The 57,671-nt window shown below is 42.0% G+C and carries 53 protein-coding genes and 1 pseudogene (1 of these 54 cut by a window edge); 43 read left to right on the forward strand and 11 right to left on the reverse strand.

Annotated elements, in window-relative coordinates; translation table 11 throughout:
- The first annotated feature begins 48 nt into the window (after positions 1 to 48).
- The 4 genes from CVN76_RS13890 (at position 49) to CVN76_RS13905 (ending at position 5,919) form a co-directional block, all read left to right on the forward strand.
- Entirely contained in the window at positions 49 to 1,044 is a 996-nt protein-coding gene (locus tag CVN76_RS13890; RefSeq protein WP_100531747.1) for a cation diffusion facilitator family transporter, read from the forward strand.
- 216 nt (positions 1,045 to 1,260) lie between these two features.
- Positions 1,261 to 2,001, forward strand: coding sequence for a Cof-type HAD-IIB family hydrolase (locus CVN76_RS13895; protein ID WP_100531806.1), 741 nt, complete (start codon positions 1,261 to 1,263; stop codon positions 1,999 to 2,001).
- A 170-nt stretch (positions 2,002 to 2,171) separates the two neighbouring features.
- Complete coding sequence (locus CVN76_RS13900; protein ID WP_100531748.1) at positions 2,172 to 3,170, forward strand: NAD(P)H-dependent flavin oxidoreductase; 999 nt, start codon at positions 2,172 to 2,174, stop codon at positions 3,168 to 3,170.
- Positions 3,171 to 3,531: 361 nt separating this feature from the next.
- Positions 3,532 to 5,919 (forward strand): YhgE/Pip domain-containing protein, encoded by a 2,388-nt coding sequence (locus CVN76_RS13905; protein ID WP_232732218.1) that lies wholly within the window; start codon positions 3,532 to 3,534, stop codon positions 5,917 to 5,919.
- 659 nt (positions 5,920 to 6,578) lie between these two features.
- Here CVN76_RS13905 and CVN76_RS13915 read toward each other — a convergent pair.
- Complete coding sequence (locus tag CVN76_RS13915) at positions 6,579 to 7,178, reverse strand: exonuclease domain-containing protein (protein WP_232732219.1); 600 nt, start codon at positions 7,176 to 7,178, stop codon at positions 6,579 to 6,581.
- A gap of 374 nt (positions 7,179 to 7,552) precedes the next feature.
- Positions 7,553 to 8,182 carry a CAP domain-containing protein gene (locus CVN76_RS13920; RefSeq protein WP_100531751.1) on the reverse strand — a complete coding sequence of 210 codons (630 nt, stop codon included), beginning with the start codon at positions 8,180 to 8,182 and terminating at the stop codon, positions 7,553 to 7,555.
- 340 nt (positions 8,183 to 8,522) lie between these two features.
- Here CVN76_RS13920 and CVN76_RS13925 point away from each other — a divergent pair, with 340 nt between their 5' ends.
- The 11 genes from CVN76_RS13925 (at position 8,523) to CVN76_RS13975 (ending at position 20,561) form a co-directional block, all read left to right on the forward strand.
- Positions 8,523 to 9,755, forward strand: a complete 1,233-nt coding sequence (locus tag CVN76_RS13925; protein WP_100531752.1) for an NAD(P)/FAD-dependent oxidoreductase — start codon at positions 8,523 to 8,525, stop codon at positions 9,753 to 9,755.
- A 64-nt stretch (positions 9,756 to 9,819) separates the two neighbouring features.
- Positions 9,820 to 10,380 carry a GNAT family N-acetyltransferase gene (locus CVN76_RS13930; RefSeq protein WP_100531753.1) on the forward strand — a complete coding sequence of 187 codons (561 nt, stop codon included), beginning with the start codon at positions 9,820 to 9,822 and terminating at the stop codon, positions 10,378 to 10,380.
- Positions 10,381 to 10,726: 346 nt separating this feature from the next.
- Positions 10,727 to 10,966 (forward strand): RHS repeat protein, encoded by a 240-nt coding sequence (locus tag CVN76_RS13935; RefSeq protein ID WP_100531754.1) that lies wholly within the window; start codon positions 10,727 to 10,729, stop codon positions 10,964 to 10,966.
- Positions 10,963 to 11,589 carry a hypothetical protein gene (locus CVN76_RS13940; protein WP_100531755.1) on the forward strand — a complete coding sequence of 209 codons (627 nt, stop codon included), beginning with the start codon at positions 10,963 to 10,965 and terminating at the stop codon, positions 11,587 to 11,589. The genes CVN76_RS13935 and CVN76_RS13940 overlap by 4 nt, the downstream gene beginning before the upstream one ends.
- A 946-nt stretch (positions 11,590 to 12,535) precedes the next feature.
- Positions 12,536 to 12,796 (forward strand): DMT family transporter, encoded by a 261-nt coding sequence (locus tag CVN76_RS13945; protein ID WP_269800039.1) that lies wholly within the window; start codon positions 12,536 to 12,538, stop codon positions 12,794 to 12,796.
- A 699-nt stretch (positions 12,797 to 13,495) separates the two neighbouring features.
- A complete protein-coding gene (locus CVN76_RS13950; RefSeq protein WP_232732221.1) occupies positions 13,496 to 15,130 on the forward strand; it encodes a peptide ABC transporter substrate-binding protein in 1,635 nt (544 codons plus the stop codon).
- Positions 15,131 to 15,262: 132 nt separating this feature from the next.
- Positions 15,263 to 16,192 (forward strand): ABC transporter permease, encoded by a 930-nt coding sequence (locus CVN76_RS13955; protein ID WP_061140252.1) that lies wholly within the window; start codon positions 15,263 to 15,265, stop codon positions 16,190 to 16,192.
- Positions 16,192 to 17,121, forward strand: coding sequence for an ABC transporter permease (locus tag CVN76_RS13960; protein ID WP_061140251.1), 930 nt, complete (start codon positions 16,192 to 16,194; stop codon positions 17,119 to 17,121). Before CVN76_RS13955 ends, CVN76_RS13960 begins: the two co-directional genes overlap by 1 nt.
- A 49-nt stretch (positions 17,122 to 17,170) precedes the next feature.
- A complete protein-coding gene (locus CVN76_RS13965) occupies positions 17,171 to 18,178 on the forward strand; it encodes an ABC transporter ATP-binding protein (protein WP_061140250.1) in 1,008 nt (335 codons plus the stop codon).
- 13 nt (positions 18,179 to 18,191) lie between these two features.
- Entirely contained in the window at positions 18,192 to 19,184 is a 993-nt protein-coding gene (locus CVN76_RS13970; protein ID WP_061140249.1) for an ABC transporter ATP-binding protein, read from the forward strand.
- A 516-nt stretch (positions 19,185 to 19,700) separates the two neighbouring features.
- Complete coding sequence (locus CVN76_RS13975; protein WP_232732224.1) at positions 19,701 to 20,561, forward strand: crotonase/enoyl-CoA hydratase family protein; 861 nt, start codon at positions 19,701 to 19,703, stop codon at positions 20,559 to 20,561.
- 202 nt (positions 20,562 to 20,763) lie between these two features.
- Here CVN76_RS13975 and CVN76_RS13980 read toward each other — a convergent pair whose 3' ends face one another.
- Together CVN76_RS13980 and CVN76_RS13985 are read right to left on the reverse strand one after the other, a co-directional pair.
- Complete coding sequence (locus tag CVN76_RS13980) at positions 20,764 to 20,964, reverse strand: cold-shock protein (protein WP_029714163.1); 201 nt, start codon at positions 20,962 to 20,964, stop codon at positions 20,764 to 20,766.
- A gap of 185 nt (positions 20,965 to 21,149) precedes the next feature.
- Positions 21,150 to 22,106, reverse strand: a complete 957-nt coding sequence (locus CVN76_RS13985) for a D-2-hydroxyacid dehydrogenase (protein WP_100531758.1) — start codon at positions 22,104 to 22,106, stop codon at positions 21,150 to 21,152.
- A gap of 113 nt (positions 22,107 to 22,219) precedes the next feature.
- Between CVN76_RS13985 and CVN76_RS13990 the strand changes: the two genes are divergently transcribed.
- The 5 genes from CVN76_RS13990 (at position 22,220) to CVN76_RS14010 (ending at position 27,596) form a co-directional block, all read left to right on the forward strand.
- Positions 22,220 to 22,768, forward strand: a complete 549-nt coding sequence (locus CVN76_RS13990) for a GNAT family N-acetyltransferase (protein ID WP_100531809.1) — start codon at positions 22,220 to 22,222, stop codon at positions 22,766 to 22,768.
- A gap of 173 nt (positions 22,769 to 22,941) precedes the next feature.
- A complete protein-coding gene (locus tag CVN76_RS13995) occupies positions 22,942 to 24,399 on the forward strand; it encodes a CoA-acylating methylmalonate-semialdehyde dehydrogenase (protein WP_100531759.1) in 1,458 nt (485 codons plus the stop codon).
- Positions 24,400 to 24,469: 70 nt separating this feature from the next.
- Complete coding sequence (locus CVN76_RS14000; protein ID WP_100531760.1) at positions 24,470 to 25,810, forward strand: aspartate aminotransferase family protein; 1,341 nt, start codon at positions 24,470 to 24,472, stop codon at positions 25,808 to 25,810.
- Between the two features lie 286 nt (positions 25,811 to 26,096).
- On the forward strand, positions 26,097 to 26,711 hold the full coding sequence (locus CVN76_RS14005) for an NUDIX hydrolase (protein ID WP_100531761.1): 615 nt from the start codon (positions 26,097 to 26,099) through the stop codon (positions 26,709 to 26,711).
- 93 nt (positions 26,712 to 26,804) lie between these two features.
- On the forward strand, positions 26,805 to 27,596 hold the full coding sequence (locus CVN76_RS14010; protein WP_100531762.1) for an endonuclease I family protein: 792 nt from the start codon (positions 26,805 to 26,807) through the stop codon (positions 27,594 to 27,596).
- Between the two features lie 63 nt (positions 27,597 to 27,659).
- Here CVN76_RS14010 and CVN76_RS14015 read toward each other — a convergent pair whose 3' ends face one another.
- Positions 27,660 to 28,715 carry a lactonase family protein gene (locus tag CVN76_RS14015; protein WP_100531763.1) on the reverse strand — a complete coding sequence of 352 codons (1,056 nt, stop codon included), beginning with the start codon at positions 28,713 to 28,715 and terminating at the stop codon, positions 27,660 to 27,662.
- A gap of 423 nt (positions 28,716 to 29,138) precedes the next feature.
- Positions 29,139 to 29,606, reverse strand: coding sequence for a nucleoside deaminase (locus tag CVN76_RS14020; RefSeq protein WP_100531764.1), 468 nt, complete (start codon positions 29,604 to 29,606; stop codon positions 29,139 to 29,141).
- 242 nt (positions 29,607 to 29,848) lie between these two features.
- Here CVN76_RS14020 and CVN76_RS14025 point away from each other — a divergent pair, with 242 nt between their 5' ends.
- Complete coding sequence (locus tag CVN76_RS14025; RefSeq protein WP_100531765.1) at positions 29,849 to 30,751, forward strand: AEC family transporter; 903 nt, start codon at positions 29,849 to 29,851, stop codon at positions 30,749 to 30,751.
- A 191-nt stretch (positions 30,752 to 30,942) separates the two neighbouring features.
- Positions 30,943 to 31,353 (forward strand): hypothetical protein, encoded by a 411-nt coding sequence (locus CVN76_RS14030; protein WP_100531766.1) that lies wholly within the window; start codon positions 30,943 to 30,945, stop codon positions 31,351 to 31,353.
- Positions 31,354 to 31,490: 137 nt separating this feature from the next.
- Here CVN76_RS14030 and CVN76_RS14035 read toward each other — a convergent pair.
- A pseudogene (locus tag CVN76_RS14035) lies at positions 31,491 to 31,738 on the reverse strand (transposase); the annotation flags it as partial.
- Positions 31,739 to 32,377: 639 nt separating this feature from the next.
- Between CVN76_RS14035 and CVN76_RS14040 the strand changes: the two are divergent.
- The 8 genes from CVN76_RS14040 to CVN76_RS32110 all read left to right on the forward strand — a co-directional run bounded on the left by CVN76_RS14040 (position 32,378) and on the right by CVN76_RS32110 (position 37,569).
- Positions 32,378 to 33,106 carry an amino acid ABC transporter ATP-binding protein gene (locus tag CVN76_RS14040; RefSeq protein WP_100531767.1) on the forward strand — a complete coding sequence of 243 codons (729 nt, stop codon included), beginning with the start codon at positions 32,378 to 32,380 and terminating at the stop codon, positions 33,104 to 33,106.
- A gap of 23 nt (positions 33,107 to 33,129) precedes the next feature.
- Positions 33,130 to 33,951 carry a transporter substrate-binding domain-containing protein gene (locus CVN76_RS14045; RefSeq protein ID WP_061140236.1) on the forward strand — a complete coding sequence of 274 codons (822 nt, stop codon included), beginning with the start codon at positions 33,130 to 33,132 and terminating at the stop codon, positions 33,949 to 33,951.
- Between the two features lie 109 nt (positions 33,952 to 34,060).
- Entirely contained in the window at positions 34,061 to 34,699 is a 639-nt protein-coding gene (locus tag CVN76_RS14050; protein ID WP_100531768.1) for an amino acid ABC transporter permease, read from the forward strand.
- Between the two features lie 14 nt (positions 34,700 to 34,713).
- Positions 34,714 to 35,364 (forward strand): amino acid ABC transporter permease, encoded by a 651-nt coding sequence (locus CVN76_RS14055; RefSeq protein ID WP_100531769.1) that lies wholly within the window; start codon positions 34,714 to 34,716, stop codon positions 35,362 to 35,364.
- A 508-nt stretch (positions 35,365 to 35,872) separates the two neighbouring features.
- On the forward strand, positions 35,873 to 36,154 hold the full coding sequence (locus CVN76_RS14060; RefSeq protein WP_100531770.1) for a DUF4190 domain-containing protein: 282 nt from the start codon (positions 35,873 to 35,875) through the stop codon (positions 36,152 to 36,154).
- Between the two features lie 110 nt (positions 36,155 to 36,264).
- Positions 36,265 to 36,585, forward strand: a complete 321-nt coding sequence (locus tag CVN76_RS14065) for a type II toxin-antitoxin system HicB family antitoxin (RefSeq protein WP_061142947.1) — start codon at positions 36,265 to 36,267, stop codon at positions 36,583 to 36,585.
- Positions 36,586 to 36,903: 318 nt separating this feature from the next.
- Positions 36,904 to 37,329 carry a nucleoside 2-deoxyribosyltransferase gene (locus CVN76_RS14070; protein WP_100531771.1) on the forward strand — a complete coding sequence of 142 codons (426 nt, stop codon included), beginning with the start codon at positions 36,904 to 36,906 and terminating at the stop codon, positions 37,327 to 37,329.
- Between the two features lie 111 nt (positions 37,330 to 37,440).
- Positions 37,441 to 37,569 carry a hypothetical protein gene (locus CVN76_RS32110; RefSeq protein ID WP_260320224.1) on the forward strand — a complete coding sequence of 43 codons (129 nt, stop codon included), beginning with the start codon at positions 37,441 to 37,443 and terminating at the stop codon, positions 37,567 to 37,569.
- A gap of 363 nt (positions 37,570 to 37,932) precedes the next feature.
- Here the strand turns inward: CVN76_RS32110 and CVN76_RS14075 are convergent, their stop codons facing one another.
- Entirely contained in the window at positions 37,933 to 38,679 is a 747-nt protein-coding gene (locus CVN76_RS14075; protein ID WP_100531810.1) for a L,D-transpeptidase family protein, read from the reverse strand.
- 226 nt (positions 38,680 to 38,905) lie between these two features.
- Here CVN76_RS14075 and CVN76_RS14080 point away from each other — a divergent pair, with 226 nt between their 5' ends.
- Positions 38,906 to 39,361 carry a YueI family protein gene (locus CVN76_RS14080; protein ID WP_061142945.1) on the forward strand — a complete coding sequence of 152 codons (456 nt, stop codon included), beginning with the start codon at positions 38,906 to 38,908 and terminating at the stop codon, positions 39,359 to 39,361.
- Positions 39,362 to 39,443: 82 nt separating this feature from the next.
- Here CVN76_RS14080 and CVN76_RS14085 read toward each other — a convergent pair whose 3' ends face one another.
- The gene (locus CVN76_RS14085) at positions 39,444 to 40,511 is read right to left on the reverse strand and encodes an AI-2E family transporter (RefSeq protein WP_100531772.1); all 1,068 of its coding nucleotides are present in this window, start codon (positions 40,509 to 40,511) and stop codon (positions 39,444 to 39,446) included.
- Positions 40,512 to 41,304: 793 nt separating this feature from the next.
- Between CVN76_RS14085 and CVN76_RS14095 the strand changes: the two genes are divergently transcribed.
- The gene (locus tag CVN76_RS14095; RefSeq protein ID WP_100531774.1) at positions 41,305 to 42,393 is read left to right on the forward strand and encodes a branched-chain amino acid aminotransferase; all 1,089 of its coding nucleotides are present in this window, start codon (positions 41,305 to 41,307) and stop codon (positions 42,391 to 42,393) included.
- Positions 42,394 to 42,515: 122 nt separating this feature from the next.
- Positions 42,516 to 43,307 carry a phosphotransferase gene (locus CVN76_RS14100; RefSeq protein ID WP_100531775.1) on the forward strand — a complete coding sequence of 264 codons (792 nt, stop codon included), beginning with the start codon at positions 42,516 to 42,518 and terminating at the stop codon, positions 43,305 to 43,307.
- 131 nt (positions 43,308 to 43,438) lie between these two features.
- Here the strand turns inward: CVN76_RS14100 and CVN76_RS14105 are convergent, their stop codons facing one another.
- Positions 43,439 to 44,125, reverse strand: coding sequence for a helix-turn-helix transcriptional regulator (locus CVN76_RS14105; protein ID WP_100531776.1), 687 nt, complete (start codon positions 44,123 to 44,125; stop codon positions 43,439 to 43,441).
- A 113-nt stretch (positions 44,126 to 44,238) separates the two neighbouring features.
- Here CVN76_RS14105 and CVN76_RS14110 point away from each other — a divergent pair, with 113 nt between their 5' ends.
- Both CVN76_RS14110 and CVN76_RS14115 read left to right on the forward strand, forming a co-directional pair.
- Positions 44,239 to 45,126, forward strand: a complete 888-nt coding sequence (locus CVN76_RS14110) for a R2-like ligand-binding oxidase (protein ID WP_100531777.1) — start codon at positions 44,239 to 44,241, stop codon at positions 45,124 to 45,126.
- 71 nt (positions 45,127 to 45,197) lie between these two features.
- Complete coding sequence (locus CVN76_RS14115; RefSeq protein ID WP_100531778.1) at positions 45,198 to 46,409, forward strand: iron-containing alcohol dehydrogenase; 1,212 nt, start codon at positions 45,198 to 45,200, stop codon at positions 46,407 to 46,409.
- Positions 46,410 to 46,532: 123 nt separating this feature from the next.
- Here CVN76_RS14115 and CVN76_RS14120 read toward each other — a convergent pair whose 3' ends face one another.
- The gene (locus CVN76_RS14120; RefSeq protein WP_100531779.1) at positions 46,533 to 46,784 is read right to left on the reverse strand and encodes a small, acid-soluble spore protein, alpha/beta type; all 252 of its coding nucleotides are present in this window, start codon (positions 46,782 to 46,784) and stop codon (positions 46,533 to 46,535) included.
- Between the two features lie 218 nt (positions 46,785 to 47,002).
- Here CVN76_RS14120 and CVN76_RS14125 point away from each other — a divergent pair, with 218 nt between their 5' ends.
- From CVN76_RS14125 to CVN76_RS14160, 8 genes are all read left to right on the forward strand, one after another.
- Entirely contained in the window at positions 47,003 to 47,737 is a 735-nt protein-coding gene (locus CVN76_RS14125) for a YqcI/YcgG family protein (RefSeq protein ID WP_100531811.1), read from the forward strand.
- A 170-nt stretch (positions 47,738 to 47,907) separates the two neighbouring features.
- Positions 47,908 to 48,534 (forward strand): FMN-dependent NADH-azoreductase, encoded by a 627-nt coding sequence (locus CVN76_RS14130; protein WP_081092463.1) that lies wholly within the window; start codon positions 47,908 to 47,910, stop codon positions 48,532 to 48,534.
- 113 nt (positions 48,535 to 48,647) lie between these two features.
- Positions 48,648 to 50,444, forward strand: a complete 1,797-nt coding sequence (pepF, locus tag CVN76_RS14135) for an oligoendopeptidase F (RefSeq protein ID WP_100531780.1) — start codon at positions 48,648 to 48,650, stop codon at positions 50,442 to 50,444.
- Positions 50,445 to 50,676: 232 nt separating this feature from the next.
- A complete protein-coding gene (locus tag CVN76_RS14140; RefSeq protein WP_100531812.1) occupies positions 50,677 to 52,923 on the forward strand; it encodes an AAA domain-containing protein in 2,247 nt (748 codons plus the stop codon).
- A gap of 315 nt (positions 52,924 to 53,238) precedes the next feature.
- Positions 53,239 to 54,228 (forward strand): LLM class flavin-dependent oxidoreductase, encoded by a 990-nt coding sequence (locus CVN76_RS14145; protein ID WP_100531781.1) that lies wholly within the window; start codon positions 53,239 to 53,241, stop codon positions 54,226 to 54,228.
- 91 nt (positions 54,229 to 54,319) lie between these two features.
- On the forward strand, positions 54,320 to 55,342 hold the full coding sequence (locus CVN76_RS14150; protein ID WP_100531782.1) for an LLM class flavin-dependent oxidoreductase: 1,023 nt from the start codon (positions 54,320 to 54,322) through the stop codon (positions 55,340 to 55,342).
- Positions 55,343 to 55,438: 96 nt separating this feature from the next.
- Positions 55,439 to 57,184: an aminodeoxychorismate synthase component I gene (gene pabB / locus CVN76_RS14155; RefSeq protein ID WP_100531783.1), complete on the forward strand. Its 1,746-nt coding sequence runs from the start codon at positions 55,439 to 55,441 to the stop codon at positions 57,182 to 57,184.
- Positions 57,185 to 57,227: 43 nt separating this feature from the next.
- A protein-coding gene (locus CVN76_RS14160) for a D-serine ammonia-lyase (protein ID WP_269800038.1) crosses the window boundary here: on the forward strand, positions 57,228 to 57,671 show its 5' end (the start). Its footprint extends 894 nt past the window's final position; the window shows 444 of its 1,338 coding nt (coding positions 1–444); its start codon is at positions 57,228 to 57,230; its stop codon lies off the right edge, out of view.

The following is a 57,671-nucleotide window of genomic DNA, read 5'->3' on the forward strand; positions in this document are numbered from 1 at the left end:
ATAATACATTATGATAAAGGATTAATAAAAAAACGGGGGGGACTCTTATTGAAAGAATTGTTTCAATTATTAAAGCAAGGCAATAAATCGGCATTCACCGCTGCCTGCGTGAATAGCATCATTGCCGTCTTAAAGGGAATAGCTTATTTCATGACTGGAAATGTCGCTATGTTTGCGGAAACATTACATACGTTGGGCGATGCAGCAAACCAGTTTTTCGTATTCATCGGTTCTGCATTAAGTAAAAAATCACCAACAGAACGATTTCCGGATGGATTCGGCCGTCTGGTCAATCTCGTCCTTTTAGGTGCAGTGCTTGTTGTCGGAATCATGTCCTATGAAACGATCAAAGAGGGGTTCCACCACATTTTGCATCCTGTACATTCTACTGGAATCATCATTAACTTGTCCGTTTTAACCTTGGCTGTCGTGCTGGAATCATATGTATTATTTAAAGCGATGAAGGAAGTCGTGCATGAGACTGGAATCGAAGCAACAGGCACAGCGATCATCTTTAAAAGTTTTGCTGGTTTGAAGCGGGCAAAACCAGCGACGAAACTTGTTTTCATGGAAGATATGGTAGCTACCGGCGGTGGACTTCTTGCGATTCTTGCCATTTTGTTAGCGAACTTCACCCCCTTCATTCAAGCGGAAGGTGTCGCTTCTGTCATGATTGGCCTTGGTATGTTCTACGTGGTTGGCCGGGTTTTCCTTGATAATGCAGCAGGCGCTCTTGGGGAAGCAGATATAGAAATGCGGCAAAAAATCGGAAGCATGGTCATGAGTGATCCGGATGTAAGGGATATCCAGAAACTTGCGGTACTAAAAGAAGGCGAAGACTTTCACGTTGAATTGGAAGTGGAGCTTGATCCCCATATTTCGATTGCCGAAGCGGATGATATAAAAGATCGACTGTTTGATGAAATATTCAAGGAACGGGGAGTAACGGATGTCATTATCGAGTTTGATGAAAATGACGGAATTCCTAAATGGGAAGGACAAATCAAACAAGAATTGAATGAAATGGAAAAAGAGAAGGAGTAGATATGTCCGTATATCATGTTTCTTAGTCAATTTGGATTGGCGGAGGTCATGGTCATTCTTGACCTCGCTTTCAAAATGATGATGAAGAAGTAGAATAAGCAAAACCTTGCTGGAAGGGACCTGTTCAATCAATCACGTTCTTTCCTTGTAAACACAAAATAAGCTATCATGGTATGAGGTACATAGAGAAGGTTTTACGAAAGGGTGAAGAAAATGATGAAACCAGATATTAAGCTGGTCGCGTTAGACATGGATGGAACACTTCTGAATCGAGCTGGGGAGATTTCCGAAGAAAATCGGAAAGCGATCAAAGAAGCAGAAGAGCAAGGCGTTTTTGTTGTATTGAGCACAGGGAGATCTTATGCGACATGCAGTGATTTTGCAAAGTCAATGGCACTCAGATCTTATCTCATTACGGTAAATGGAAGCGAGATTTATGATAATCAAGGAAAACTGGTCGAAAGAAATATCGTGGATACAGAGTCCATTCAATGGATGTGGGAATTAAGCCAAAAGCATGGCACGCATTTTTGGGCCATTAGCTGCGATAATGTGTACAGAGCTGAAATGCCTGAAAAAATCACCGATTCCGAATGGCTTAAATTCGGATTCGATACAGAAGATGATGCAACCCGCAAAATCATCATGGATGAATTGGTATCAAGAGGCAATCTGGAAATCAGCAATTCAAGTCCCACGAATATTGAAGTCAATGCCAGGGGCGTAAATAAAGCGAAAGCGATAACGCTCGTTTGTTCATTGCTTAATATCACGATGGATCAGGTAATGGCAGTCGGAGACAGCCTTAATGACCTAGCGATGATTTCCGAGGCGAAATTGGGAGTCGCGATGGGAAATGCACAAGCCACAGTGAAGGAAAAAGCGGATTGGGTCACAGCGACGAATGAAGAAGATGGTGTTGCAAAGGCCATTCGTAAATGGGTCCTTACCAATTAAATTGAAACCGTATATGGATTTTTCATATACGGTTTTTTAATTGAAATCTTTTTCTTTCCATCATGATAGAAGTCAGCGTAATTAATTTCTTGAAAATTCCGCATTTTAGAAGTATGATAATCTTGTTAAGTTATATTTTGGTAATATATTAATAGCGGGAGGTTTCGTAGATGAGTAGAACTTTGCCTGAACAGTGGTGGAATCAATTATCTCTGCCAGTCATCTCAGCACCCATGTTTTTGATATCGGGTCCTGAGTTAGTGAAAGAATGTTGTTTGAATGGTGTGATTGGTTCTTTTCCAGCGCCAAATGCCCGTCCGATAGAGTTGCTTGACCAATGGATGGGCGAAATAAGCGATACATTGAAGGCGGCAAAGGATAAAGATCCGAACAGCAGGATTGCACCTTGGGCGATGAACATGGTCGTCCATCGTACGTATAGCCGTCTGGAAGAAGAATTGGAACTAGTCAAAAAACATCAACCTCCCATCATCATTACATCATTAGGTTCCCCTAAACATGTGGTGGACGTCGTACATAGCTATGGCGGATTAGTCTTTTCGGATGTCAGCAGTGTCGAGTTTGCCAAAAAAGCTGCCGATTCCGGTGTCGATGGATTGATCTTGGTAGCTGCTGGAGCTGGGGGCCATGCGGGTGAAATCAATAGCTTTGCGTTTGTGGACAGCGTCAGGACTTTCTGGGACGGCATCATATTGCTCGCTGGTTCGATAAGTACGGGTCACAGCATCTTGGCTGCTCAAGCTGCAGGAGCGGATCTTGCATATATGGGAACACGTTTTATCGTAGCGAAGGAGAGCAGGGCGAATGATGAGTATCGTGAAATGCTTGTCGATTCGGATCATGATGATATCATCTTGACTGATGCATTTTCAGGCGTGAATTGCAATATGTTGAAGCCAAGCATCAAAAAGGCAGGCATGGACCCCGAGCAATTAGCCAAAAAAGAAAAGGTGGATTTCGACAGCATGTCCAAAACTTCCGAATCAAAAGCGTGGCGTGACATTTGGTCAGCCGGACATGGCGTTGGAGCGATAAAAAAAATCGATACAGCTGCAGACATCATAAAGCAACTGGAAAAAGAGTATCAGGATTCATTAGATAAATTGACTAGGCAGGCGGAAAAATTAACGGGCATCACTTCCAAATGATATGAAAGCGCTTCATTTAGTTATTTGGAAATAATTTTTATAGAAGCTGGCAAGGGCATCCGATATTTCGGATGCCTTTTTTTGGGGGAAATAACATGAATTTTGTTTCGAGGTGCGCCGCCGATTGTTGATGTTGAGCTGTAAAGGAATAGGGAATTACGTAGCAAAAGTTAGCATGGGGAAAATGAAAAAATATTGATAAAAGGCTGGATAAGTGTTATATTCAAATCTATAAATGACCAAATGAACAATACGGTCAGTTATTATCGTTTAATTAGAAAAGAATGTATGCAACGTTAAATTTCAGATGCAATCCAACATACAAACGGCAATATTGCCGTAAAGGGAGGACTTGGTAAGTGTGTTTAAATCTTTAAAGGGTGAATTTTCAGCGATCATCAAGCATCCTATGATACTCATTTCCATTATCGGGATCATATTGATTCCTTTACTATACAGCGGAACATTCCTTTGGGCCTTTTGGGATCCATATGGGAAGGTGGACCAATTGCCGGTTGCCATCGTCAATATGGATGAGGGAGCCGAGTTCAATGATACGGAACTCACAATCGGAAAAGACCTAGTGAAAGAATTAAAGGATAAAAATGACTTTGATTGGCACTTCGTCACTCAAAAAGAAGCGAATGAAGGTCTTGAAAACCAAGATTATTACATGAAAATAGAGATACCGAAAAACTTTTCCAAAAATGCAACGACTTTGCAAGAGTATAATCCGGAGAAACTCGATTTAATTTACACATCTAACGAGGGGTTTAACTATATATCCACGAAAATCGGAGATGCAGCTACTGAAAGAATCAAAGGGGAAGTATCGTCAGCTGTTACGAAAACGTACGCGGAATCCATGTTTGACAATTTAAACGAAGTTGCTGACGGACTTAAAAGTGCCAGTGATGGTGCTGGGAAGTTAAAAGATGGAACGGATACCGTTAAAAACGGATCAACTGAACTTGGTGAAGGAATTAACTCTGCTAAAGAAGGCTCCAAAAAAGTGGAAGACGGAATTGATTCGGTTCATACCGGTTCAGTTGAAATTCATGAAAATCTCGAAAAATTGGCCGAAAAATCTTTGACCTTTTCCAATGGAATTGGTTCGGCAGCAGCAGGGTCAAAAGAACTGGATCAAGGATTGCAACAGTTTAGCTCTGGTGTGGGTCAAATGAAAGACGGGCAATCCCGGCTTTTAGAAGGTGCCAAAAAATCCGAAGCAGGAACCGGTGAATTGGCTACCGGCTTGCAGCAGTCATTAGCTGGTTTCAATCAGATTGAAGAAAAGCTGCCAGCTTTGACTGAGGGAGCAAATGGTGTCGCTGCCGGTGCTAGTCAGCTTTCAGGCTCCTTATCCGAATGGAGTGCAGCTACAGGTGATGCGAAAGCTGGGGCAGCTGAAGTTTCAGCCGGTTTGGAAGAAGTTATTTCCGGATTGAAACAACAATCCGAGAGCACCGAAGATCCCGCCGAGAAAGCTCGGCTGGATGGATTGATTGCCTCGCTCTCCCGCATCAGCGAAGGAAGTAAAGGAGTTTCCGAAGGGGTTGGAAAGCTTTCGGCGAGCGCATCCGAAATTGCCAAGGGCGGCAACAATTTAAACGACGGAGCAGCTCAATTAGGTGAAGGGGCAGGTGCGCTGAGCGGTGGTTTCAATCAATTGAAGCAAGCTCAAGATAAACTTGCCGGCGGGGCGAATGAGCTAAAAGACGGTCAAGGTCAATTGGTGGCCGGATTGACAACATTTGGCGATAGTATCAATGCCGCACAAAACGGCCTTGGACAGTTAACCGATGGCAGCAACAACTTGGTTAACGGGCTTACTCAGCTTGAAGATGGCTCCAAGCAGTTATCGAGTGGCACCTCTCAGCTTTCCGAAGGTTCCAAAAGTTTGATTACCGGAACGGATAGGCTGAAAGAAGGCTCATCGAGCTTGACAAATGGGATGGGGGATTTGGCGAACGGAGCGATTAAGCTGCAAAATGGCATCGCCAAACTATCTGATGGCTCGGAAGAATTGCATGATGAATTGAAGGATGGCGCAGATGAAGCTGGCAAAATAAAATCAAATGATGATGTATATGATATGTTTGCAAGTCCAGTTAAAGTGGATAAATTGCCGATCCATAACGTACCAAACTATGGCACAAGCTTTGCACCGTATCTCATTTCCTTGAGTTTATTCATCGGGGCGATCGTCCTGACGATCATTTTCAAACTAAGGGAACCTGCCGTTAAGCCTGCAAATGGATTCAGTTGGTTCATCAGTAAGTATAGCGTCATGGCCCTCATAGGAATCTGTCAAGCCATATTGGTCGATTCGATTCTGATTCTAGGACTGGGAATCGAGGTTACGAGCTTACCGCTATTTTTCGCAGTAAGTATCCTTGCTAGCTGTACATTCATGGCGATCATTCAGTTCCTTGGTTCGGCATTGGATAATCCTGGTAGGTTTATCGCGTTGTTGATTTTGATTCTTCAATTGACAAGCAGCGGGGGGACCTTCCCGAATGAATTGGTTCCAGGATTCCTGCAAGGTTTCACACCTTTCCTACCGATGACTTATTCGATCAATGCATTCAGGGCAGTCATTTCAACAGGGGATTATAGCTTCATGTGGCATAATCTAAGCATCCTGGCGATATTCCTTGTAGTCGCGTTAGTCTTATCTCTTCTTTACTTCATTTATCGGTTCAGAAAATTGCACGCAACGGATGAAAACAAGGAAGAGACAATCTAATAACAAAAAACGGCCCCAGGATGGGGTACAGCATACTGTAGATGAACTCCGTTAATAAAGGAGTTCATCTACAGTTTTTTTTTGTTTTAAAACTTGTACTTGAACTGTTTCATTGCACTGCAGGCGCTCGCTTTCCGCGGGCGGTCGGGGAGCCGCCTCGGCGCTTGCGCCAGCGGTGTCTCTCCTAGACCGCATTTCCCGCAGGAGTCTCGCCGCCTTCCGTTCCATTCCACTCTGGGTGAAAACGAAAGATTCGTTTAGATTGCCCACCGTGTTGGAGAATTTGTACTTGAACTGTTTCATTGCGCCTGCTGAGTTTTCCCTTAGACCGTATTTCCCAGTATCGAACCTTTGAAAACTAAGTACCCGTATTGTCCGAAACTAGGGGGTTGGGCGCTGCAGAGTCCCATGGTTTCAACACACATTATACCTTTGGGAATATTGGAGATTGAAACACGAGAAATAAAATCATGCTTGTGAATACAGGGGAAAAAAGACTGTTCCTCTGATCCTGTGTAAAAGCTGAACGAACAAAGGAAAATGCGGCGTCCGAAATGGGACGCCGCATTTTGTCAGTACCAATCTAAAGAAGTCCAGATATCCACCTTTGTATGTAAGTTCTTGCTGGCTTCATCAAGTGTGTCTAAAGGATTAAGCAACTATACCCGTGATTTTAGGGGAGCAGGTGTGTATTTCTTCATCGGATTTTTAGCAATCACGTCTTTTAAATAGGGTTGACCTGCAGGGCCCCGTTTTCTCAAAAGCTCCATTAGGTAGGTAATGTCATCCAGAGCTCGGTGGGTTTGGAAGTTGGTAATTCTATGTGCCTGGAGTAAGGTTAGCAGTTTACTATTATCGAAGCCGTATTGCTTCCAAGGCACATTTCGCATTGTGCAAAACCATTTTTGATGATTGACTTCGGGGTACAGTTGGTAAAGGAAACTTCTATCGAATGATGCATTATGTGCGAAAATATCATCGGCACGAGCGATGAAGGACTTGATTTTTTCATCGTGAAAGCTTTTTCCTTCAACTGAGCTGAAAGGGATGCCATGGATCCGGAATGCTTGATCATAATTCATTCTGGCTTGAAGGCCCATCGGTTCCCTTAAAAAGGATTCTTGATCAATGTGGTTAATGATTTCCCCGGTTTCGCTATTATAGGTAAACAATATAAGGGCAAGCTCAATCATTTCATCGGAAGAGGGACGCAAGCCAGTTGTTTCAACGTCGAGCACTAAACCTAATCTATTAGACAATTTTTTTTCCTCCAATTGCATTTCTTGTATCTATTATATCGAACATGGATTGACTTTTGAAAGTGTGAGGCATTAAAAATAATGGGGGCTGCCTGAAACGGACATTACGTATCCATTTTATATTAACCCAATGTTTAATGGTTGCTACATAACTATAAATAGGTCCATTTCCGGTCGTGAAGAAATATGGCAGGTCGACTTTAAGTCTATCTGAAAAAAGTTCCAGATCATCAAACTTCGGAGTAATTTTCATTTTACCAGTAACTTTTATCGGAAAGATAAGAAGGTATATATGCAGCATTTAAATGAACGTGGGCAGGGAGCGGTTGTTCAAGCAATCAAAAGAAGCGGCCATTTGCCGCTTCTTTGGGAGGTTATTTACCGATGAATTGTTGTGTCCAGTAGTGGCTGTATTTTCCTCCTGTCACATGCCCGATTCCGATATGGGTATAGTTTTTATTCAAAATATTGGCCTTATGTCCGGGACTGTTCATCCAAGATTTCATCACTGATTCGGCACTTGGCTGACCGGCTGCAATATTTTCACCTGCATACTTGTAGTCAATGCCGAACGATTTCATCATTTCGAAAGGCGAGCCGTATGTAGGGCTTGTATGATTGAAATAATCATGATCCCGCATATCTTCGGATTTCAAGGTTGCGGTATGGGAAAGGGAGGTATCCATTTCAACGTTCGAAAGTCCGGCTTTGGAACGTTCTTCATTCACTAAACGAAGAATCTGCTGTTCTACCGTTTGCTCTTTTTCTTGCTGCTTTGCAGTTTGCTGGACACTTGGAAGAGAGATCGTTTGACCCACTAGAATGCGATTCGAATCGGAAATGGCTCGGTTTGATTTAAGAAGATCGGTAAGGCTCACTTCATATTCAGCGGCGATTTTTGATAAAGTATCTCCCTGTACGACTTCATGAGTATTGGCGCCTAAAGCTGCCGTCGGAGAAAGTAGGGATAGGGAGAGTGCCGTCAAAAGAATCGTTTTCTTCATTTTGTTTCCTCCTAGGATAAAATCTGGATTGAAAATCTAGTATCCTACAAAACTTCTTCTCTGTAAAATGGGGCCATTCTTTTTCTATCGAGGAATGGGAGAAAGGTAACGAATCAAAACATGCAAAATAGGGGCCATATAACCCGAAAGGAACATGATGAATCTTGTTCATGGGGCTTTTTTTTTAGAAAAGGAGATTAATTCCATGTCTAAAAAGAATCATTTTTATGTTTGCGAGCCACATCGTTCAGGGTAAATAAGAAGCATATAAAAACGGGAAGTAGCTATATGGAACTAAGACGATCATGATTGAAATAACTGTTGCAAAGGTGGAAATAATATGGATTTGAAGGCAGGAAAAGTATTTTGGAAGGATACATTTAAAGGAAGGGAATATCCAATCTTGGAAGAAGATATCTCATGTGATGTATGTATTGTGGGAAGTGGTTCATCGGGGGCGCACTGTGCCCATTTTTTAGCGGAGACGGGTCTGAATGTGGTCTTGATCGATAAGCGTGATATAAGTGAAGGCAGTACGATTGCAAATACCGGACTTCTACAATATTCAAATGATAAAACATTGACCTCGCTCATCCATAGCTTTGGTGAAGAAGCTGGTACGCGTCATGTTCAGCTTTGTTTGGATGCGATCCGAACTCTTGAGAAAGAAGTTGTACCTACTCTAGAAGAAAATCCGGATTTTAAAATCAGGAAAAGCCTGTATTACGCATCAAGCCCGGACGATGTTTCCATGCTGAAAGAAGAATACGAAAATCTGAAATCACGTAATTTCCCTGTGGAATATTATACCGAAAAAGAGATTGGGGAGAAGTTTTCGTTTTCAAAATCGGCTGCACTCGTTACGGGTAATGATGCGGAAATCAACCCTTATAAACATGCCCACTTTTTGATTGAAAATGCTTTTAACAAAGGCGTGCGTGTCTATTCCAATACAAAAATCAACGGAAAGGTTTTAAAGGAAGATCAAACCGTGTTATTTACCGAAAGAGGACATACGATCCGTGCACAAAAGGTCATCTTCGCCACAGGGTATGAAGCCCAAGAAGAGGTAAGGGATAAAAATGCAGTGATTCTAAGTTCGTATGCCATCGCGACCAATCCAATTGCCGACCATGCAAAATGGCATGATGATATGATGATTTGGGAAACGGCAAGACCTTATTTATATGCGAGAAAAACGGCTGACAATCGAATCATAATAGGTGGACTGGACGAGTCAACTGGATTTATCGAGAAACGCAATTCCATGATCATAAACAAAAGAGATGAATTATTGAAAGAACTCATCAACTTATTTCCTGAATTACGCAATGAAATCAAGGCGGATTATGCTTGGGGTGCTTTTTTTGGCGAGACCCATGATGGCTTGCCGACAATTGGGATGTATCCAGATCACCCGAATTGCTATTTCTTATTGGGGTACGGCGGAAATGGGACGGTATACAGTGTCATCCTTTCGCAAATCATCAGGGATTTGATTACGAAAGGAGCACATCCAGACACGGATTTATACCTTAAGGAAAGGAATGCACCGAAAAGGGTCTCCCATTAAAACAGGAATTTCCCCCGCATGAGTAGAATTAAGTAGACAGCTGAAATTACGGAGGGATCCTTCGATGTGGTTTAGGGAATTGGAAACGAAAAGGCTGAGATTAATCGAAATTGGTCACCGGCATAAGGAAAGTCTGTTTGACATCCTCTCAAGAGATGAGGTGACCAGGAATGGCGGGATAGAAAACTTGACTCACCTTGAAGATGCCCGCCGCCTGATCGATGCATTCAAAAGTGCATTCATCAACAAACGGGGAATTCGCTGGGGAGTGGTTTTGAAGGATTCGGGCACATTCATCGGCACCGTAGGAATCAATCAATTGAGCCTGATCAATAAGCGCGCCGAAATAGGATATGAAATCCATCCTGATTACTGGAGGAACCATTATACGTCCGAAGCTGTCAATGAAGTATTGCGCTACTCATTCGAAGAATTGAAACTGGTCCGGATCGCCGCTTTAACCTTCAAAGATAATCATGCCTCGGCAAACCTCCTGAAGAAGTTTGGTTTTAAAGAGGAAGGCAGCCTGCGAAGCTATGTATTTCTTCATCACGAGTCACACGATGCGATGGTATATTCCCTGTTATGCAGTGAATATCGGCATCTATATCGACAAATGGTTTAATGAATTATTCCGTTTTTTAAACACATTATGAAAGGATGAGCTGGCCATTGCGCCAGCTCTTTTGTTGTTGATCTCCCCTAAATTAACCCTATAGGAGCCTACCTTGTTATCAATCCGACACCACTTTTATTCCTTTCGAATAGTATTGCTCCTTCCGTCAAAAAAACTCTTACATTATATTTACGAAGCCAATGGGCAATTAAAGGATGTAGTCGATACAGACGGAAAATATACGACATACTCCTAAAATGCTGCAGGAGATAAAACGAAACTTGTAGATGCCACTGGTGCCATAACGGAGTGGGAATACGATCAAGAGGGTCAACTGAAAACCGAGAAAAAAACAGTGGCCGATCCAAGTTCCGGTGAATCCACGACACAAGTATCTTCCTTTGAATATGACTCTATCGGTCAAGTGAAAAAGAAAAGCTTGAAAGAAATAAATGGCTCCAAGACAACCGTTTCTAAAGAAGTCACCTATGAATATGATGAGTTAAGCAGGCTTGTAAAAGAAACGTGCCGTAATATGGAAGAGGGGAAAATAACGGAAAACCGCGTTTTCTCCATGATCATAATAGCAATGTGACGCATACATGGGTTTATGATGAGAGTAATCCCGTCCCAGTAGCTGTGGATCCAGATGTTGATGGGATCTATAACAGTGAAACCGTCTCTGAATATGACGCCAATAACCGCCTGATTTCAGAAACCATTTCCCACACGGATACACAGACGACGACGAGATATGACGAAAAAGACAATAAAGAAATCTTGAGCAACGCCCTTGGTGATACGGTCATTACGTATGATGACAATGACCGGATGACAAAAATCCTGACACCTAATTTTGATTCCTATCAGTATGAATATTTAGTCGATGATTCATTATCCAAAGTAAAAGCGCCTGGAGTAGAAACATCGATCAGCTATAATGGCGGTTCTAAAGTGAAATCCCTGAAAGCTGTAAGTCAAAAGGATCAGAGCGTGCTTTTTGACCTTCAATATCAGCATTCCGATACGGAACAAATCACGCAAATCTCCGATAAAGGAAAGATAAAGAAGAAATACACCTATACAGCAAAAGGGCAGCTTGAAACCGTAGAAGCGGATGGAGAGAAGCTTAAATATAGCTATGATGCCAACTCCAATCTGGTTAAAACGGAAAATGTAACATCGGACATCTTTAAAAGGTGGATCATTAAGCAATAATCAGTTAACGGGATGTCAAATCACCTTTTAAGGAAAAATAAAAAACTTGGTAAAACGGAACTGTATGGGAACAAAATATTCTCTATTTTAAAGTTACATATGTGAAGTACATTACAGGTTTTGACTATTAAATTGAGTGAAGACAAAGTGTCATTTACGTGAAATCTTTTAATAATATAGAAGAAACTAAGCAAAAATCCAAATTTGAATTTAGCCTTTTACATGAATGGATTTATTAGGAATTAGAGAAGGTTACGATCAAATCATGTGCATTAATAACCTAGTCTTAACTGAATGCGGATATGAAAAACTGAATAATTATATAGTGAAAAATTATGGAGCTGGAATAAGTTATATTAAGCGGATATTTTAGCGCTAACGATAAATGAAAGATCATAAACAGAAAGCTAAAAGAAAAACTTGTCATATGTAACCTTTGTCCACCTGCCTTAGGAACATAAGGGCAGGTCTTTTTGGAAAGTATAAAATCTTTTCGGGAAAATTTGAATCCGATGGAAATGGATGGTGGCGGCACTAGTAGGGTGATAGCGTATGAAGTCGGTTTGAAACATTGTTTATGTTAAGGTTGAAGGGTTGTGATTTTTTTCACGTAGATGTTCCGTGTGCAGGCGGGTTATTGGCTGAAGTTTAAGGGTTTGAAAGGAATACTATGATGGAGGCGTGTTTGTTGTAATGGGCTCTAGTCATTTACCTTATTTCCATATGTCCTTGAAAAATGCTCAAAAACTATGCATCTTGCATTGATTATTGATAGAGTAAAAAGGTCTTCCAATTCGCGTCTGTTAGCGGCTGATAAAAGACAAGATCATTAATCGGGACATTACCTATTTACTTGAAAGGAAGAATCAGAAGGAATATATCAAAATCCGCCTTTTGATTTTCCGTATATCGAGGTATACGGATTGGATATGGAGCTGCGGAATATATAACAGCGGTCGCATCAGCTCCTAAGTGGAAATTTATAGGTGTTGTGTTGGGGTCATATTATGTCGTTGTGATGGTTTTGGTCATTCCGCGAATTGGAATTGCGCCTGCATTGGTCGGGGTTATCGTAGGACAAATACTAATCGGGACAATCAATGATCATTTTGGTTTAATGGGAGGTGCGCGCATTCCTGTGGGTTTGAAAAAGGTGGCAGGGATAGGCGTACTTTTCATATCGTTATTTTTAATCAACCATAAATAAGTGAGTGCATCTCCCTGGAACAAATCAAGTAGGGGATAAAAGCCCTATACTTCCAATGCAATTTTCCTAATCGGGTGAAGGAATGATATAAAAAAAGAGATTTTTATTGATTAACACGTTATTGTACTAAAATATATCATCGAGATGAAAATAATTTTCGAGAGATTTTTGCTGCTCAAAAGTGTGTAATTAATTATCCGAATATTTAGAATGATTAGATGAATCATCAGGAAGTGAACATATATGAATACTGATATTTCAATGCCCAAAATGCCGGTGAGGAGTATTTTCTTCCTGATTTAACAAGCGAATCCGCATGATTTTTCCTTGAACTAGATCGAATTGTTCAGCAAAAAATTATTATCTTATGAAAAAGTACTCATTGGTTTATTGATTTTTTAATTTATTCGTAATATACTTAAAATTCAACATCTTTAATTCGAAGTATAGTACTTTTAGCGAGGTTAGAAAGTGGGTGGTTTTTTAACTGGTAAACTACCGTTTTGGAATTTTTCCTGCAAGAAACGTAGTTTTATGCAAACGATTCGCTAGCTGCTTTAAGTGGATTTCTGCTTAATGGTTTTAATTGCCTTCGCTGACATTTAGCTGGTACTGTACCAACAATTAATAGGTGGTAGTCGGATAATCTCTTAATATGGGAATATCCAAAGATAGAGTAAAGATGAGGGGGAATATTTTTTGAAAAAGTCTAAATTTTCAGTGCTTGCTCTACTAATGGCCATCATGCTTATACTAGCGGCATGCAATGGCGGTTCGAAGGAAACTTCGAAAGAAAATGAGGGCGGGTCGGGTGACTCATCCAAAGCAAAAGTGCTAAACGTGAACAACTCGAGTGAACCTGGTTCGCTACATCCGGCAAACGCACAAGGAACTCATGAATCATGGATCCTTGAACACACGTTTGAAGGTCTGACAAAGAAAACAGAAGAAGGTAAAATCGTTCCAGGAAATGCAGAATCATGGAAAATCAGTGAAGATGGATTAAAATGGACTTTTAAATTGAAAGAAGGCTTGAAATGGTCTAATGGCGATCCGCTTACAGCGCATGATTTCGAATATGCTTGGAAGTATGCTTTGAAACCGGAAACAGCTGCTGACTATGCATACCAGCTTTACTACCTTAAAGGCGGGGAAGCTTACAACAGCAAAAAAGGCAAGGAAGAGGATGTAGGCGTTAAAGCGACAGACGACTTGACTCTTGAGGTTACTTTGGAAAAACCGACACCTTATTTCCTTGATTTGACTTCCTTCTATACTTTCTATCCAATCGATAAAAAGGTACAGGAAGAAAACCCTAAATGGGCATTGGATGCAAAAACACACGTATCGAATGGACCATTCAAGTTAACGGAGTGGAAACATAAAGAAAGTCTGAAAATTGAAAAGAATGAAAACTACTACGATAAAGACAAAATCAAATTGGATGCGGTCAACTTCGCTCTAATTGAAGATGAAAATACGGCATGGCAAATGTATCAGAGCGGCGAATTGGACCTCGCTTATCCACTTCCTGTAGATATTCAAGGTCAAATGGTCAATTCTGATGACAAAGAATTCAAAATGGGCAAAGAACTTGCTGTATACTACTACAATTTCAATACAAAAGTGAAACCTTTCAATAATGCTAAAGTAAGGAAAGCATTATCGATGGCAATCGAGCGTCAAAAAATCACGGATAATGTTGCTCAAGGCGGACAAAAGCCTGCATTCGGCGTAGTGCCTCCGGGTATTCCTGATGCATCTGGAGATTTCCAGGAGAATACAGGTGACTTGTTTAAGGAAGATGTTACCGAAGCTAAGAAATTGTTAAAAGAAGGACTAGCTGAAGAAGGCATGAAGAAATTACCTGACTTCTCAATCTTGTACAATACTTTAGATTCACACAAGAAAATTGCTGAAGCGGTTCAAGGAATGTGGCGTGATAACCTGGGTGTCGAAGTTACCCTTGAAAATGCAGAATTCCAAGTTAAGCTTGACCGTGAAAAAGCTGGTGACTTTGAAATTTCCCGTGCAGGATGGGTTGGTGACTATGTTGACCCAATGACATTCATGCTTTGGGAAACGGACGGCGCCTATAATGATGCAGGTTGGTCAAACAAAGAATATGATAAGTTATTAAATGAGGCAAAATCTACAATGGAACCAAAAGAACGCATGGATGCTTTGCATAAAGCAGAGAAAGTTATGATTGATGAAATGCCGATCCTTCCGGTTTACTTCTACACAAAACCATATATGGTTAAATCGAATGTTACTGGAGTTTATGCACCGATTAACGCTTATCCGAACTTTATTTACGCGGATAAAAAATAAGAGAAGGATTAAAGTGAGATGGGAGGTATGTCCGATTAAGGACATACCCCATTTTCAATTACGAATTTGAATATTTCATGAATTCATTTCCGTTTTCAACTCCTTAGAAAATCGATGATTGGGGTGATTACCATGTTGAGATATACATTAAATCGTTTTAAATGGGCGATTATTACTTTGTGGGCGGTTATTACATTAACGTTCATCATAATGCATACGATTCCGGGAAATCCATTTGCCAAAGAAGGAGCAATGCCTCCGGCTGTTTATGAAAATCTTCAAACACACTATGGATTGGACAAGCCTTTGTTAACCCAATATGGGAATTATTTATTGGAAGTCGTTCAGTTTGATTTTGGTCCTTCACTTAAATCCTCATCCATTTCAGTGAATGATTACATCTTGAAGGGATTTCCAGTGTCCTTGCATTTAGGCGCACAAGCATTGGTGATTGCCATTTTCTTTGGACTCATCCTGGGTGTAGTGGCCTCCCTGAAACGAAATAAATGGCCGGACTATCTTTCAATGGTCATTGCCATCGTAGGGATCTCAGTACCGAACTTTATTTTAGCAACCATTTTGATCAATTATTTCGCGATCAAATGGCACATATTCCCTGTTGCTACATGGGCAACATGGCAGCATACCATTTTGCCGTCCATAGCGCTGTCCATGATGCCGCTTGCTTTCATTGCCAGATTGATGCGGACAAGCATGCTTGAGGTAATGGGGCAGGACTACATCTTGACAGCAAAAGCAAAAGGTTTGAAACGAAGCGGAGTCATCATCAAGCATGCGATACGGAATGCGTTATTGCCGATCATCACGATTCTTGGTATCCTAACGGCTAATATCGTGACTGGAAGCTTCATCATTGAACGTATTTTTGGTATCCCGGGCATGGGGGATATGTTCGTAAAGGGAATTTCCAACCGAGACTACCCGGTCATTCTTGGTTCAACCATTGTGTACAGTGCAGTGCTTATCATATTGATATTCATCGTTGATGTTGCCTATACGCTGATCGATCCAAGAATTAAAGTGACGGGGGAGAAAAAATAATGGCAGATAAAGTGCATTTTACAGAGGATATGTTCCAACCCGCTGAAGGAAACTTTAAGGAAGCCGAAAAAATTGCGAGACCGACAGTTTCATACTGGTCTGACGTCTGGCGTCGTTTCAAGGAAAACAAGCTGGCGATGACCGGATTCGTCCTGATAATCCTCCTGGTCCTGCTGGCGATATTTGGTCCATATATTAACGGTTACACATATTATGGACAAGATTTCGAGAAAAAGAATTTAAGCCCTAATAGCGAGCATTGGTTCGGGACGGATTCTTCAGGAAGGGATTTATTTACGCGAGCATGGTATGGTGCGAGGATTTCCTTGTTCATCGGATTGATGGCAGCACTGATAGACTTTTTGATTGGTGTGCTTTATGGCGGGATTTCAGCCATCCGCGGCGGACGCACGGATAACATGATGATGCGTTTTGCAGAAGTGATCTATGCGATTCCTTACCTTTTGATGGTCATCTTGATGATGGTTGTTTTGAAGCCAGGCATATTGCCGATCATCATCGCGATGTCGATTACTGGGTGGATCCCGATGGCAAGACTGGTAAGGGGGCAAGTACTACAGTTAAAAGAGAATGAATACATTCATGCAGCAACCATATCTGGAGCCAACACGAGCTGGACGTTAAGAAAACATATGATTCCGAATACAATGGGACCGATTCTTGTCAATTTGACATTGACTGTACCAACAGCGATTTTTGCCGAAGCAACTTTAAGCTTTTTGGGGTTGGGAGTGCCAGCGCCGCAGGCAAGTTGGGGAACATTGACAAGTGATGCCCTAGGAAGCATTTTGGTAGGGAATTTCTATCAACTTTTAATCCCGGCAATATTGATTTCTTTAACCATGTTCGCTTTCAATGTGGCTGGTGACGGACTTCAGGATGCCCTGGATCCAAAACTACGGAAATAAATAAGTCCTAACATAAAGATTTGATAGTACTAGAATAGGAGGGACGATGATGGAGAACCTATTAGAAGTTAAAGATTTACAAATCAACTTCCATACGTATGCAGGAAAAGTACAGGCTGTTCGCGGCGTTAACTTTGAAGTGAAAAAAGGGGAAGCCGTTGCCATCGTTGGGGAATCCGGGTGCGGCAAAAGTGTCACTGCAAAATCTATCATGAGATTATTGGAGACACCTCCAGCAGAGTATGGAACTGGTTCAATTAATTTTGGCGGGAAAGACCTTATTAAAATAAGCGAAAAGGAAATGCAGAAGATTCGCGGAAATGATATTAGCATGATTTTCCAGGACCCGATGACTTCCCTTAATCCTACGACCAAAATCGGCAGCCAAATCATGGAAGGTATTCTGAAGCATAATAGAGATATCTCCCGAAAAGATGCATACGACCGAGCGTTAGAAACACTTACACTGGTAGGGATTCCGCAGCCGGAAAAAAGGATGCAGCAATATCCGCATGAGTTTTCAGGCGGCATGCGCCAGCGGGCGATGATAGCGATGGCGCTAGCTTGTGAACCGAAGCTATTGATTGCCGATGAGCCCACGACGGCTTTGGATGTGACGATACAAGCACAAATACTAGAATTGATGAAGGATATTCAACGCAGAATGGAAACTTCCATCATCCTTATCACGCACGATCTTGGAGTGGTTGCGGAAACTTGCGAACGGGTTGTCGTTATGTATGCTGGTAAGGTTGTGGAAACGGGGACAGTTGAAGCGATATTCTCCAATCCGCAGCACCCGTACACAAGAGGGCTGCTCAAGACGGTGCCGAGACTCGATATGGAGAAAACGGCTCCGCTGGTACCTATCATCGGATCGCCGCCGGATTTGCTGGATCCGCCGAAAGGATGCCCATTTTATCCAAGATGTGAATCAGCCATGAAGGTATGCAAAGACCATGATCCGGAACTAGAAGTAGTGGAAGAGGGACAGACAGCTGCGTGCTGGCTTCACCATCCAATGGCAAAAGCAGCACAGCTGCAAGCTAATGTTTGAAGGAGGAGAACCAATGGTTTCACTAAAAAATAAGTCGGTAAAAGAAAAAACAGTCAACGAAAATTCTCCTCTTGTTGAAATAAAGAATCTGAAAAAGCATTTTTCAGTCGGTTCTCAGACGCTGAAAGCGGTGGATGGTTTGGATCTCAAGATTTATCCTGGAGAAACTGTCGGACTTGTAGGCGAAAGCGGGTGCGGGAAATCGACGGCTGGTCGGACGATTACTCGTCTTTATGAACCTACAGATGGAGAAGTCCTTTTTCAGGGTAAAAATATTTTTGATTATAAACAGGGGGAAATGTCACATATCCGCCGTGAAATCCAAATGATTTTCCAGGATCCATACGCTTCCTTGAATCCAAGGATGAAGGTGGAGGAATTGATTGGCGAACCGCTTGCCATCCATGGGATATCCAAGGGAAAAGAGAGAAGAAAACGTGTGGAAGACCTGTTAAAGCTGGTTGGTCTAAGTCCGGAACATATCACTCGTTTTCCGCATGAATTCAGTGGCGGGCAACGGCAGCGGATTGGGATTGCAAGGGCGTTGGCTTTAAACCCTAAATTCATCGTATGTGATGAACCGATTTCTGCACTGGATGTCTCGATTCAAGCTCAAGTCGTCAATTTATTGAAAGAACTGCAAAAAGAAATGGGCTTGACTTATTTATTCATTGCGCATGATTTATCGATGGTCAAGTATATTTCAGATCGCATCTTGGTCATGTATCTCGGACGCATGATGGAACTGGCGGATAGTGAATCGTTAACGAAGGATCCACTGCACCCATACACTCAAGCCCTGCTTTCGGCAGTGCCGATTCCTGACCCGACCATTAAGCGGGAAAGAATCGTCCTGAAAGGCGATGTGCCAAGTCCGATCAATCCGCCAAGCGGCTGTGTATTCCGGACTCGCTGCCCTAAAGCGATGGAGATATGTTCCAGTGCCGTTCCTGAATGGAAAGAACAAAAGCCAGGGCATTTCGTTGCGTGTCATTTATATTGGTAAACCTAAAAACCAGTTGCCCTTTGCAACTGGTCTTTTTTTAGCGGACAAATGATATTGTATGGATACGAAAATAGTGATCTGAAAATTATGTCATTTATTTAAGCGCAAAAATTGCCTTGGAAACCTGCTTCACGAAGAAGTTTCCACCACTAGATCACTCGCGGGGAAAGGTTAAATTCAAATCAAGGAGCGCCATCCTCCCCTAATTCCAAATGATTTTGAAGCAGCAGATATGTTGGTAGAGCTTTCAGAAAAATTCGATGGAGATCATGGTGGGGGGGAGACCGTTGTTATTCATTGTGCAGACGGGATTTAAAGGGAATAGTAAATGGGTTTTGGGATGTTTTTCCGAAACCTTTTTAGTTTAGTATCGGTAGCGAAGGGTGGATAGGGGAAAATTTATCCGTTTATAAAAATAAATAACTGGGAATATGAATATAAAACATATAATATGTAATTATATGTAAATATTAAGAAATATCTGTTGAATGCTTCAATGTGTGAGAGAGGGAGGGAATGATGGTGTATTCTACGATTACCAGTGATATCATCGATCATGTCATGATCGTCACCCTAAATCGTCCTGAGAGAATGAATGCTTTCAATGAAAAGATGTGTGCGGAAATGATTCTCGCTTTTGATGAAGCAGACGCTAATGATGATGTACGTGCCGTCATTGTAACGGGTTCTGGTGCTTCCTACTGTGCTGGAATGGATTTGGAGAAGGGGGCTGAAACCTTCATGGACCACACCCCTTTGGTTGAATACCGTGACGCAGGCGGGGTTTTGGCATTGCGGATTTTCGAACTGAAGAAACCGATCATCGCGGCCATTAATGGCGCGGCGGTTGGGGTAGGGATAACCATGACATTGCCGATGGATATCAGGATAGCTTCAACGGAGGCGAAAATGGGCTTTGTTTTCGCTCGCAGAGGGATTACGATGGAGGCATGCAGCGGATGGTTTCTACCTAGACTTGTCGGCATGGGGAAAGCTTCTGAATGGATTTATACCGGCAGGATGATATCAGCCAACGAAGCGTATGAGGGCAGGCTGGTGAATAAAATTGTCGGACCAGACGAATTGATGGCTGCCGCAATGGAAATCGCAACAGACATTGCCCAGAACACATCTGCCGTTTCCGTGACTCTATCCCGTCAGCTGATGTGGACGATGCTCGGAGCGAACCATCCTGTCGAATCACATAAAATAGAATCGAAGATGCTTCATTGGACAGGAAAACAAGCGGATGCTCAAGAAGGGATTGAAGCATTTTTGGAGAAAAGAAGAGCAGATTTCAAAATGAAAAGCAGCACAGATATGCCTCCTTTTTATCCTTGGAGCACGGATCGAACGTATGAACCGGACAAGAAATGAGTGATGGTGAAGTGCGTGATAATTTTTACTTTTCGGATAAATTAGGGTTTCCATTCTTAGTGTGGTATACTGTGTTTACCATTTACTAAACTTGTTTCATGTTTCCCTATTCCAAGTGAATAGGGATTTTTTATGTTTGCCTTTTTTGAAAATAAAAAAAACAGACCCTACAAGTAGAGTCTGTTATATATTGTATTAAAAATTATGCTTTTTGAACGTTAGTAGCTTGAGGTCCACGTTGACCTTGCTCAACTTCAAAAGTAACTTCTTGACCTTCGTCTAATGATTTGAATCCTTCGCTTTGGATAGCTGAGAAATGTACGAATACATCGTCTCCATTTTCGCGTTCGATGAAGCCAAATCCTTTTTCTGCGTTAAACCATTTTACTTTACCTTGTTCCATTGTTGTTGCCTCCTAGTGTGAATCCACACATTGTGTTACTACCCTTGCTCAATCATTAGACGAAAAGTGTTTCACTTATCAATCTTCCCGAACAAAAATAATTCTTCTTAAATATAACAGATTATGTCGGAATCTGCAAGTGAACAAAGCAAGATTATTTATGGTGCCCAAATGCAGAAAGATTATCAATAGCCTTTTTTGTAATCAAGTAAATTGGTGGAAGGTGTTCTGCCGGTAAGATATTCCTTTAAATTAGGAATGAAGATATCCTGGATCAGCCGTTGGTCGTACAGCTCAGTGTCCCCCGATGTATGCGGAGTGATGATGACATTATCCATATCCCACAAAGGATTGGTTTCTGGAAGCGGTTCTGCTTCGAATACGTCAAGGCCTGCTCCTGCAATTTGCTCCTCCAAAAGAGCTTGAATCAATTCTTGCTGGATTACGAGCTTTCCTCTGCCTATATTAATGAAAAAAGCGGAAGGCTTCATAAGCTGGAATTCTTTTTGGCCGAACATATTCTCTGTCTCTGCCGTCAAAGGGAGAGTCACGACAATATAATCGCATCTAGGAAGTAAATCAGCCAATTGTTCCTGGGTGAACATCTCATCGACATCGTGCTCGGATTTCCCGGAGTGGCGCAAGCCCAATACGGTCATGCCAAAAGCCTTGGCAATTTTGGCGGTTTCCTTGCCGATTTTACCAACACCGATGATTCCGATGGTCTTTTCGTGGATTTCCAGATGCATTTTGGCGGGTTGCCAAGACTTTTCTAGCTGTTGCTTCTTATATGTATCTAATTTTCTTGTCAAGGTAAGCAGGAACCCAAAAATGGTTTCAGATATAGGATAGGCATGGACACCGTTTGCCGTCGTTATTTGGACATTTTTTTGTTCCAACCTTTCCAGGGGCAGGCTGTTCACTCCGGCACTCCACGTCTGTATCCATTTCACATCACTTCCTTCGATGCTTGAAGACATGGAAGATTTCCAGCCGGCGATCACTTCGGCATCCGTTAGATGATCCTTCCATATGGCAGGTGATCTACCAGTGATCACCTGCCAATCGGGGACAAGTTCTTTAACTTTTTCCAATAAAGGCTCATTCAGGTTTCGACTGATAATGAGTTTTCTTTTGGACATATCCATTCTCCTTTGCCATTTTTCTGAATTATACGTAAGTTTTGTTTATATTTCAATTAAGAAAAGTGTTAGGATGGCTTTATCCATACAAAATAATGAAAGTGGGGATGAACATGAATCTAAAGGATATATACGGAAACCTGCCTGTCATCGAATCAAAACGTCTAATCATGAGGAAGGTAACCATGAAGGATGCCGAAGACATGTTCGCTTATGCATCCAATCGGGAGGTTTCCCGTTTCGTCACTTGGGACGCACACGGCTCCTTAAGTGCTACAAAGGATTACATCCAGCTTATCCTGCAAAATTATGAGGACAGCCACATTGCTCCGTGGGGAATCCAGTACAAGGAAAGTGGTAAGTTGATCGGTACCATCGACTATGTTTCCTGGCAGGTCAATCATCATCATGCAGAAATAGGATATGTGCTGGCGCCGGAATATTGGGGGAAGGGCCTGATGACGGAGGCTGTCGAAAAAATCGTGGCCTTTGGCTTCGAAAATATGAATCTGGTACGGATTCAAGCACGCTGCTTTGTTGAAAATACGGGTTCGGAACGAGTCATGCAAAAGGCAGGCATGTCATTTGAAGGAATCATAAGAAAAGGGATGTTTGTGAAAGGGGAGCATGTCGACCTTAAGTTGTATGCCATCATTAACTGATCTTCTAGCTAAAAAAAGACGGTTGGTTGAAAAATTGGCATTAAGTTGGAATTTCACAAACGAACACTATGTGCAAATATCGAAGGCGAAAATATACAAAACGTCTAATGTAAAAGAGCGGATTGAAAAATATAATTAAACTATCAAATCGATTTGAATTGGAGGGTATCTCAATGGAAGTGATCAAAAAAGTTGAAACGTTGAAGAATTACATCGGTGGCAGATGGGTGGAATCCACTACATCGAAGCATGAAGAAGTGCCCAATCCAGCGACAGGGGAAGCTTTGGCAATCGTACCGCTTTCCACTAAGGACGATCTCCGTGTAGCGGTGCAAGCTGCAAATGAGGCGTACAAAGAATGGAAAAGGGTTGCTGTGCCAAAAAGGGCACGCTACTTGTTCCGTTACCAGCAATTGTTGATCGAACACTGGGATGAGCTTGCCAAACTAGTCACGATTGAAAATGGAAAAAGCTACACGGAAGCCTATGGGGAGGTTCAACGCGGAATAGAATGCGTGGAATTCGCAGCAGGTGCGCCTACCTTGATGATGGGGAGCCAGCTGCCTGATATTTCCCCTGGAATTGAATCCGGTATGTATCGCTACCCAATCGGAGTCGTTGCCGGAATCACGCCCTTTAATTTCCCGATGATGGTTCCGTGCTGGATGTTCCCGCTTGCGATTGCGTGTGGAAATACGTTCATTTTAAAACCTTCAGAACGGACACCGCTCTTGGCGAACCGCCTTGTCGAATTATTGACGGAAGCAGGCGTTCCTGATGGAGTGGTCAATATTGTCCACGGTGCCCACGACGTCGTGAATGGAATTTTGGAGCATGATGATATAAAAGCGGTATCTTTCGTTGGATCCCAGCCTGTTGCTGAATACGTTTACAAAACGGCAGCTGCCAATAAAAAACGTGTCCAGGCTTTATCGGGAGCGAAAAACCATTCGATCGTCATGCCTGATGCGAACCTGGATAATGCGGTGACGAACATCACCAATGCAGCTTTCGGGTCAGCTGGTGAACGCTGCATGGCAGCTTCGGTCGTCGTTGCCATAGGAGAGGTGGGAGACGAGCTCGTCGAGAGATTAAAGGCTGCAGCGGATGATATCAAAATTGGAAATGGGATGGATAAGGACGTATTCCTAGGTCCGGTGATTCGTGATACGCATAAAAAGAGAACAGAGCAATATATCGAGAGCGGGGAAAAAGAAGGGGCGACTCTCCTTCGTGATGGCAGGAATGAAGGTGATCAGGAGAATGGCTATTATGTTGGCCCGACATTATTCGATCATGTGAAAACGGACATGAAGATATGGAAGGATGAAATCTTTGCGCCTGTCTTATCCATCGTACGGGTCAATTCCCTGGAAGAAGCGATTGAGTTGACCAATCAATCTGAATTTGCCAATGGAGCCTGCATCTATACGGATAGCGCCAGCGCCATCCGGGAATTCCGCGAAGAGATTGATGCAGGGATGCTTGGTGTGAACCTAGGGGTGCCAGCCCCGATGGCATTCTTTCCTTTCTCTGGATATAAAAGTTCTTTTTACGGAGACCTTCATGCCAATGGAAGGGATGGCGTGGAATTTTACACAAGAAAGAAAATGTTGACGGCGAGATACTGATACGGTTCATGGGGTCGACACAATTTGTGTTCGACCCTGCTTTATACATCATTCTGGAGGGGTGTATCTTATGCAGGTTGAAAAACAAGGTCAGGATTATAAGACGAGGGATGGAAAGTACGTTTGGCATCATATGAAAGGGGCCGAACCGAACCCAGGGACAATGGTGATTCAAAAGGGGCAAGGAGCATGGATCACGGATGTGAATGGGAATCGTTATCTGGATGGGATGTCCGGTTTATGGTGTGTCAATGTCGGTTATGGACGAACGGAGCTGGCTGAAGCAGCTTATGAGCAGCTGAAGGAACTTCCTTATGCCCCTTTAACGAATAGTCACATCCCGGCCATCAAGCTAGCGGAGAAATTGAATGATTGGCTTGGCGGGGATTATGTCATCTTCTTTTCCAACAGTGGTTCGGAAGCGAATGAAATCGCCTTTAAAATAGCGCGGCAGTACCACCTGCAAAAAGGCGATCATGGCCGTTATAAATTCATCTCCCGCTACCGCGGATATCACGGCAATACAATGGGAGCCTTGGCGGCAACGGGGCAGGCACAGCGGAAGTATAAGTATGAACCGCTTGCATCTGGCTTCCTTCATGTGTCGCCGCCTGATTCCTATCGAAATCCAGAGGACGAAAGCGGCGAAAAAAGTGCGGCGGAAATCGAACGTACGATTACATGGGAGTTAAGCGAGACTGTGGCAGCGGTGATCATGGAGCCGATCATCACCGGTGGCGGAATTCTGATGCCGCCTGAAGGATATATGAAGCGTGTCGCGGAAATCTGTGAGAAAAATGGCGTACTGCTTATTTCCGATGAGGTCATTTGCGGGTTTGGCCGAACGGGAAAGAAATTCGGATTCATGAACTATGATGTAAAACCGGATATCGTAACGATGGCAAAGGGGATTACCAGCGCTTACCTGCCTTTATCGGCTACTGCCGTAAAACGGGAAATTTATGAAGCGTATGTCGGTTCGGATGATTATGATCGCTTGCGGCATGTGAATACCTTTGGCGGCAATCCAGCTTCCTGTGCGCTTGCCCTGAAGAATATGGAAATATATGAAGATGAGAAACTAATAGAACGTTCAAAAGAGTTGGGGCTTCGCTTCCTGCAAGAGTTTGAAGAAATCAAATCACATCCGAATGTGGGGGATGTACGTGGTAAAGGATTATTGGTAGGCATCGAGCTTGTCGAAGATAAACAGACAAAAAAACCGATTGAGCTTTCCAAAATCAATAAAGCGATTGCGTCCTGCAAGGAAAAGGGACTGATCATCGGCAAAAATGGCGATACGGTCGCGGGCTTCAATAATATTCTCACACTTGCTCCGCCACTTAGTATTACAGATGAAGATTTCTCCTTCATCGTGACGACAGTAAAGAGCACTTTAGCTGAATTATAAAACAAGAGAATCTGTTTTGGCACCGTAAAACATGTGACGGTGCTTTTTTCTTTGCCCATATGGAGAACCTTTACACGGAATCATATGAGCTGAAAGCCTATTTTTCTTCTGCCCTTTAAAACCTTCCATCGCACTTGAAGCTTTTCCTTGTACAAAATGATACTTGGAATTGAAATCGTTTTCCTTGCTTAGTTTTCACGGATGTTTGAAAATGGAGGGATAAGGATCGTTTGCTTATGCATCGATTTTATATCGTTCATATTATTCATAAATAGAGGTGTGGGAGATGAAAAGTGAAGATATAACAAAAAAACTGATGGTACATAGCCCTGAAATATTGGGGAGCGGGAATTTTTCAAAGTATGCGGTATTGGTGCCGCTAATAGAAAAAGAAGATGGAATGCACGTTCTCTTTGAAGAGCGCTCGCACAAATTAAGGAGGCAGCCGGGGGATATCTGCTTTCCCGGCGGAAAAATAGACAAGTCTGACTGTGATGAGCTGGCGGCAGCCCTTAGGGAAACGAATGAGGAGCTTGGATTGGGTAAGGATGATATCTCGCATGTGTTTCCGATCGATTATTTGGTATCCCCCTTTGGAATGATCGTTTATCCGTTTGCGGGCTTTGTCCGTAACCTTCAGCAGATCACGCCTAATCCAGCTGAGGTTGAAACCATTTTCACTGTCCCGCTTTCGTTTTTTATGGAAAAACCGCCGGAGATTTATCATGTCCAATACAAAATTGAACCGCATGAAAACTTCCCCCATGATTTAATCGTGGGCGGGGAAAATTATCAATGGCAGCCAAAACAGATGGAAGAGTATTTTTACTTATATAAGGATCGCGTCATCTGGGGATTGACAGCGAAAATCCTTACCCATTTCATTGAAATCCTGCGTTAGACCCTTCTAAAGCACCTTTTTTTATCCAATTAAATCAATTAAACTTAATTTACGGAAAATATGGTTTTTAATAGAATTGGGAGGGATGAGTGGATGAAGAATAGTTTTGAAGTGCTAGAGCAGGAACGAGAAATGGCTATGGCTACCCTTGTGGAATTTAGTGAAAATCGCGAATACTACGACGAAAACAAAGATCAGGAACTGAAGAAAGCGTACTATCAAGAAGATTCCTTAAGTAGGGATGAACTGAAGAACCTACTGGCAGTTACCCATAAAAACCAGCTGAACTACTCACCGCATCGACATGTTTACCCTTGGGTGGATTTACAGGAAAATGGAAAGTTGAAGAGTCTGTATTCCGGAAAAGGCATGGATCCCATTAAAGCCATCGAGGAAGATATTCGTATACTGGAAGTGTTGACTAGCCAATCCGAAAAACTTGAGAACATGCTCGTCAATTGTGAACATGTCGTACCCCAATCGTGGTTCAATAAAAAAGAACCGATGCGGGGGGATTTGCATCATCTGTTTGCTTGTGAACCAGGCTGTAACAGCAGCCGAGGCAACTTTCCCTACCATGATTTTGAGGATTATGTCCCGGAAGTGGGAGCTGCTGGGATTAAAGCGGGTTGCGGCAAATCGGAAGAAGGGAAGTTCGAACCTGAATACGGCAAAGGAATTGTAGCAAGGGCAACCATGTATTTTTCTATCAGATATGAGGGAATCATCAATAGCAGCAATGTGAACATGGCTCTTTTGCTGGAATGGCATCGGCTATTTCCGGTCAGTACGTATGAAAAACATAGAAATCAAGCTATTCAGGAAATCCAGGGTAATCGAAACCCATTCATAGACTTTCCTGAAATGGCGGAGAAGTGGTTGTAAAGACCGGTAATAAAAAGGAAGGAAGCTGGCACTGCAGCTTCCTTCCTTTTTTGATTGATAGAATTAAAGGAATTTTACGCAAACCGGAAAGGGAACTTCGATATCTTTTTGCAACAGTGTTAATGTTCCGGTATTTTCATTCCTGGAAAATAGGGTAAGGTTTCCGGATTGTTCATTGGAAGCAATCAAAAATCTTCCGCTAGGGTCAAATGAAAAATCACGAGGCCAATGCCCTTCCGTAGAGACGAGTTCGACAAAGGATAGCTGACCGGTTTCTTGAGCGATTTCATAAACGGCTATGCTATCATGTCCGCGGTTTGCGGCATATACGAACCGTCCGTCATCAGAAATATGAATCGCGCTTCCTTGGTTGTTTTCCTTGAAATCGTCTGGCGTGCTCCGAACCGTTTGTAATTCAGAAAAACGCCCGGTTTGATCATCGAAGCTTAAAACGATGACTTCGGGTACAAGCTCTGCCATCACATACGCGAACTTTCCATTAGGGTGGAACGTCAAGTGCCTAGGTCCGCTGCCGGGAGAGACTGATAGGCTGCTTACTTCTTCCGGAATACCATTATGTATTTCATACGTTATCACTTTATCGATACCAAGATCGACTACCGCAACGAAACGTTCATCCGGCGTGAAACCAGCGAAGTGAGTGTGTGCCTTTTCCTGGCGCTCTTCATTCGGTCCGCGGCCTTCATGACGAATGGTGGAAGATACAGGCATTGGAGTCGCATCGGTCTGAAGCTGATAGCTTTCAATCAGGCCGTCTCCATAATTGGAAGTGATCAAAACCTCTTTTTTGCTGTCGACACTAATATGACAGGAAGAACCATTAGGTGTCAGCTGTTTGCCAAGGTACGTCAACTCTCCTGATTCTCCATTTATGGAATAGGCAGAGACCCCGCCGCTTCCCGCTTCTTTTAAGATGGCATATAAATTCTTTTTGTCCTCGCTGATCGTAACATAAGTTGGATCGGTTAATTCGGCTGCAAGAACAGGTGTGCTGAGTTTCCCTTCTGCTGTATCTAAGGTAAAGCGATAAATGCCTTTGCTGTCGCCTTTTGTGTACGTGCCGATATACCCGATAATCTTTTGAACATGGTTCACCATATAGATCCCTCCAAGAGTTTTATAGTTTTACTTATATTTTACCATAGATGCAACCCAATATCCTTTACAGGGTTCGTGTAATGGTGCATCCTTTTTTATGCCCCCCCTCAGTCAGGGGGGACATTCCAGCTTATCCAAGTGGCATTGTGGCTTCAACGGGGAAATGACTGAACCGGTAAATGGAAAACAAGCCCTGGTCCTGTTAAAGGTCAGAAGGGCGGACCAATCAGGATTGTGCAAGTGACCATAAAAGAAAGAGGAATGGACGATTTTCCCTGCTCGTCTGATTGTGGATATCCTCCATATCGACCGGTGCCACGCGAAGGACCCATTTGCGATTTTCCCGTTTTTAATGATGCAGTCTGCAGGAATTGAACCTAAAGCATGATCGCTGAAGCATTTTTCAATTCCCTATCTTGCCGATTAATAGTTCACTCTTTCACTGGTGGTGTCCCAAGCCCGGAATGGCAGATCATGGCCGTTATAAGACAACCGTTCCATCTTAATGGCACGGTTTTCGATTGGAATGGAGAGTTCTTGGTAAATGAAGTGGTCATCAAAACCGATATGTGCAGCATCTTCCTTGGTACTAGCAAAATAGATCGCTCTTGGCCGCGCCCAATAAATGGCACCGATGCACATCGGACAAGGTTCACAGCTTGTGTATATGTCACAATCGGTCAGCTGGAAGGCATTGAGGTTTCTGCATGCATCACGGATTGCCTGCACTTCGGCGTGAGCGGTTGGATCGTTTGCTGTTGTCACATTATTGCAGCCTCTCCCGATAACGATGCCGTTTTTTACGATAATGGCGCCAAAAGGTCCGCCATTCTTAGCCAATACATTTTCATGCGCAAGTCGCACAGCCATCTCCATGAATTTTACGTCCATTTAAAACACCCCTTAATCAGTAATAAACTAATAAGTTTTGATGGTATATTTTATTACGTGAATATATTATATAATATAACATATTTAGATATAAATGGAATTTATTTTCTGGAAACAATTAAAACACCCACCTATGTTAAGGTATGTGACATTGAATTTGGGTCCGTTAAATGAATTTTTACAAATAAATATAAAACTGATATGGTTAGATTAAAATTAATAAAATGATGAAGGTGAAAGGTATGGGGTTTTTAGGCGTTTTATTACCGATTTTCGGTATTTTTGTTTTAGGGTTCATAGGTCAGAAAAAATTTAATCTCGATACAAAATCGATTTCCACGATGGCATTATATTTAATGTCACCATTCCTGATATTTCGAACATTTTATACTGCAGAATTTACGATTGATTATCTTTATCTGTTCTTATTCACGATTGTACTTTGTCTTTCGCTCATATTGGTGGTCTATATCATTGCTTTTTTCCGGAATTATACGGTAACTGAAACGAGCGGCATGATTTTGGCGTCCGCCTTCATGAATAATGGGAATTACGGAACTCCAGTGATTTTCCTTTTGTTCGGGGCAATAGGGCTCGATTATGCCATCATCCTGATGGTGGGTCAGCAATTAGTCATGTGCACGATCGGGATTTATTTCGCGGCGAAGGGCAGCCCTGAGGGAAATGGAGTTCAAACCGCGCTGAAAGCGGTGTGCAAGATGCCGATCGTATATGGGGCATTGGCAGGTGCCGCTTTTCAAGTGGCGAATATCCCATTAAGCAATTCGGTTATGGAAGCAGTAAACCTTGTTGCCGATGCGGCAATCCCGACAATCATGGTTACACTGGGAATGCAGCTTGCCAACATATCATTGAAAAAAATGGCATACCGGAAGCTATCTGTTTCGCTTCTTCTTAAACTTGCCGTTTCACCAGCAATCGCTTTCCTGATTTCACTTGCACTGCCGGTTGATGATATGGTCAGGCATATCATGATCATCGTGGCTGCGATGCCGACGGCGGCCAACACGACAATGTATGCACTCCAATTCAATACTGAGCCGGAATTCGTATCGAGCGCTACGTTCATAAGTACGTCATTAAGCTTGATCACGCTTCCAATCATCTTTTTCTTTGTATTATAATAGCCTCGCATTTTATCAGACTAGGAGAGCTGCGTTTCCCGCTTATCATGAAGCGATATTTTGCTTCACGAGAAGTGGATGGAATGTGAGATTGTCTTAGAATTGTTGTACCTCAGAGATATTGCTTTTTAAATGTTCCGAGCTGGTATATACTTTTCAAATGCTTTGTATTTAAATGGGGAGGGGTTTCTTTGCTTCAGACAAAAATTAAACTATCTAATCCGGCAAAGATTGAAGCTATTTTAATGGGAATCGTCAGAAAATCCTTTGAAGAAGCTCAAAAGGATAAACTTCTCTTATGTATGGAATGTGGAGATGTGGATCTATATATCGCTTCTTCCAACCATGATGAACTTCAAGATGCAATTAATGAAAACTTTGAATTTGATGAATACGGTGAATGTATAAAGCCGGAAGAACATCAAGAATTGATGGATGATTTATACGAGTATTTCCTGATCCTGCATAAGGAAAGTGATCTGTTTGATTTTTTTCCTGCAGGTCCATATACAGTAGCAGGGGAAAGTCGTGAATCGGAAACGGATATCCTGGCTCCAAGAGGCCTTTTTTCAGCTCCTTTCGAAGATGCCATCAAGAAATGAAAAAGACAGCCAAGGCCGTCTTTCAGTTTGTAGACAAAAGGGGTTCGGAATTAAAAAATTCCGAGCCCCCTTTTGAAATCCCCTTGGAATTTTCTCCTATAGTTAAAAGGACCATGCTTTTCTTTTGCATCTGCCTATACACGCTCAATCGTTTTACGCATGGAACGAATGCCGATGGTATATTGAATGAAAGTCAGTTTCAATAATATAACGGGATCAATACTTGGGCGTCCTACCTCTGAATACATATCTTTCACCAAGTCATTAATGAAAGTGAAGTCCACGGCAGCCTCTATTTTACGACCAAATGGTTCGGTGGCACCAGTTGATCTAACGTAATCATTTCAAGTTGATCTCGCTGAATAGAATCATGTTTTGAAAGCATCCTCATCACCTCAAGTTTTAATATTTTTATTTTAAAACAAGAATGACTCTAGGCAAAAGTGTTCTAACTAAAAGGTAAAACAAAGTTGGTTGGAACGGAAGGTACGAGACTCCTGCGGGAAGTGCGAGTCACGGGAGACACCGGAGGCTGAAAGCCGAGGATGCTCCCGGACCGCCCGCGGAAAGCGAGTACCTGGAGAGGAAACCAACGGCCGCATTGTCTACAGTCTGAAAGACAGCTAAGGCTGTTTTTTTTATGTTCTTTAATGCTCTTATAGGCTTACGGGAAATAAATCCCCGGAAAATGCTTTTACATATGCATGTTTTATGGAATATGGCAATAGTATCATGAAATATAATATCATTTTTAACAAATTAAAGTTTATATGGTAATTTTAAGTAATATTAGATATAATAAAATTGTGAATATTGAATATATTATTATAATTACTAGATTAAAATAACAATAAATTAGCTAGGTTTAAGTATTGCTAGAGTTGTGATGGGAAATAATAGGGAAAGGTTTTCTCAGGGGCAGGAAATGCTGATGATTTCAGCAATGATATAAGCGAGGATGCTATCGGATACATAAACAATTCTGATTATTATAAATATTACATTCGTCGCAGGGAGGCTTATTATGATTGTTTTTGAAGATGTGAATAAGTATTTTGGTGATTTTCAGGTGCTGAAGGAGATTAATCTAACAATCAATAAAGGGGAAGTGGTCGTGGTCATCGGTCCGTCCGGCTCAGGTAAAAGCACATTGCTGCGTTGCATCAATCGCCTGGAAACGATTTCTGGCGGTTCGCTATCCATTAATGGATTAAATGTAGCGGACAGAAAAACGGACATTAACAAACTGCGCCGGAATATCGGTATGGTTTTCCAGCATTTTCACTTGTATCCACATAAAACGGTGCTTGAAAATATCATGCTTGCCCCCAGGAAGGTTTTGGGACAATCCGAATCGGAAGCGAAAAAGATTGCACTTAAATATTTGGAGAAAGTGGGGATAGGAGATAAAGCGAATTCATTTCCTTCCCAGCTTTCAGGCGGACAGCAGCAACGGGTCGCCATTGCCAGAGGATTGGCGATGGGGCCTGAAATCATGCTGTTTGATGAACCAACCTCAGCCTTGGATCCGGAAATGATCGGCGAGGTTTTGGATGTTATGAAAGCCCTTGCCCATGAAGGGATGACGATGGTGGTGGTCACCCACGAAATGGGGTTTGCCCGTGAAGTGGCGGATCGAATCGTATTCATGGACGAAGGCAAGATTCTGGAAGAGGCAACACCGGCTGAGTTTTACGCCAATCCTCGTGAAGAGAGGGCTCGTTTATTCCTTAGCCGTATCTTAAATCATTAAATTAGAAAACAGGGGTGATTTACATGTTGAAGAAAAAGAAATGGATGAAATTATCTTTGCTGTCGTTAATGGCTGTCATTTTATTGGCTGGATGCAGTTCCGGCAAGGATTCTGACAAAGGCAAAGAAGGCGGGAACAAGGACAAAGATGTACTGGCACAAGTGAAGGATAAAGATGAAATTGTGTTTGGGGTCAAAAATGATACAAGGTTATTCGGGCTGAAAAATCCCAGTACTGGAGATGTAGAAGGCTTTGATATTGATATCGCGAAAGCGCTCGCTGCTGAAATTCTTGGTGATGAGAACAAAGTGAAATTTAAAGAGGTGACTTCCAAAACACGGATGGCTTTATTGAATAATGGCGATATCGATGCAATCGTAGCCACCATGACGATTACGGAAGATCGTAAAAAAGAAGTGGACTTCACGGATGTGTATTTTGATGCCGGACAATCTTTGCTAGTTAAGAAAGGAAGCGACATCAAGGGCATCGATAGTTTAAAAGGCAAAAAGGTATTGGCAGTAAAAGGATCGACTTCTTCCATAAATATACGTGAAAAAGCACCTGACGCTCAAGTGCTTGAATTCGAAAACTACTCCGAAGCGTTTGCGGCGCTGAAATCCGGGCAAGGTGATGCGTTGACCACGGATGATTCCATCCTTTATGGTATGGCGGATGAAGATCCGAATTATGAGCTTGTTGGCGGTACATTTACAGACGAGCCTTATGGAATTGCTGTCAAAAAAGGAAATGCGGATTTTGTTGCCGAATTGAATAAAGCACTTAAAGCGCTTAAAGATTCAGGTAAGTACGACGAAATTCATGATAAATGGATTAAACACTAATACAATTTTTAAAAGGATGTAAAAGGTGAAGGTCTGACCAACATTTGAACATTTTTTTCTGTGGGGATGAGCTAATTGCTCATCCTTACTAGTTAAAGGAGTGAATGCCGTGCTTGATTTCTCCATTTTAACAGAGAATCTGGATATGTATTTATTAGGCTTTAAAAATACGATACTTTCAAGTTTGATAGCATTAGTTGCGAGTTTGATTCTTGGCATACTTGTAGCCATCATGCGGATTGCCCCGATTAAGCCTCTGAATTGGCTTGGAACCGCCTATGTCGAATTCATTCGGAACATACCGTTATTGATCATTACATTTTTCTTCTTTCTCGGCCTTAAACTTAGCGGTCTGTATGCAGGAACGTTAGCCTTAACCATTTATACTTCATCCTTCATAGCCGAGGCCATCCGGGCCGGGATACTTTCCGTGCCAAAAGGACAAATGGAAGCTGCCCGCTCATCAGGATTGACCTATGGACAAGCAATGAGGCTCGTCATTTTGCCGCAGGCTGTCAAAATAGTCATCCCGCCTCTGGGGAACCAATTTATCAATCTCGTGAAAAATTCTTCCATTTTAGCCGTAGTTGCCGGACTTGACCTCATGTACCATGGAGATTTGATTTCTTCGCGGACTTTCGTCGTGTTCGATGTCTACATTTTTGTTGCCGCGTTTTATTTGATTCTTACCATTCCTTTAAGTCTGGGCGTTGGTTATTTAGAAAAACGTCTGGCTAAGAGTAATTGAGGGAGGTATAAGGTATGGATTTTGCAGGTGCCTATTCACCGGATAATCTAGCATTTTTATTAGAGGGATTTTGGGTAACGCTTAAGGTAGCTTTTATATCAATCATTCTAAGCTTCATCATCGGCGGTATTGTGGGAATAATCCGTTACGCGAAAGTGCCGGTCTTATCACAAATATTAGCTCTAATCGTCGAAACGGTTCGTAATTTACCGTTATTATTGATCATCTTCTTTACTTATTTTGCACTGCCAGAGATACGCATTAAACTGGAAATCATTCCTGCAGCCATCGTGGCCTTGACGATTTTTGAGTCGGCCATGCTTTCCGAAGTAATCAGAAGCGGATTGAAATCCATTGATAAAGGTCAGATGGAGGCGGCTCGATCATCAGGCTTAAGCTATACACAGGCATTGATACATATCATTTTGCCCCAGGCGCTGCGTCGCATGGTTCCTCCTATAGTCAGTCAATTCATTTCTCTGTTGAAAGACACCTCATTAGCGGTCGTCATTTCATTGCCGGAGCTGACCCATCATGGGCAGATCATCTACGGACAAAGTCAAAAATATTTAATACCGATCCTGATCCTGGTTGCACTTATGTATTTCGTCGTTAACTATAGTCTGTCTTTGGTGGCGCAAAGACTTGAAGTGAAACGAACGTAAACAGACGACATTTTTTATGAATATAGGTGGTTTCATACTGAAGACAGACTCGATAAAAATCGAGTTTGTCTTCAGTATTTTGTTTGAAAACCGTCAATGGATGTTGAAGCTCCTCGCTCTCCCAGCAGGGGCTCACCAGCCATTCCATTCCACTGCAGGCACTTCCTTTCCACGGGCGTTCCGGAAGCTTCCTCGGCCAGGGCTTTTACTGCATCAGCATTCCTGCAGGAGGTTCGAATGCAGCGATTTAATCCACTAAAATACAGGGGAGGCAAGGGTTGCATGAATGGTTACATTCGGGAACCTTTTTGGAATTTATTATGGGACTGAATAACTGATGGTTAAATGGAAGTAACTGGTAAATGGTTATTATTCCATTTCTCAGGGGTTACTATTTTCTAAAGATAAGAATTGCGGATGGATTTTATATAACCAATCGAAAGCATAAAAATTGAATCTTTTCCTTTCGGTGGCCGTATATATAAGATAAGAAAGCAGGTGGGTAAATATGGATGAAATGAAACGGAGCAACAATAAAGCGATTGTCACGCTGATCATGGGGGTATTGTCCTTGCTGATTCCTTTCATCGGAATCATATTGGGTGTACTAGGATTAATATTTGCGTCAAAGAGCAAAGCAGAAATGAAGCTTACTGGGGAATCAGGGAATGGTTTAGTGACAGCAGGAAAAGTATGCAGCATAGTAGGAATCATTTTGAATGTTGTCGCGATATTGATATTCTTCGTGTTTTTTTATTTTGTCGTAAATACGGACATTACTACCTATTAATAGCAAAAAAAAACTTGACAAACATAGAAAAGCTAAGATAAACCTCATTTTACATGAATTTCATGTTATAATTAACTTATATTTCTAAATATTCAAGAAGGGATGATAATTTGACCATTCAAATCTTTGAGTATCCAGCTGTATTCTATTATGAAAAACATCCGTTGATTCTTGATTCTTTCTCTGTTCAAGTTTGTTTTCCGGATTTCAGGCAAGAGGGATTTGTATCTTCAGTTAGCGGCAGGAATCGGATAGATGCCTTAGCTTGTGCTCAAGAACTATTGGAAACGATGGTCGAACATTTCATTCACGATAAAAAAACGATACCGGATGCAAGTGAAATGGAAAAGGTGAACCTTGATAGGGGAATTAATATATGTGAGTCAGCCCCCTTTCGAATCGAAATCGAAAATATCACATACGAAAAATGAAAGCCTTGCCTGGTAAAGGACAGGGTTTTTATTTTGGATTGTGGATGATGAAAGGGAATCAATGTTAAAAACGAAGCAATAGTGGGATCTTACCATATTGGAATCTATAGAGGAATGATCAGGCGGTATGATACGCATGCATTACTATCTTCAATCGATATGACCATCATTACTAAACAGGATGATGGTATTTATTTTGGGTAATAAATAATTTTTTTATTTTTGAGGAAAGGATATTGCGTTCTTTATAACGAATATGTATAGTATAGGTAACATAGGTAAAAAGTATCAATAGTCTTGGATTTTGGAGGTGTATCCGTGAAATATTATATGGCATCAGACGAAAAAAACATGAAGCAAGTTAGGTCATTGATTAAAAAATTGACGTCAAAAGGGTTTGTATGTGTAAATGATTGGAATTTACAAATCATTGAAGAAGAAAACCAACTTGCGGATGGCATTGGCGAATACGAAAAAAAGGGAATTGAGGAAGCGGACTTTATGCTAATCTTCCTAACAGCAGGAAAGGGGAACCTTTCCGAGCTTGGATATGCATTATCATTGAACAAGAAAATTGTTGTGTATTCACCGGAGAAAGACAACTATCATATTAATAAAAAATCAATTTTTCATAATTTGCCAGGTGTAACCATTTGCAGCGGTACATTTTATAAGCTGGTTAAATTGATACATACACTTTCACCGGAAGAATCCGAAAAAGAGAATTCCGTTCACATGGATTAATTGTCGAATATAGAAAATTAAACGGCTACCCTCTAATAAAATATCTTTTGAACGTACTGTTTAATGTATTTTAAATGAGGGTAAAAACGATTAAAAAAGGAGAGGACTGTTTTGGCCGTTATTGATATCGACCAGTTATTGCTAGCTACTGAAGAAATTGCAGAAGAATCAGTTCCATTCCATCTTGATACATTTGACATTGATCAGCTTTTAGATAAAACGGATAACTGGAATTGGTAAGGCTTTCTTTACATGGAAAAACCTGATTACCCAAAGGACATAGGAAGGTAATCAGGGTTGAGGCTGTTTGGGATCGAAATTAGAACTGACGTCCCTTTACCAATCCTAAAATCACAAACATTAAGATGGAACCGATAACGAAGGTTGATTTTATGATCGTTATGAGAAGTTCATCGTACATTTGATTTTCCTCCTTATATGTAATGAAAGGCAGTGCGATTATGATTCGCTGTTCATGAATAAATTATAACATAAAGCCGGATGTGCTGGTGGGAAATTTATGTCGTTCTGGGTAATGTTGTGTGATTGATTAGGGGACGGCAAAAAAAAGATATCCTCTCTTGCGGATATCAGAATGACCAATCATTTTAATCCAAGCGCTTTTTTTGTTTTGGGACCAACGACTCCATCTGCTGTAAGTTTTTTTGCTTTTTGAAATTTTTTTACGGCAAGTTCGGTGTTGTTTCCAAATTCCCCGTCTATACCTTTTGTATTATATCCAAGTTTAGTTAGCCTTTTTTGCAATTCGACTACTTTAGGACCATTGCTTCCTTTTTTTAGCGTCGAATAGGTTGCCTTAACAGGGACACTATTTGGACCGGTCACTTTATACCCATTTTGAGCAGCGATGCTAGAGAATGGTTTATTAGAACTGGCAATCAAGACCACTGTGTTCATCTTCACTTCATCATACAGCCATTGTACATCTTCGTTATACATTCGAATACAACCCGCACTTATATATTTCCCGATGGAGTTTGAGTCATTATTGCCATGTATGGCATACGTATTCCCCGGTGTATTGCGTGCATTGATCCCCAGCCATCGTTTTCCCAGCGGATTCTTTGGATCTCCTCCCCTTATGTTGCCCTTGTAATAGGGACGATTCACGATCTTCGTCACGATCTTGAACTTTCCTTCAGGGGTATAGGAAGCTTTCTTTCCCGTTGCTACTGGAAACACCTTCACTAATTTGTCATTTTCATAATACGCCAGCTGATTATTGGCTTTATTGATGATAATCAGTTGTCTGGTTGCTGCACTTGCTGCATGATCGAACCCCAATAAACTAAAGACGAATATTAATGCAAATACAATCACTTTTTTCATGTTTTCCCCGTCCTCAATAAAAGAAATCTTATATTTACGCATATACCATCTTATGCATGCAGCTTGGCAAAAGTGACATTTTTTAAAAGGGAGGGTACACTTATGGGGGAGAGTCATTCCAGCCTAAACTACCCTTTAATTGACACATAAGGAATGGTGGGCACTGTTTTTGGCCATATTACATACATTATTGAATGATTAAAGTGAAAGCGGAGGTGGGAAGCAATTGTCACGCCCAAAAGTCGAGGACTATTTAGAACAAGGGATTTATGGTCCTAAAGAGATTAAGCCCGGTGAACGAAAAGAATTTCTTGGCACTTTAAGGGAGCGCGTCGTCATTGTCTTGAAAAAAAGCCAAGTTTTTGAAGCGAATGTGTATCCGGAGATAGAGCAAATGATGAAACGGCATTCCGGTGCAAACTTGTTATTGAATGGTCAAATGGATTATCAATACCTTGGCAAATATATTAAATTGGCTGCGGTTCATAACATTCCTTATAAAATTGTCCTGAACCAAGACCATGACTCTGAATTGGGTCTGGTGCTAGCTGAAAAAGATGCGATAAACAAAGAAGAGATTTTTATAGAGAAGCAAAAACAGGTCATTCCAGTAAAAAAAGAGAAGAGCATGAAATCGGATGTAAAACGGTGGGTCAAAAGAATATTTAATAAACACGGATAATTCTATCTATATGAAAACAAGGAGACCGTTCTGACTGGGGCAGGTCTCCTTTTAAACGCGGATAAAGGTCGGACATTTACATCTATATCGACTTCTTTCTTAATCGATGAAACTTCCTGAAGTTGCCGATGATCGTTTTTACCACGGAATACGTGGGAATCGCGATTAAAATGCCGATGAAACCGTAGATTGAACCTGCAGCAAGTAACAATAAGATGATCGTCAAAGGATGGATATTGAGGCGTTTACCCATAATATTCGGGGTAACTAGATGGCCCTCTACTTGTTGAACGACAGTGAGGACGATGATCACTTTAACTGCCATCCCGACGTCTTGCTGCAAAGCAATGAAAAGGGCAGGAATGATGCTTATTAATGGTCCTAGAAACGGAACGACCGTAAAGATCATTGCGAGTAGGGCTAAGACTAGCGCATAATCCAGATCGATGATCAGGTAGCCTATATACATTAACGTTCCAATTACCAGTGATACGATGAATTGACCGATTATGTACGTTGAAAGTGTTTTATCCACGTCTTTTAAAATCGTGTTCCCCTCTGATTCCACGTCACTTGGAATATATTTTAGCAGGAAGGGTCTGAGCTTCTCCCCATCCTTCAGAAAATAAAATAAAATGAATGGTGTAATCACAAGTACTGTTAAGACGCTTGTTATCGTGGTAAAGACGGTACTGACGTTCACTAAAAGTTTTTCAGAATAATCCTTCAAGTGTTTCCCTGCATTTTCTTTTAAAGCTTCCGTATTAATCATTCCAAAGTCATTTTTTTTGATCATATCTTCAGATTCTTTAGAGATTTCCTTGACTTTGTTCGGTAAATCTTCCGATAGCTTTTGAAATTGATCGACCACTATAGGACTTCCAAAGTAGCTTGCTGACCCAATCAAACCAAAGATAATTAAAAAGACAGTGAAAATGCTGACGGTTCTAGGGATGAATCCAGTTAATAAGTTAACGACGGGCCGTAATACATAATATAATAGCCCCGCCAATATAATCGGGAAGAACATGGCTGCAATGATGCTTTGCAGCGGCTGTATAAGATAATCAATCTTACCTAGTAAAAAAATGATTAAAATGATCAATATAATCGCACAGGCATATTTAAAAAATGGTTTATTGATCCACAAAAAAATCCCCCCTAATTCCGTCTCTTCCTTGATTCCCTTAAATGGCTGAAAGTTAAACTATGTATCATCAACGGTATGAAAGAAGTTTTTAAATCAGGAAAAGAAGTGTGAAGAAACGAAAAAAGACCTTCGTTATTCAAATAATGTAAGGTCGAAAAGTATGCCGATCCAGGAAGTCGGGGCTTAAACCGAATTCGATAGTAACATGCGTTTTTTTTTAGGCAGGTCCTTTTCGTACTGGTGGTCGTTTTTAAAACGAGTGGAGCGAAGGTGGAGACTCGTTCGGGAGCAGCGGGTCGGGTTTCAAGCCGAGAAGGCTTATCGCTTCCATTTGTAAAGCTGAGCATCGGAGGGGAAATCAACCAAACTTCATTTGGTGAAAGCAACAAAGGATGCGAAAACAAAAAAAGGAGGCAATTCAAAGATGTAAGGGCACCATATAATAATTATTATGAAATAATTTATTGAGTAAGCACAAAGTCATTCGTTATGATATAATGTACGAACATATTGGCTTTATTACAGGGGATTTGTTTCAAGCTGTATGAATTTTCCCTTGAAAAGACAAGCTGATACAGACGAAACGAATATTGTTTTTGGTAAGATTAAGATACTCAGTCTTTTGTTCAGGATTCATACATAAGTAAAACAGACAAATTCAAAATATTTTAAAAAAATTCCGAAAATTTCGTCTTAAGGACTTGAACTATGATTCCTGATAGGAGTAAACTAATGAAAGATAGATTTTATGGAAGTGAAATCTTGTAAATTTATTCAGCAAGGGGTTTTGGTAATGAAGGAACATGACATGCAAATCACGCTTAGCACAACAAAGAAGGAAAAACCACAGGCGGACCAGCTTGAGTTCGGTAAGCATTTTACCGATCATATGTTTATTATGGATTATACCCAAGGACAAGGGTGGCATGATCCAAGAATTGTTCCTTATCAACCGCTCTCATTAGAGCCGTCAGCGATGATATTTCACTATGGACAATCCGTTTTTGAAGGATTGAAGGCTTATTCCACACCGGAAGATGAAGTAATTTTATTCCGTCCCGAAAAGAATTTTCAGCGCTTGAACAGTTCAAATGGCCGGTTATGCATACCGGATGTCGATGTGGATTTTGCATTGAAGGCATTAAAAACCTTAATAAGCGTCGATAAAGAATGGATACCCCAGGAGGAGGGGACATCGCTATATATCAGGCCGTTCATCATAGCGACCGAGCCATACCTTGGTGTTTCCCCGTCACACAAATATCAGTTCATCATCATCATGTCACCTGTCGGATCATACTATAAAGAAGGGATCCATCCCGTAAAAATTGCGGTGGAGTCAGCCTTCACCCGTGCAGTGAACGGTGGTACGGGAGAAGCCAAAACTGGTGGCAATTATGCTTCGAGCCTCAAGGCACAAGAAGTATCCGAAAAGATGGGCTATGCTCAAGTTCTCTGGCTGGATGGAGTAGAGAAAAAATATATTGAAGAAGTTGGAAGCATGAACGTATTCTTCAAGATTAACGGTGAAATCATCACTCCGGCTTTAAACGGCAGCATACTTTCGGGGATCACCCGTAATTCCATTATAGAATTGCTAAAACACTGGAATCTTCCCGTTACGGAAAGGCGCATTTCCATGGAGGAAGTTCATGAAGCCCATAAATCAGGTCTCTTGGAAGAGGCCTTCGGCACAGGAACAGCCGCTGTCATATCGCCAATTGGTGAGTTTTTATGGAACGGTGAGGAAATGGTCGTTCAAAGCGGAGAAACTGGTGAATTATCCAAAAAACTTTATGATACACTTACTGGTATTCAAAGAGGTAAAATTGCCGATGAGTTAAACTGGACGACGAAAGTTGAAGAAAAAGTCACTCAATGATACTTATTCAAAAATAGGGTTTCGGGATGAAGTTTCTTCCGAAACCCTTTTGATTTTGTCATATTCTCTATGTAGCGTTGATAAAAGGACAGGATGGCAGAACAAGATAAGGAGGATGATACATGCCTAATCATTCAAAAGAAGAATTACTAGCTGGTGGTAATGTTTCAAAAGTTTCCAGGTCAGGTGATACAGTTAGACGGGATTTAAAGCCCAATAGCAAAAGGATTCATGCATTATTAACCCATCTTGATCATAAAGGATACGAATATGCTCCTAAATTTCTTGGCATTGATGAAAAAGGTAGGGAAATTCTATCGTACATCGCAGGAGAAGCTGGCAATTATCCATTTAAAAAATATATGTGGTCAGATGATGTCTTACGAAAAATTGCCGAAATGCTTCGTCTCTATCATGATTCTGTAAGCGATTTTTCATTTGATGATGGATGGCAATCAACCGACAACACCCCACAGCCTGCCGAAGTGCTTTGCCATAACGACTTTGCCATATACAACATTATTTTTCACGATGAAACGCCGATAGGAATCATCGATTTTGATGTAGCGGCACCTGGGCCACGACTTTGGGACATAGCATATACTCTATACACTTGTGTTCCATTAAGCAGATTTCATCTTAATGAAACAGGTGAAGAAGTTCATTATCATTCAAGTCAAGATGCTGCCCGAATAAGAAGCAGAGTTCAATTGTTTTTTGAATCCTATGGTGAAGGGGTTGCAGTGAATTATCTGGAAATGGTGCTGCTGCGATTAGAAGGATTATGTAAAACCATAGCAAGAAAAGCAGGTGAAGGTGACGCTGCTTTTCAAAAGATGATAGAGGAGGGCCATATTCGGCATTATCAAAATGACATGACATTCATTTCCGAACATCGGAATGACTGGACATGACGTACTCTTCGGTCAATGAGCTTCGATAAGGAAGTTCCCTTGATGTTTTTCTCTCGGCCCAAGGCGTAGAAAAACTCGCTAAGATCAGGCTTGTACAATGTCTGGGGCCTTTTTTAAAATATTCCATCCCTTTACATGATCATCTTACTTCTTATAGCGACTGCTACAGCCTCCGTTCGGTGTGTGGCCCCCAATTTCCTGATTGCAGAGGAAATATGATCGCGGACGGTATATTCGCTTACTTGCATTTTTGGGGCCATTTGCTTTAATCCCAAACCATTGGCTAAATACTGTAAGGCTTCCACTTCACGTTTACTTAGAAGGTATTGGGGGGGAACGGCAGCGAAGGTCGAACTGACCGCCAGACTCAAATAATGGGAAAGCATCATTAACTCATTCTTCGTAACCGGTTCATTTGAATTTTCGGGATCGACTAAAACGAAACCTATTGCCGTTCCCTTTAAGATGATCGGGATGATCGCCAATGAAGTAATGTCGAACCTTTTTATGTATTCAGCGGGGATCGCGGATTTTGCATGCTGAAACGTTAAGTATATCGGTTGTTTATGGACGACTGCTTGGTGAATGGGATAGATATCGTGAATATTCTCTTTAACTTGTTGTAAAGAATAGGTATTTTCATTTGTACAGGCGCAAATTCCTTCACCCATACCCGTCAAGCTTGAGTAATTGAATAGTGATGCTCGCTGAAACGAAAAAAAATCCACACATCCCCTTACGATCATTTGTGATTTATGGGCACCATTTTTTTGATCGGAAATCTTTTGAACATGGTTCATTACAGTTTCCTCAAGCATTCGACTTTATTCCTCCCTACATTTTCAGTGCTATCCTAGATCCTACTAATATCTTACAATAAAATGAAAGCCCTTACAATCATTATGATACATAAATTCAAGGAGGCTGTAATATGAAAAGAAGTGCGTTAACCACAACGAGCCGGAGCTTTAGAGAAGATACCCTCCCATTTAAGCTTTATCAAAAGGCGAAGAAATTCGGTGTATGGAATCCTCGTGACATAGATTTCAGTCAGGACCAAGAAGATTGGAAGGCATTCACGGATGTCGAAAGGGAGGTGTTATTACGGATCATATCCCTTTTTCAGGGGGGAGAAGAGGCGGTGACATTGGATTTACTGCCGCTTATAATGTCGATTGCCAAAGAGGGCAGGATCGAAGAGGAAATGTATTTGACGACATTCTTGTTCGAAGAAGCGAAACATATGGAGTTTTTTCGATATACATTAGATCAAATCGGTGAAAAAGGGGATTTGACGGTTTTTCACTCCGACACGTATAAAGCGATTTTTTACGAGATATTGCCTGAAGCCATGGGAAAACTTTTAACCGACCAGTCCCCTGAAGCATTGGCGGAGGCCGCCACCGTTTATAACATGTTTACGGAGGGGGTACTCGCAGAAACCGGATATTTCGGATTTTATCAGACGCTGGAAGCGAGTAAAATGATGCCTGGTTTGTTACAAGGTGTAGGTCTTTTGAAGAAGGACGAATCACGCCACATTGCTTATGGGACTTTCTTGCTGCAACGCATCATCAGTGAACATCCACATATATTCAGTCAAGTTGAGAAGAGGATGGAAGAGCTTTCACCATTGGCCATCACGTTGAATACGGAAGGATATGAACAGTTAGGCAATCCATTTGGCAACGACAAGCAGGCGGTGTTGAATTTCACCATGAAACAGCTGGCTGTGAGGATGGAGATTTTGGCAAGGGCAAAAGGCAAGAAGATCGAAGAAATCTATCATAGCCATGAAAAGGACTATGGGGTCTTGTGATCGCTGAAATATCACTCATTCAGTCCATCCGCATCTTCTTAACGAAAAAATAATGTTTGAGGTGAAAGAATATGGGTGTCAACAATCATTCGAATTTTTGGTTAAGATCTTCGGTTTATAGCGGTTCCGATTCACGCTCACTTATACCGGGGCTATTCAAAGGTCTTGGGGCAAAAAGGATTCTGCTCGTAAGTGATTCTGGCTTGGAACATGCAGGTGTCGTTAAGAAGGTTACCGAGGTCTTTGAGGTAACGAATTTAACTGATGGACCAGAAATAGTAGGGGAATTCCTCAACGTAACACAAGATGCAGGGAGCAACTGTGTGAATGAAGCATTGGATTATGCTCGTGAAGTCCAAGCGGATGGCATACTTGCGGTTGGCGGAGGAAGCGTCATCGATACGGCCAAGGCACTGAAATTCGGGCTGTCTAAAGGAATCGCCGAAATAAACGATGCCATACCAAGAGGCTTTCTCTATGAGGGGTTTCCAAAAGCGCAGCCAATGAACATCGCTCATATATCCGTTGCGACAACAGCAGGGACAGGGTCGGAGGTTTCTCCAATCGCAGTCATATATAATGAAGATATAAAAGTTAAAATGAATATTTACAATGTTTATTTAAGTTCGGATATAGCCATTCTCGATCCAGATCTAACCGTTGGTTTGCCGCCTTATATCACTGCTTTTACTGGTGCGGATGCATTGACGCATGCGATAGAAGCAATCGCTTCACCCCATGCGACATCTATAACGGATGCTTATGCAATTCAGGCCATTCGAGTCATCGAAGAAAATTTACCCATTGCTGTAAAGGATGGAACGAATATCAAGGCCCGCATGGAAATGCTGCATGGTAGCTTGATGGGAATCACTGCATTTTCCAGTGCCCTGAACGCCATCCCGATCCATAATCTTGCCCATGCATATGGAGCATTATTTCGCATTCCCCATGGATTGGCCAATGCTGTTTTCCTGCCAGTCGTCATGGAGTCCATCCCTGATTTATACTTACCGAAGATTCATTTGATAGCTGAAGCTTTTCAAGTGAGATTCGATGACGGGGATGCACAAGGCCTTTTAGCAAAGGTGATTGAAAAGCTTCGTTTCTTTTTGAATGATCTTGGTCTCCCATCTGAATTCAGTGATTCCCAGATTAGTCAAATGGATATTGAAAGTATTGTAAAAGCGGTCTCCACAGATCCAGCTTCCGCAAACTTTCCGATGTCAGTCGAATTGATAAAGTCGGTGGCTTCACGTGTTGCCCCTGTGGAAATCAATTAATCGCGGACAAAAAAAGCCTGCTACATGCGGCTTTTTTTGTTGCCTCTGGCGAGTTTCGCTGTGTTGATAAACATTTGCGATGAATCAATCGCAAACATTCTGGCAAACCCGACGGAGGTGTTATCATTTTTTCGTTAAATTCTCCTTTGCCATCTTGACAAGTTCCTTGACCATTCCTCCTCCCAATCTGCCACCAATTTTCCCATTTTCCTTCGAGGTCAGCAAGCCGTTATAACCTTTTTTCAACGGCACGCCCATTTCTTTTGCCACTTCAAACTTTGCCTCCTCAGGATCATTCGCACCGGCTACTTTGGCCTTCAAGTCATCAAGCCCCTTTCTGGCTCCAGCAATCAGGATCTTATTTCTTCTTGCCATCATCCATCCCTCCTTTTTCTTAGGCTAACCTATAGGATGGGAAATGATGATCGAATATCGTAAAATTCGTAATTTGGCAGTCATGTTAAGAATGAGAAATCAATAAGAATATGGGAGGGGAGTTTTTAGATGATGCTGGAATGAAAAGAAAGGGCAGGAAGTTTCGGTTCATTTTAGACAGGGTACAGGGGGAAAAACAAAAAGTAAGGAGAAATGTGATGCTGCCTATGAATACTTGTTTATTGACGAAAGAAGATATGACAAATCCAAATCGAGTCCCACAATGGTTATTGAAAGAATATCAAACATTCCATCAAACGGTGACGGATAAGACATTTCCTTGTTATTTCGGCATGAAGGCCGAGAATAAAGGAGAACTTCGTTATGCTTTCATTACACAAGAAGATTGGTCGAACCTCCCTAAAGCGGTCGAAAGCTTTTTGGAATTATTTCAGGAACCGCCATATATCAGGCATGGCCTGTTTGTCTTCATGGAGCCTGAGAAGGAAGAAGGCGATATCGAACGATACCGTAAGCGTTTTTGGGATATTCTGCAATACCTGCATAAAGAGGATAAAAAACCTTGGCCAATCGAGAAACCGAAAGATCCAGAACATTATTTATGGGATTATCATTTTGCCGGGGAGCCAATATTCGTCTTTGGCAATGCACCCGCTTATAAACAGCGAAAAACCCGTGATTTAGGGAATAGCCTTGTTCTTGGTTTTCAGCCGAGAATGATCTTTGAGGGATTAGAAGGAACGGAAAAAGGCGGAATCATGTCACGTGAAAAGGTTCGTGAAAGAGTGGAGAAGTGGGATAAACTCCCTAAACACCCTGATATCAGCCACTTTGGCGATGTCAACCATAACGAGTGGAAGCAATTCTTCATCGGTGATGATGTTGAACCGATAAAGGGGAAATGCCCTTTCCATCACAAGGAAATGTCTTGATCGAGAGCAAATGGCTCTCGATTTTTTTTATAACTAAAAGTCGTCAAAACATATTTCTTGCCTTATTATCATTCCGGTTCTATAATGTGAAAGTAATGGTTGCAGTTAATTCGAGATATATGGATTAACAGTACTTTACCAACATAGAACAAATATTGGGGGAACTGAGAATGTCTAAAGTATTATTTGTTAAATCGAACGACCGTCCAGCGGAACAAGCGATAAGCGTGAAAATGTATGAAACGTTTTTGAACACATACAAGGAAGCGAACAGTAACGATGAAATAACTGAACTGGATTTATTTAAACTAAACTTGCCGTATTACGGAAACACAGCGATCACTGCACTATATAAACGCAGTCAAGGTATGGAGTTGACTGAAGAAGAAGTGAAGATTGCCGATACCGTTCAACAATACTTAAATCAATTCCTTGCTGCTGACAAAGTGGTATTTGCCTTCCCATTATGGAACGCAACCGTTCCTGCTCCGCTGATCACGTATATTTCTTATCTGGCTCAAGCAGGTACTACATTCAAATATACAGCTGAAGGTCCAGTTGGTCTTGCAGGAGGTAAAAAAGTGGCATTGCTGAATGCCCGCGGATCGGATTATGCCTTGCCGGAAATGAATGCTGGCGAAATGGCTGAGAAATACGTAACGATGAACTTAAATTTATGGGGCATTACGGACCTGGAAACGGTTATCATCCAGGGTCATAATCAATACCCAGACCAAACTCAGGATATTGTTGCGAATGGATTGGCGAAAGTGGCTGACACTGCAGCGAAATTTTAATGGAATGAATGAAAAGCCGGTATGTTTTTTAGCATACTGGTTTTTCTATGCAGATTTTTCGGAAAGTCGATTATAATAAAGGGTAAGCCTATAAGCTTGAAAGGAAGTGCGATATGGAGACATATAAAACACGTGATGATATCAAAGAAGAAGAAAAATGGAATCTGAAGGATATTTATGACGATCAAGCAACTTGGGAAAAAGATTATCAAGAAGTTCTTAAGATGACAGAAAAGTTAAAAACCTATGATGGGCAAATCCGCTCCGCTCAAGATTTGTTTGAGTATTTACGCTTAAGTGAGGAGCTTGGTTACATCTATAACAAGCTCTATGTATATGCCATGCTTCATACGGATCTGGATACACGGGTTACTTCCTCACAAGCATTACTCGATCGTGCAGGACAGCTAGGGCAAAAAATCAGTAACGCCACCGCTTTTTTCATGCCGTTTCTTTTAAGCCTCGAGGAGCAAACCTTGAAAGGGTACATAAAAGAGGTCGAGGGTTTAACATATTTTGAAGAAGATTTACTTGATTCATATCGTTATAAAGAACATGTGTTAGCGAAGGAGCAAGAGGAGGTGCTCTCCCAAATCGGCGAAGCCTTTTCAGCACCTCAAAAAACCTTTGGCATGATCAATAATGCCGATATCAAATTTGGAGAGGTCACAAATGAAGACGGAGAAAAAGTGGAGCTGACCCGGGGGATGTATGCCAAATTAATCGAAGACGACGATCGGGAAAAGAGGAAGGAGGCGTATGTCGCACATTATCAACCATATTTGCAGCTGAAAAATACGATAGCCTCTACTCTTTCAACAGCAATCAAAAACAATGTGAACCTATCCAAACTAAGGAATTATCCGTCTGCCTTGGAAAAATCCTTGTTTGGCGATCAAGTGCCCAAAGAAGTATATGATAATTTAATTATGTCCACTAAACAAAATATCGGCCCGATGCACAAATACATTCATTTAAGAAAGACGTTGCTAGGCGTCGAGGAATTACGTGCCTATGATTTAAGTGTGCCATTGGTCGAAGGTGCCAAAGAGGTGATCTCATACGATGATGGGTTCGCATTGATGGTGGAGGCTTTGAAACCTCTTGGTGAAGACTATATTTCCATCCTGAAAACTTTTAAGGAAAAAAGGTATATAGACGTCAGGGAAACGCCCGGTAAACGTTCGGGAGCCTATAATTTAGGCCTTTATGGCGTTCATCCTTTCATTTTATTGAATCACCGTGATGATTTAGACAGCGTATTCACCTTAGCGCATGAATCTGGACACGGGATGCATTCCTACTATAGCTCCAAATATCAGCCGCAAATAACGGCAGGGTACTCCATTTTTGTAGCAGAGGTGGCTTCGACCGTAAATGAAATCCTGTTGATTCGCCATTTAATTAAGACTACAAAGGACGTTCAAAAGAAAAAGCATTTATTGAACCACTTCATCGATAGCTTCAAGGGAACATTTTTCACCCAAGTTATGTTCGCGGAATTTGAAAAGATCGTCCATGAAAAAGCTGAAAATGACGAACCGCTGAATGCTGAGGTGTTCAATTCGGCTTATGAAACGATTTTCCGCACCTATAATGGTGAAGAAATAATTTTTGATGAAGAAGTGAAATATGGATGGTCACGCATCCCCCATTTTTATCGTCCTTTTTATGTGTACAAATATGCGACTGGCTATGTTTCCGCGATCACGATTGCGGATAGGATCCTTTCTGGCGATCAACAAACACTTGAAACGTACTTGACCTTTTTGAAAAGCGGAAGTTCTGACTTTCCGCTCGAGCTTCTTAAAAAAACAGGCGTCGATTTAACTAAGCCTGAACCAATCGAAAATGCGATGAGGATTTTCAGTGAATTGGTCGATCAATTCACCGAGCTGACAGAAGGCTAATCTAAACCATTTCTTCCAAAAGGGCCCATGGTATGTATTAAAAAAAGATGCTATAGTAAAGCTATTGGCAAATGAGAGGCCCAATCTATTGATTGGGCCTTATTTTATATGAAAGAAACATGGACCTGTGCGGAATAATGTCAAGGCAGAATCAGGGTATCATTTGCATCAGCGCCGAGCCAATTGGCCAGTTTCTTTAATCAACGGCATATTTTGTGAGGAAAGTGAAAAAATGAATTCGACAGTTAATTATATAAAAGAATGGCAGCAGGCAATACAACTGGAAATCCAGCACTTGAAAAAATTCGGCAGTACCAAATACCTCGTTTCAAATGGCCATCTGCTCAATAGTGATGGTTCTTTTAGTTATTATTTTGAAACAGGGGCTTCAATAATAATCCCTGTCGGTTCCATCGTCCGGCTTGAATGGGGGGGAATAAAGCAGGATGGGAGAATTCTTTCATCGGAAGGGAAAAGTATCATCATCGTCTTTGAACGCTCATTAGGCGATATGATCGGTGAAGCATTTTTATACCATGACCCGTGGGAATTGCTTGAGCAATTGGTTAACCGTTTGGATGAAATCAAGAGAAGCAAAAAGAAAAGGCTCCGGATCAAACGGCTGATGGATCCATCCATGGAGCCCAAACATCCCATAAGTGAAAAACAAAGCAGCGTAAAAGAATTGTATGCACGTTCGAAGTTCAACCCTGTCACGTTTGTCTGGGGGCCGCCTGGTACTGGAAAGACCTATACATTGGCACGAACGGTTGCCAATCATTATCTCCAAGATAAAAAAGTACTCGTCTTGTCACATAGCAACCAGGCCGTCGATGTTATGATGGCTGAGATTTCTTCCTTCATCAAAAAGAAAGAACGTTTCAAGGAAGGCGATGTGCTCAGGTACGGGTCTCAGATCGGGGAAACGCTTTCCGTTCATGAGGATATTGTTACTGGGCAATTATTAGGAAGACATGAGCCGTTATTAATGCAGGAAAAAGAACAGCTTTCGGAAGCGAAACGGTCACTGAAACATGACTTGGCCGGCTCATTCAGCAGAAGGGATACAGATCAATTACTTGAGTTGGAAAAGAAATTGGCTAGAGTGTTGGATAAGATTCGGCAAAAGGAAGTCCAATTCGTTAAAGAGGCAAAAATCATTGGAACGACTTTGGCCAAGGCCGCAAATGATGAAACGATTTATCAAAAGGAATATGACCTGGTCATTTTGGATGAAGCAAGCATGGCTTATGTACCGCAAGTGGCTTTTGCGGCGGCATTATCCAAGCATATTATCATTTGCGGTGATTTTAAACAATTGCCGCCCATTGCTTCAGCACGTGATTCACTAGTAAAGCTTTGGCTGAAGGAAGATATCTTTCATCGTTCGGGTGTCGCCCAATCAGTGGAGGATGGAGAACTACACCCTCATTTGTTCTTATTGAAAGAGCAGCGGAGGATGCATCCGGACATTTCGGCATTCACGAATCGGGTCGTCTATAACGACTTCGTCGGAGATCATGAGAGCGTTGCGACCAGCAGAAATAGCATCATGCTGGCAGAACCGTTCGCCAATAAAGCCTCAGCCCTTGTCGATACTAGCCTGTCAGGGGAATACTGCATGAGCGAACGTACTTCCCACTCCAGGATGAATCTTTGGCAATTGCTTTTATCGTTTCAACTGATTCATGAAGCTTATGTCGGCGGGGCAAGGTCCATCGGATATGTTGCGCCATATCGCGCCCAAGCAGATTTGATGGGTAAATTATTGGATGATTTGTATGCGGAAGAGAGGCAGACGGCAGATATCATCGCTGCAACTGTACATCGGTTCCAGGGCAGTGAGCGTGATATGATGATTTTTGATACAGTTGACAGTTATCCGCAAAACCGGGCTGGGATGTTGCTGACGGGCAGAGAAAGTGAAAGACTCATTAACGTTGCGATAACAAGGACGAAAGGGAAGTTCGTCCATGTATGTGATACGTCATTCATCAACAAGCATGTTTATCGCAGCAAAACACTTCGTCAGCTTGTCGACCATCAAATCCAAAATGATCAGTTAATAACAAAGAAAGAAATTGGAACATGGATTACTCATCAGCACCCAAAATTACAATGGATGCACGCTCGGAAATTGGGGAGTTTTCTGGACGATATTCAAACGGCCAAACGAGAGGTGATCTTGGCTATACCGGATTTGACTAGATTGCCTTCGGAATGGCAACAGCTTTTGATGAAAAGAAGTCCTGAAGTAAAATTGACGATCATATCAGCCAAAAGGAATGCTGATATCGTTTCAGATCATTTCATTTGTCTGCCCGTTTCCTTTGCTTTCTTTATCCTCGATAAACGAGTTGTCTGGCTTGGGGTTCCTGTAGAGTCCAATAATCGGATTCAGCCGCCATTTGTTTCTGCTCGTTTGGAATCAGAAATGATGGCTGAAGAATTGCTATTCCAATTTAAAAAAAGTGAATAAAGATATGCCACCACATTCGGGGGGGCTTTGTAGCAAAAGGGGTTCGGTAATTTTCATTTCCGACCCCTTTTTTCATGCATCTTCCATAAATAACCTCGCCAGAATAACTGATAAATGGAACTGCTTGAAGTAAGTATTCAAACAAAAACCTCGGCAGAATATATAGTGAACCATAAATCCAAAGTTTTTCTTTAAGCTCCTAAATATTTTTGGTTAAGGGCTGCAAACTAAAATAATGAAGCAAGCTTTTTAGGCGACTTCCGACTAGTTTTGTCTTACCATGTATAGAAGAAAGTCAAGAAGTGAGGGAGAAAAATGAAACTGAGCATTTTAGATCAATCACCGATTGCATCCGGTCAGAACGCTCAAGAAGCTTTACAGGCTTCACTGCTACTTGCACAAGAAGCAGACAGGCTTGGTTATCATCGCATTTGGTTTACTGAACATCATGACCTGCCTGGTCTGGCCTGCTCTGTTCCGGAGGTCCTGATAAGCTACATTGGCGCTCAAACCAAGGAAATCCGAATCGGATCGGGAGCATTGCTTCTTCCACATTATAAGCCGTACCGGGTAGCGGAAACCTACAATATGCTAGCCGTCCTTTTTCCAGGGAGGATTGATTTAGGCATAGGCCGTGCTCCTGGTGCATCAGCGGAGGCAACGATGGCACTAAATGATGATTTTCTTCAGAATGTCTACAAAATGCCGGAATCAGTAAGGGAATTGTTAAATTTCATTAGAGGAGATTTTCCCGAGGATCATCTTTTTTCAAAAGTTTCGGCTGCTCCGGTTCCATGTAGTCAACCGGAACCATGGATATTGGGAACAAGCGGAAAAAGCGCAATACTTGCTGCGGAGAACGGTACTGGATACGCATTTGGTGAATTCATGAGTGAAAATGATGGAATGGAGAGCTTTCGTCAATACCGGGAACGGTTCCGTATTAAAGGGGAACTCAAAGAACCAAAAACGATCGTTACGGTTGCTGCCATTTGTGCAGAAACCGAGGAGTATGCAAAGGAAATCGCTCTTAGCAACACGCTATGGCAAATTCAAATGGGTCTTGGTGAAAAGATAAAGGTTCCGAGTATGGAAGACGTAAGAAAATACGAAAAAGAAAATGGATCGTTGGAGATGAAGCATAAAAAAATGATCTTTGGCACACCTTCACAAGTGAAGCAGCGTCTCCTGGAAATTCTGGAAAAATATCAAGCAGATGAAATCATGCTCATGACCATTACCCACAAGTTGGAGGACAAGCTGAATTCGTACCGCTTGATTGCCAGGGAGCTTCTGGATGGTTGAACTCCGAGCATTTTGTGTGCATTTTTTCTGCATTTTCTATATGATGACTTTGCGTCCAATTAATCATAATTGATAGAAAGAAGTTGAGGATATGAATGCTGATCGTCATGCAAAAAAACTTAGCGACATTTCTTATTCCGTTCTGGACCTAGCTTCGATAGTTGAAGGTGGTACAGTTTCCGGAGCATTTAAAAATACAGTCGAATTGGCTAAGCATGTTGAGCAATGGAATTACAACCGTTTCTGGGTTGCCGAACACCATAGCATGCCTGGTATCGCAAGCTCGGCAACATCCGTCCTTATCGGCCATGTTGCCGGAAAAACAGAAAGGATCCGGGTCGGTTCCGGCGGAATCATGCTGCCGAATCATGCCCCACTCGTTATCGCGGAACAATTCGGTACATTGGAAGCAATGTACCCCGGCAGGATAGATTTAGGGTTGGGACGAGCTCCGGGAAGCGATCAATTCACTGCGATGGCCTTACGGGGAGCGGAACGAAATAATGGGCAGGATTTTCCTGAACAATTGGCACAACTCCGCAGCTATTTAGATGCCGATTCGAAACATAATCGAGTTCGGGCCATTCCTGGTGAAGGACAGGACATTCCGATTTGGCTGCTTGGTTCAAGTGGTTTCAGTGCAGCTTTATCCGCACAGTTGGGGCTGCCATTTTCCTTTGCAAGCCATTTTTCCCCAGAAAATACTCAACCGGCTTTGGCCCGTTACCGCAATAATTTTCAACCATCGGATGTTCTCGAAAAGCCATATGTGATGGTAGGGATCAATGTGTTTGCCGCTGATACCACGGAGGAAGCAAAAAGGATCGCTACGTCTTATCAACAGCAGTTTTTGAATTTGATCCGGAATACTCCTGGACAACTGGCTCCTCCAGTTGATACGATGGAAGGCAAGTGGACTGAATATGAAAAAGCAATTGTCATGAAACAGCTAAATGCCTCCATCATAGGGAATCCGGAAGAAGTGAAAGAACAGTTGCAAAACTTTTTAGATGAAACACAGGCGGATGAAATGATCATTAACTCCGCCATTTATGATCAGGCTGCACGTCTTCGTTCCTATGAAATCATTGCAGAAGTTACTGGAATGAAATAAGTGCGATTGTGTAATGAGCTTGCAGATTATCTTTCTGCAAGCTTTTTTAGCAAGTACATAACGAGTGAACCCATAAACATAAGGCAGGAGAGAAGAATGAACCGCGACTTATCCCTTATATTTCATTTTACCGATAAACAAGGAGACAGCAGGCCGTTATCTTTTACGAATCCGCTAAAAGTCTATATCGCCCATACCATCGAGGAGGTCCTTCCTCAATTTCAAAAAGTCCAGGAAGCGGTCGAGCAGGGTCATTATGCAGCAGGATATGTTTCCTATGAAGCAGCGCCAGCTTTCGAAAGCTCCTTACAAGTAAAAGATGGCGGCACCATGCCGCTGCTTTGGTTCGGGATTTTTGAGAAACCGGGGGGATTACCGGAAATATCTTCCGGAGCTTTCCAGTTGGCTGATTGGAAATCAGAAACGGATGCCCATTCCTATCATGCCGGCTTTGAGAAGATAAAATCCGAAATTGAACGGGGCAATACGTATCAGGTGAATTATACAATGCGTCTACAATCCCTGTTCGAAGGCGACGACCTCGCTTTCTTCGATCGCTTAAAGAGAGCACAACAGTCGAATTATAGTGCATATTTGAACGTAGGCACGCATCGGATCCTATCTGCCTCCCCAGAGTTATTTTTTCGATGGCAGGATGGACAACTCGTTACCCGTCCAATGAAAGGGACGGTAAAGCGGGGGATGACACTGAAAATGGATCAGGACAACGCCGCCTGGTTAGCAGCTTCAGGAAAGAATCAAGCAGAGAACTATATGATTGTTGACCTGCTCAGGAATGATCTTGGAATGATTGCGGAGCAAGGAAGCGTAAAGGTCCCACAGCTTAAGGAAATTGAAAAATATCCAACGGTTTGGCAGATGACCTCCACCATCACTGCCAATACGAAACCAGGCACCACCATCATAGATATATTCAAGGCGCTCTTTCCATGCGGATCCATAACAGGGGCACCTAAAATCAAGACGATGGAAATCATCTCCGAAATCGAGAACTCACCGCGCGGGGTATATTGTGGCGCGATTGGGTACATCACACCTGATTCAGAAGCCGTATTCAATGTGCCGATCCGAACGGTCGTCATTGACGTGGACACAAATCAAGCCGAATATGGAGTGGGTGGGGGAATCACTTGGGATTCCGAATTAACCGAAGAATATGACGAAGCTTTTTTAAAGGCTAAATTATTATCGGTGGAACGGCCCGCCTATAAGCTATTGGAATCGATGAAGCTCGATGATGCCGGGTACCATCTGTTGGAAGAGCATATCGAGCGGATGAAACGGTCTGCGGTTTATTTTGGCTTTCCGTTTCCCGAATGGAAGCTAAGGAATGAGCTCGACAAGCATGCCAGGTCGAATATGGGCGGAGTGCAAAAAGTAAGAATCCTCCTTGATGAAAAAGGGATTCTTGAAGTTTCCGGTCAAGCAATCAAGCCTTTTGATGAAAATATCCCCATAAAAGTCATCTTGGCGGAAAGCCCGATATCAAGCGGAAATCCATTTCTTTTCCATAAAACGACCAATCGGGGAGTATATGAAAAATTTCAAGTTAATCACCCTGACTTCTTTGATGTCCTGCTATGGAATGAAGAAGGCTTCATTACGGAATTCACGAACGGAAACGTAGTGGTGAAGATGGAGGGTGACCTCTTTACCCCTCCAATCGAAGCTGGGCTCCTTGCAGGTACGTTTCGTCAGGATTTAATCAAGGGAAACGTAATCAAGGAAAGGCAGATTTCAAAGGATGATCTGACCTTGGCTGAAGAAATATGGTTTACGAATAGCGTGAGAGGGATGGTAAAAGTCCACTTAACCTTTTGAAAAGAAATGGATGTGCAGCAGAATTATACTGGGAGGGACTGCTTTGGAGAAGAAAACAATCGCAGGTTTATCGATTTTGGAGTGGCAGGAAAAGCATCGATTACTAAACAAATTGGTAAATATGGATGAGGTGTTCTGGTTGAATCCGGATTACGGGACTGAATTGGATGATACGATCGTCCTGGCCGACCAGGTTAAATCGGCAGAAGACAGATTGGAGAGGTTCGCTGATTATATTGTCGAGGCATTTCCTGAAACAGGGCCGATGCATGGGATAATAGAATCGCCACTAGTCGAGGTTCCGTCCATGCAAGAAAACATGGAAAAGTCCTATAAGGTTGTAATTCCAGGGAAGATTTTGCTTAAATGCGATAGTCATTTGCCGATATCCGGATCTATCAAGGCGCGTGGAGGCATCTATGAAGTTTTGAAGCGTGCTGAGGAGATTGCCATGAAGCATGGCGGGTTAAAGCAAACGGACGATTAT

The organism is Bacillus sp. mrc49, assembly GCF_002803435.1.

Coding starts and splice junctions, on each gene's coding strand:
- CVN76_RS13895 (WP_100531806.1), top strand. CDS start 1,261: ATGAAACCAGATATTAAGCTGGTCGCGTTAGACATGGATGGAACACTT.
- CVN76_RS13900 (WP_100531748.1), top strand. CDS start 2,172: ATGAGTAGAACTTTGCCTGAACAGTGGTGGAATCAATTATCTCTGCCA.
- CVN76_RS13920 (WP_100531751.1), bottom strand. CDS start 8,182: ATGAAGAAAACGATTCTTTTGACGGCACTCTCCCTATCCCTACTTTCT.
- CVN76_RS13925 (WP_100531752.1), top strand. CDS start 8,523: ATGGATTTGAAGGCAGGAAAAGTATTTTGGAAGGATACATTTAAAGGA.
- CVN76_RS13930 (WP_100531753.1), top strand. CDS start 9,820: ATGTGGTTTAGGGAATTGGAAACGAAAAGGCTGAGATTAATCGAAATT.
- CVN76_RS13955 (WP_061140252.1), top strand. CDS start 15,263: ATGTTGAGATATACATTAAATCGTTTTAAATGGGCGATTATTACTTTG.
- CVN76_RS13960 (WP_061140251.1), top strand. CDS start 16,192: ATGGCAGATAAAGTGCATTTTACAGAGGATATGTTCCAACCCGCTGAA.
- CVN76_RS13965 (WP_061140250.1), top strand. CDS start 17,171: ATGGAGAACCTATTAGAAGTTAAAGATTTACAAATCAACTTCCATACG.
- CVN76_RS13970 (WP_061140249.1), top strand. CDS start 18,192: ATGGTTTCACTAAAAAATAAGTCGGTAAAAGAAAAAACAGTCAACGAA.
- CVN76_RS13975 (WP_232732224.1), top strand. CDS start 19,701: ATGATGGTGTATTCTACGATTACCAGTGATATCATCGATCATGTCATG.
- CVN76_RS13980 (WP_029714163.1), bottom strand. CDS start 20,964: ATGGAACAAGGTAAAGTAAAATGGTTTAACGCAGAAAAAGGATTTGGC.
- CVN76_RS13985 (WP_100531758.1), bottom strand. CDS start 22,106: ATGTCCAAAAGAAAACTCATTATCAGTCGAAACCTGAATGAGCCTTTA.
- CVN76_RS13990 (WP_100531809.1), top strand. CDS start 22,220: ATGAATCTAAAGGATATATACGGAAACCTGCCTGTCATCGAATCAAAA.
- CVN76_RS13995 (WP_100531759.1), top strand. CDS start 22,942: ATGGAAGTGATCAAAAAAGTTGAAACGTTGAAGAATTACATCGGTGGC.
- CVN76_RS14000 (WP_100531760.1), top strand. CDS start 24,470: ATGCAGGTTGAAAAACAAGGTCAGGATTATAAGACGAGGGATGGAAAG.
- CVN76_RS14005 (WP_100531761.1), top strand. CDS start 26,097: ATGAAAAGTGAAGATATAACAAAAAAACTGATGGTACATAGCCCTGAA.
- CVN76_RS14010 (WP_100531762.1), top strand. CDS start 26,805: ATGAAGAATAGTTTTGAAGTGCTAGAGCAGGAACGAGAAATGGCTATG.
- CVN76_RS14015 (WP_100531763.1), bottom strand. CDS start 28,715: ATGGTGAACCATGTTCAAAAGATTATCGGGTATATCGGCACGTACACA.
- CVN76_RS14020 (WP_100531764.1), bottom strand. CDS start 29,606: ATGGACGTAAAATTCATGGAGATGGCTGTGCGACTTGCGCATGAAAAT.
- CVN76_RS14025 (WP_100531765.1), top strand. CDS start 29,849: ATGGGGTTTTTAGGCGTTTTATTACCGATTTTCGGTATTTTTGTTTTA.
- CVN76_RS14040 (WP_100531767.1), top strand. CDS start 32,378: ATGATTGTTTTTGAAGATGTGAATAAGTATTTTGGTGATTTTCAGGTG.
- CVN76_RS14045 (WP_061140236.1), top strand. CDS start 33,130: ATGTTGAAGAAAAAGAAATGGATGAAATTATCTTTGCTGTCGTTAATG.
- CVN76_RS14055 (WP_100531769.1), top strand. CDS start 34,714: ATGGATTTTGCAGGTGCCTATTCACCGGATAATCTAGCATTTTTATTA.
- CVN76_RS14060 (WP_100531770.1), top strand. CDS start 35,873: ATGGATGAAATGAAACGGAGCAACAATAAAGCGATTGTCACGCTGATC.
- CVN76_RS14075 (WP_100531810.1), bottom strand. CDS start 38,679: ATGAAAAAAGTGATTGTATTTGCATTAATATTCGTCTTTAGTTTATTG.
- CVN76_RS14095 (WP_100531774.1), top strand. CDS start 41,305: ATGAAGGAACATGACATGCAAATCACGCTTAGCACAACAAAGAAGGAA.
- CVN76_RS14100 (WP_100531775.1), top strand. CDS start 42,516: ATGCCTAATCATTCAAAAGAAGAATTACTAGCTGGTGGTAATGTTTCA.
- CVN76_RS14105 (WP_100531776.1), bottom strand. CDS start 44,125: ATGCTTGAGGAAACTGTAATGAACCATGTTCAAAAGATTTCCGATCAA.
- CVN76_RS14110 (WP_100531777.1), top strand. CDS start 44,239: ATGAAAAGAAGTGCGTTAACCACAACGAGCCGGAGCTTTAGAGAAGAT.
- CVN76_RS14115 (WP_100531778.1), top strand. CDS start 45,198: ATGGGTGTCAACAATCATTCGAATTTTTGGTTAAGATCTTCGGTTTAT.
- CVN76_RS14120 (WP_100531779.1), bottom strand. CDS start 46,784: ATGGCAAGAAGAAATAAGATCCTGATTGCTGGAGCCAGAAAGGGGCTT.
- CVN76_RS14125 (WP_100531811.1), top strand. CDS start 47,003: ATGCTGCCTATGAATACTTGTTTATTGACGAAAGAAGATATGACAAAT.
- CVN76_RS14130 (WP_081092463.1), top strand. CDS start 47,908: ATGTCTAAAGTATTATTTGTTAAATCGAACGACCGTCCAGCGGAACAA.
- pepF (WP_100531780.1), top strand. CDS start 48,648: ATGGAGACATATAAAACACGTGATGATATCAAAGAAGAAGAAAAATGG.
- CVN76_RS14140 (WP_100531812.1), top strand. CDS start 50,677: ATGAATTCGACAGTTAATTATATAAAAGAATGGCAGCAGGCAATACAA.
- CVN76_RS14145 (WP_100531781.1), top strand. CDS start 53,239: ATGAAACTGAGCATTTTAGATCAATCACCGATTGCATCCGGTCAGAAC.
- CVN76_RS14150 (WP_100531782.1), top strand. CDS start 54,320: ATGAATGCTGATCGTCATGCAAAAAAACTTAGCGACATTTCTTATTCC.
- pabB (WP_100531783.1), top strand. CDS start 55,439: ATGAACCGCGACTTATCCCTTATATTTCATTTTACCGATAAACAAGGA.